The 55,909-nt window shown below is 69.1% G+C and carries 56 protein-coding genes, 1 tRNA gene and 1 riboswitch (2 of these 58 running past the window's edge); of the genes, 29 read left to right on the plus strand and 28 right to left on the minus strand.

Annotated elements, in window-relative coordinates; translation table 11 throughout:
* The 4 genes in view from csaB to ACYVF6_RS06895 are tightly spaced (at most 11 nt apart) and all read right to left on the minus strand, a layout consistent with a single transcriptional unit that may run on beyond the window.
* A protein-coding gene (gene csaB / locus ACYVF6_RS06880; RefSeq protein ID WP_460517288.1) for a polysaccharide pyruvyl transferase family protein crosses the window boundary here: on the minus strand, positions 1–6 show its start. It extends 1,068 nt beyond the left edge of the window; the window shows 6 of its 1,074 coding nt (coding positions 1–6); it begins with the start codon at positions 4–6; its stop codon lies off the left edge, out of view.
* On the minus strand, positions 3–1,448 hold the full coding sequence (locus ACYVF6_RS06885) for a DUF5693 family protein (RefSeq protein ID WP_460517291.1): 1,446 nt from the start codon (positions 1,446–1,448) through the stop codon (positions 3–5). The genes csaB and ACYVF6_RS06885 overlap by 4 nt, the downstream gene beginning before the upstream one ends.
* On the minus strand, positions 1,445–2,779 hold the full coding sequence (locus ACYVF6_RS06890) for a lipopolysaccharide biosynthesis protein (protein ID WP_460517294.1): 1,335 nt from the start codon (positions 2,777–2,779) through the stop codon (positions 1,445–1,447). The genes ACYVF6_RS06885 and ACYVF6_RS06890 overlap by 4 nt, the downstream gene beginning before the upstream one ends.
* Positions 2,780–2,790: 11 nt before the next feature.
* Complete coding sequence (locus tag ACYVF6_RS06895) at positions 2,791–3,657, minus strand: Fpg/Nei family DNA glycosylase (protein WP_460517297.1); 867 nt, start codon at positions 3,655–3,657, stop codon at positions 2,791–2,793.
* Between the two features lie 172 nt (positions 3,658–3,829).
* On the opposite strand from ACYVF6_RS06895, the gene ACYVF6_RS06900 reads away from it, so the two are divergent.
* Positions 3,830–4,435 carry a hypothetical protein gene (locus tag ACYVF6_RS06900; protein ID WP_460517300.1) on the plus strand — a complete coding sequence of 202 codons (606 nt, stop codon included), beginning with the start codon at positions 3,830–3,832 and terminating at the stop codon, positions 4,433–4,435.
* Here the strand turns inward: ACYVF6_RS06900 and aat are convergent.
* Positions 4,384–5,070: a leucyl/phenylalanyl-tRNA--protein transferase gene (aat, locus tag ACYVF6_RS06905; protein ID WP_460517302.1), complete on the minus strand. Its 687-nt coding sequence runs from the start codon at positions 5,068–5,070 to the stop codon at positions 4,384–4,386. The two genes, ACYVF6_RS06900 and aat, sit on opposite strands and share 52 nt — an antisense overlap.
* Before the next feature lie 151 nt (positions 5,071–5,221).
* Between aat and ACYVF6_RS06910 the strand changes: the two genes are divergently transcribed.
* The 4 genes from ACYVF6_RS06910 to ACYVF6_RS06925 all read left to right on the plus strand — a co-directional run bounded on the left by ACYVF6_RS06910 (position 5,222) and on the right by ACYVF6_RS06925 (position 9,178).
* Positions 5,222–5,944, plus strand: a complete 723-nt coding sequence (locus tag ACYVF6_RS06910) for an EcsC family protein (protein ID WP_460517305.1) — start codon at positions 5,222–5,224, stop codon at positions 5,942–5,944.
* A 176-nt stretch (positions 5,945–6,120) separates the two neighbouring features.
* Entirely contained in the window at positions 6,121–7,386 is a 1,266-nt protein-coding gene (locus ACYVF6_RS06915) for an ABC transporter substrate-binding protein (RefSeq protein ID WP_460517308.1), read from the plus strand.
* Positions 7,386–8,351, plus strand: a complete 966-nt coding sequence (locus tag ACYVF6_RS06920) for a carbohydrate ABC transporter permease (RefSeq protein ID WP_460517311.1) — start codon at positions 7,386–7,388, stop codon at positions 8,349–8,351. Before ACYVF6_RS06915 ends, ACYVF6_RS06920 begins: the two co-directional genes overlap by 1 nt.
* Positions 8,348–9,178, plus strand: coding sequence for a carbohydrate ABC transporter permease (locus ACYVF6_RS06925; RefSeq protein ID WP_460517314.1), 831 nt, complete (start codon positions 8,348–8,350; stop codon positions 9,176–9,178). The genes ACYVF6_RS06920 and ACYVF6_RS06925 overlap by 4 nt, the downstream gene beginning before the upstream one ends.
* A gap of 112 nt (positions 9,179–9,290) precedes the next feature.
* On the opposite strand, the gene ACYVF6_RS06930 is transcribed toward ACYVF6_RS06925, so the two are convergent.
* From ACYVF6_RS06930 to ACYVF6_RS06945, 4 genes are read right to left on the minus strand one after another with little or no spacing between them, the layout of a single operon-like run.
* A complete protein-coding gene (locus ACYVF6_RS06930) occupies positions 9,291–9,851 on the minus strand; it encodes a hypothetical protein (protein WP_460517317.1) in 561 nt (186 codons plus the stop codon).
* An 11-nt stretch (positions 9,852–9,862) separates the two neighbouring features.
* Positions 9,863–10,537, minus strand: a complete 675-nt coding sequence (locus ACYVF6_RS06935) for a nucleotidyltransferase domain-containing protein (protein ID WP_460517320.1) — start codon at positions 10,535–10,537, stop codon at positions 9,863–9,865.
* Position 10,538: 1 nt separating this feature from the next.
* A complete protein-coding gene (locus tag ACYVF6_RS06940; RefSeq protein ID WP_460517323.1) occupies positions 10,539–13,607 on the minus strand; it encodes a DUF3427 domain-containing protein in 3,069 nt (1,022 codons plus the stop codon).
* A gap of 41 nt (positions 13,608–13,648) precedes the next feature.
* A complete protein-coding gene (locus ACYVF6_RS06945) occupies positions 13,649–16,063 on the minus strand; it encodes a beta-glucosidase H (protein ID WP_460517325.1) in 2,415 nt (804 codons plus the stop codon).
* 44 nt (positions 16,064–16,107) lie between these two features.
* On the opposite strand from ACYVF6_RS06945, the gene ACYVF6_RS06950 reads away from it, so the two are divergent.
* The 6 genes from ACYVF6_RS06950 to ACYVF6_RS06975 all read left to right on the plus strand — a co-directional run bounded on the left by ACYVF6_RS06950 (position 16,108) and on the right by ACYVF6_RS06975 (position 19,928).
* Positions 16,108–16,686, plus strand: coding sequence for a TetR/AcrR family transcriptional regulator (locus tag ACYVF6_RS06950; protein WP_460517327.1), 579 nt, complete (start codon positions 16,108–16,110; stop codon positions 16,684–16,686).
* Positions 16,687–16,741: 55 nt separating this feature from the next.
* A complete protein-coding gene (locus ACYVF6_RS06955) occupies positions 16,742–17,476 on the plus strand; it encodes a maleylpyruvate isomerase family mycothiol-dependent enzyme (RefSeq protein ID WP_460517330.1) in 735 nt (244 codons plus the stop codon).
* 91 nt (positions 17,477–17,567) lie between these two features.
* Entirely contained in the window at positions 17,568–17,948 is a 381-nt protein-coding gene (locus tag ACYVF6_RS06960) for a hypothetical protein (protein ID WP_460517333.1), read from the plus strand.
* 48 nt (positions 17,949–17,996) lie between these two features.
* Positions 17,997–19,103 (plus strand): hypothetical protein, encoded by a 1,107-nt coding sequence (locus ACYVF6_RS06965; protein WP_460517336.1) that lies wholly within the window; start codon positions 17,997–17,999, stop codon positions 19,101–19,103.
* 103 nt (positions 19,104–19,206) lie between these two features.
* Complete coding sequence (locus tag ACYVF6_RS06970) at positions 19,207–19,644, plus strand: toxin glutamine deamidase domain-containing protein (RefSeq protein ID WP_460517339.1); 438 nt, start codon at positions 19,207–19,209, stop codon at positions 19,642–19,644.
* Positions 19,641–19,928, plus strand: coding sequence for a hypothetical protein (locus tag ACYVF6_RS06975; protein ID WP_460517342.1), 288 nt, complete (start codon positions 19,641–19,643; stop codon positions 19,926–19,928). The genes ACYVF6_RS06970 and ACYVF6_RS06975 overlap by 4 nt, the downstream gene beginning before the upstream one ends.
* A 165-nt stretch (positions 19,929–20,093) precedes the next feature.
* Here the strand turns inward: ACYVF6_RS06975 and ACYVF6_RS06980 are convergent, their stop codons facing one another.
* From ACYVF6_RS06980 to ACYVF6_RS07025, 10 genes are all read right to left on the minus strand, one after another.
* Positions 20,094–21,119 (minus strand): ABC-2 transporter permease, encoded by a 1,026-nt coding sequence (locus tag ACYVF6_RS06980; protein ID WP_460517345.1) that lies wholly within the window; start codon positions 21,117–21,119, stop codon positions 20,094–20,096.
* On the minus strand, positions 21,116–22,006 hold the full coding sequence (locus ACYVF6_RS06985) for an ABC transporter ATP-binding protein (protein WP_460517348.1): 891 nt from the start codon (positions 22,004–22,006) through the stop codon (positions 21,116–21,118). The genes ACYVF6_RS06980 and ACYVF6_RS06985 overlap by 4 nt, the downstream gene beginning before the upstream one ends.
* Positions 22,003–22,395, minus strand: a complete 393-nt coding sequence (locus tag ACYVF6_RS06990; RefSeq protein ID WP_460517351.1) for a GntR family transcriptional regulator — start codon at positions 22,393–22,395, stop codon at positions 22,003–22,005. Before ACYVF6_RS06990 ends, ACYVF6_RS06985 begins: the two co-directional genes overlap by 4 nt.
* 301 nt (positions 22,396–22,696) lie before the next feature.
* Entirely contained in the window at positions 22,697–23,278 is a 582-nt protein-coding gene (locus ACYVF6_RS06995; protein WP_460517354.1) for a dienelactone hydrolase family protein, read from the minus strand.
* Between the two features lie 79 nt (positions 23,279–23,357).
* Positions 23,358–24,167 carry a phosphotransferase family protein gene (locus ACYVF6_RS07000; RefSeq protein ID WP_460517357.1) on the minus strand — a complete coding sequence of 270 codons (810 nt, stop codon included), beginning with the start codon at positions 24,165–24,167 and terminating at the stop codon, positions 23,358–23,360.
* Positions 24,168–24,177: 10 nt separating this feature from the next.
* Positions 24,178–24,843: a transcriptional regulator gene (locus ACYVF6_RS07005; RefSeq protein ID WP_460517360.1), complete on the minus strand. Its 666-nt coding sequence runs from the start codon at positions 24,841–24,843 to the stop codon at positions 24,178–24,180.
* Positions 24,844–25,977: a sensor histidine kinase gene (locus tag ACYVF6_RS07010; RefSeq protein ID WP_460519405.1), complete on the minus strand. Its 1,134-nt coding sequence runs from the start codon at positions 25,975–25,977 to the stop codon at positions 24,844–24,846.
* Between the two features lie 68 nt (positions 25,978–26,045).
* Positions 26,046–27,053 (minus strand): ketopantoate reductase family protein, encoded by a 1,008-nt coding sequence (locus ACYVF6_RS07015; protein ID WP_460517362.1) that lies wholly within the window; start codon positions 27,051–27,053, stop codon positions 26,046–26,048.
* A gap of 11 nt (positions 27,054–27,064) precedes the next feature.
* On the minus strand, positions 27,065–28,402 hold the full coding sequence (locus ACYVF6_RS07020; protein ID WP_460517365.1) for a hypothetical protein: 1,338 nt from the start codon (positions 28,400–28,402) through the stop codon (positions 27,065–27,067).
* Positions 28,403–28,440: 38 nt separating this feature from the next.
* Entirely contained in the window at positions 28,441–28,932 is a 492-nt protein-coding gene (locus tag ACYVF6_RS07025; protein WP_460517367.1) for a pyridoxamine 5'-phosphate oxidase family protein, read from the minus strand.
* Between the two features lie 73 nt (positions 28,933–29,005).
* A riboswitch (SAM riboswitch) is annotated at positions 29,006–29,120 on the plus strand.
* 14 nt (positions 29,121–29,134) lie between these two features.
* Between ACYVF6_RS07025 and ACYVF6_RS07030 the strand changes: the two genes are divergently transcribed.
* From ACYVF6_RS07030 to ACYVF6_RS07055, 6 genes are all read left to right on the plus strand, one after another.
* Positions 29,135–30,568: an aminotransferase class V-fold PLP-dependent enzyme gene (locus ACYVF6_RS07030; protein WP_460517370.1), complete on the plus strand. Its 1,434-nt coding sequence runs from the start codon at positions 29,135–29,137 to the stop codon at positions 30,566–30,568.
* 160 nt (positions 30,569–30,728) lie between these two features.
* Positions 30,729–31,187: a cysteine dioxygenase gene (locus ACYVF6_RS07035; RefSeq protein ID WP_460517373.1), complete on the plus strand. Its 459-nt coding sequence runs from the start codon at positions 30,729–30,731 to the stop codon at positions 31,185–31,187.
* Entirely contained in the window at positions 31,184–31,582 is a 399-nt protein-coding gene (locus ACYVF6_RS07040; protein WP_460517376.1) for a rhodanese-like domain-containing protein, read from the plus strand. Before ACYVF6_RS07035 ends, ACYVF6_RS07040 begins: the two co-directional genes overlap by 4 nt.
* A 215-nt stretch (positions 31,583–31,797) precedes the next feature.
* On the plus strand, positions 31,798–32,904 hold the full coding sequence (locus ACYVF6_RS07045) for a FecCD family ABC transporter permease (RefSeq protein ID WP_460517379.1): 1,107 nt from the start codon (positions 31,798–31,800) through the stop codon (positions 32,902–32,904).
* 2 nt (positions 32,905–32,906) lie between these two features.
* Complete coding sequence (locus ACYVF6_RS07050) at positions 32,907–33,980, plus strand: FecCD family ABC transporter permease (RefSeq protein ID WP_460517382.1); 1,074 nt, start codon at positions 32,907–32,909, stop codon at positions 33,978–33,980.
* The gene (locus tag ACYVF6_RS07055) at positions 33,977–34,801 is read left to right on the plus strand and encodes an ABC transporter ATP-binding protein (protein ID WP_460517384.1); all 825 of its coding nucleotides are present in this window, start codon (positions 33,977–33,979) and stop codon (positions 34,799–34,801) included. Before ACYVF6_RS07050 ends, ACYVF6_RS07055 begins: the two co-directional genes overlap by 4 nt.
* A 3-nt stretch (positions 34,802–34,804) precedes the next feature.
* On the opposite strand, the gene ACYVF6_RS07060 is transcribed toward ACYVF6_RS07055, so the two are convergent.
* Together ACYVF6_RS07060 and ACYVF6_RS07065 are read right to left on the minus strand one after the other, a co-directional pair.
* Positions 34,805–35,272 carry a GNAT family N-acetyltransferase gene (locus tag ACYVF6_RS07060; protein WP_460517386.1) on the minus strand — a complete coding sequence of 156 codons (468 nt, stop codon included), beginning with the start codon at positions 35,270–35,272 and terminating at the stop codon, positions 34,805–34,807.
* Entirely contained in the window at positions 35,259–35,459 is a 201-nt protein-coding gene (locus tag ACYVF6_RS07065) for a hypothetical protein (protein ID WP_460517388.1), read from the minus strand. The genes ACYVF6_RS07060 and ACYVF6_RS07065 overlap by 14 nt, the downstream gene beginning before the upstream one ends.
* Positions 35,460–35,519: 60 nt before the next feature.
* Here ACYVF6_RS07065 and ACYVF6_RS07070 point away from each other — a divergent pair, with 60 nt between their 5' ends.
* A complete protein-coding gene (locus ACYVF6_RS07070; RefSeq protein WP_460517391.1) occupies positions 35,520–36,140 on the plus strand; it encodes an HAD family hydrolase in 621 nt (206 codons plus the stop codon).
* A 47-nt stretch (positions 36,141–36,187) separates the two neighbouring features.
* Here the strand turns inward: ACYVF6_RS07070 and ACYVF6_RS07075 are convergent, their stop codons facing one another.
* From ACYVF6_RS07075 to ACYVF6_RS07085, 3 genes are all read right to left on the minus strand, one after another.
* The gene (locus ACYVF6_RS07075) at positions 36,188–37,156 is read right to left on the minus strand and encodes a glycoside hydrolase family 6 protein (RefSeq protein ID WP_460517393.1); all 969 of its coding nucleotides are present in this window, start codon (positions 37,154–37,156) and stop codon (positions 36,188–36,190) included.
* Positions 37,157–37,496: 340 nt separating this feature from the next.
* The gene (locus ACYVF6_RS07080) at positions 37,497–38,669 is read right to left on the minus strand and encodes a glycoside hydrolase family 6 protein (protein ID WP_460517395.1); all 1,173 of its coding nucleotides are present in this window, start codon (positions 38,667–38,669) and stop codon (positions 37,497–37,499) included.
* A 93-nt stretch (positions 38,670–38,762) separates the two neighbouring features.
* Positions 38,763–39,251, minus strand: coding sequence for a glutathione peroxidase (locus tag ACYVF6_RS07085; RefSeq protein ID WP_460517397.1), 489 nt, complete (start codon positions 39,249–39,251; stop codon positions 38,763–38,765).
* 55 nt (positions 39,252–39,306) lie between these two features.
* Here ACYVF6_RS07085 and ACYVF6_RS07090 point away from each other — a divergent pair, with 55 nt between their 5' ends.
* Positions 39,307–40,239, plus strand: coding sequence for a sigma-70 family RNA polymerase sigma factor family protein (locus ACYVF6_RS07090; RefSeq protein ID WP_460517400.1), 933 nt, complete (start codon positions 39,307–39,309; stop codon positions 40,237–40,239).
* Here ACYVF6_RS07090 and ACYVF6_RS07095 read toward each other — a convergent pair.
* Positions 40,236–42,257 (minus strand): glycoside hydrolase family 13 protein, encoded by a 2,022-nt coding sequence (locus ACYVF6_RS07095; RefSeq protein ID WP_460517403.1) that lies wholly within the window; start codon positions 42,255–42,257, stop codon positions 40,236–40,238. The two genes, ACYVF6_RS07090 and ACYVF6_RS07095, sit on opposite strands and share 4 nt — an antisense overlap.
* Positions 42,258–42,456: 199 nt before the next feature.
* Between ACYVF6_RS07095 and pdxR the strand changes: the two genes are divergently transcribed.
* Both pdxR and ACYVF6_RS07105 read left to right on the plus strand, forming a co-directional pair.
* Positions 42,457–43,875 carry an aminotransferase-like domain-containing protein gene (gene pdxR / locus ACYVF6_RS07100; protein ID WP_460517405.1) on the plus strand — a complete coding sequence of 473 codons (1,419 nt, stop codon included), beginning with the start codon at positions 42,457–42,459 and terminating at the stop codon, positions 43,873–43,875.
* Positions 43,876–43,964: 89 nt separating this feature from the next.
* Positions 43,965–45,173 (plus strand): amidase, encoded by a 1,209-nt coding sequence (locus ACYVF6_RS07105; RefSeq protein ID WP_460517407.1) that lies wholly within the window; start codon positions 43,965–43,967, stop codon positions 45,171–45,173.
* Here ACYVF6_RS07105 and ACYVF6_RS07110 read toward each other — a convergent pair.
* Both ACYVF6_RS07110 and ACYVF6_RS07115 read right to left on the minus strand, forming a co-directional pair.
* Entirely contained in the window at positions 45,170–45,652 is a 483-nt protein-coding gene (locus ACYVF6_RS07110) for a MarR family winged helix-turn-helix transcriptional regulator (protein ID WP_460517410.1), read from the minus strand. The two genes, ACYVF6_RS07105 and ACYVF6_RS07110, sit on opposite strands and share 4 nt — an antisense overlap.
* 125 nt (positions 45,653–45,777) lie before the next feature.
* A tRNA-Leu gene (locus ACYVF6_RS07115) sits at positions 45,778–45,860 on the minus strand.
* A gap of 185 nt (positions 45,861–46,045) precedes the next feature.
* Between ACYVF6_RS07115 and ACYVF6_RS07120 the strand changes: the two genes are divergently transcribed.
* The 7 genes from ACYVF6_RS07120 (at position 46,046) to ACYVF6_RS07150 (ending at position 54,799) form a co-directional block, all read left to right on the plus strand.
* A complete protein-coding gene (locus tag ACYVF6_RS07120) occupies positions 46,046–46,819 on the plus strand; it encodes an FhaA domain-containing protein (RefSeq protein ID WP_460517413.1) in 774 nt (257 codons plus the stop codon).
* Positions 46,819–47,289: an FHA domain-containing protein gene (locus tag ACYVF6_RS07125; protein ID WP_460517416.1), complete on the plus strand. Its 471-nt coding sequence runs from the start codon at positions 46,819–46,821 to the stop codon at positions 47,287–47,289. The genes ACYVF6_RS07120 and ACYVF6_RS07125 overlap by 1 nt, the downstream gene beginning before the upstream one ends.
* A 5-nt stretch (positions 47,290–47,294) precedes the next feature.
* Positions 47,295–49,124: a PP2C family protein-serine/threonine phosphatase gene (locus ACYVF6_RS07130; RefSeq protein WP_460517419.1), complete on the plus strand. Its 1,830-nt coding sequence runs from the start codon at positions 47,295–47,297 to the stop codon at positions 49,122–49,124.
* Positions 49,121–50,524, plus strand: coding sequence for an FtsW/RodA/SpoVE family cell cycle protein (locus tag ACYVF6_RS07135; protein WP_460517421.1), 1,404 nt, complete (start codon positions 49,121–49,123; stop codon positions 50,522–50,524). Before ACYVF6_RS07130 ends, ACYVF6_RS07135 begins: the two co-directional genes overlap by 4 nt.
* A gap of 7 nt (positions 50,525–50,531) precedes the next feature.
* Positions 50,532–52,016: a peptidoglycan D,D-transpeptidase FtsI family protein gene (locus tag ACYVF6_RS07140; RefSeq protein WP_460517424.1), complete on the plus strand. Its 1,485-nt coding sequence runs from the start codon at positions 50,532–50,534 to the stop codon at positions 52,014–52,016.
* A 66-nt stretch (positions 52,017–52,082) separates the two neighbouring features.
* The gene (gene pknB / locus ACYVF6_RS07145; protein WP_460517426.1) at positions 52,083–54,125 is read left to right on the plus strand and encodes a Stk1 family PASTA domain-containing Ser/Thr kinase; all 2,043 of its coding nucleotides are present in this window, start codon (positions 52,083–52,085) and stop codon (positions 54,123–54,125) included.
* Entirely contained in the window at positions 54,125–54,799 is a 675-nt protein-coding gene (locus ACYVF6_RS07150) for a type 1 glutamine amidotransferase family protein (protein ID WP_460517428.1), read from the plus strand. Before pknB ends, ACYVF6_RS07150 begins: the two co-directional genes overlap by 1 nt.
* Here the strand turns inward: ACYVF6_RS07150 and ACYVF6_RS07155 are convergent.
* Positions 54,781–55,587 (minus strand): DUF881 domain-containing protein, encoded by an 807-nt coding sequence (locus ACYVF6_RS07155; protein WP_460517430.1) that lies wholly within the window; start codon positions 55,585–55,587, stop codon positions 54,781–54,783. The two genes, ACYVF6_RS07150 and ACYVF6_RS07155, sit on opposite strands and share 19 nt — an antisense overlap.
* Before the next feature lie 183 nt (positions 55,588–55,770).
* Between ACYVF6_RS07155 and crgA the strand changes: the two genes are divergently transcribed.
* Positions 55,771–55,909, plus strand: the 5' portion of a protein-coding gene (crgA, locus tag ACYVF6_RS07160) for a cell division protein CrgA (protein WP_460517433.1). The gene runs 116 nt beyond the window's last position; the window shows 139 of its 255 coding nt (coding positions 1–139); it begins with the start codon at positions 55,771–55,773; its stop codon lies off the right edge, out of view.

Consider the following 55,909-nt stretch of genomic DNA (forward strand, 5'->3'; position numbering starts at 1 on the left):
CTTCATGCCGCGGCCTCCTTCCGCCGCGCGACCGCCCGCCACACAGCGAGCGCGACCAGACCGAGCACCACGCCGACCACGAGCGCGTAGCCGGTACGCAACAGCGAGACCCCCAGCGGCGTGTGGAAGTGCGCGAACGTGTCGACCGTGCCGGCGGTTCCGACCGCCGCGAGCACCGCGAACACCCACCGCCACCGCGACCGCAGTCCCGCCGCCAGCACCAGCGCCGGATAGCCGAGGAAGGCCTCCTTGAACCGCGGCCGGGAGTACAGCGTCTCGTCCAGGGCGTCGCGCAGCCGCAGCTCCACGCCGGGTGCGACACCGGAGTTGCCGGAACGAAGGACGTAGTAGGCCCCCGCCAGCAGCACCAGCCCGCCGATCAGCACGTACCACGGACGCCAGCGGACCTTCGCGAGTTGCCGCCGGTTGACCCACAGCCCGGCCAGCGCGATCAGCGCCGGCGGCGTGAGCAGCAGGAGCTTCACGCCGACGTAGCGTTCCGCGCCGACCAGGAACTCGCTCCGGCTGCCCAGCGCCGCGACGACCAGCCCGGTCGTCAGCGTGCACAGCACACCCAGCCCGAACCCCAGCACGCCCGGAGACCGTGAAACACGAATCAGCACGAGGAGGACCGCCGCGGTCGCGCCTGCCACGCCGATCCCGAGCGCCAGCAGCTGCACGAGCGCCGGGCTCAGCCATCCCAGCGGACCAGGCGGATCGACCGCCGGCATGGGCGCCGCCGCACCGATCCGCTGACCCTCGCCGATGCTCCGCGCCAGCGCGGTCGCGCGATCCAGCGCCACCGGTACGTCGGGCCGCGGCGGCTGGATCAGCACGAACCGCACACCGCGTTCCTTCTCCGCCCGCCGCGCCCGTACGTTCAAGGAGTCCAGGTCGGAGCTCGGTCCGAGCGGCAGGAAGTGGGCCCGCACGATCCGCCCCGGCATGGCCTCGGCGTAGCTGTCGGCGCGCTCCGGATAGGACAGATCCGGCAGCCCCAGCAGCAGCCTCCGCTCGACCAGGAAGCGCTCGAAACCTTCCGGCAGCGGATCGCCGAGCGTCACCACCATCCGCGCGGTGGTCGCCGAGACCGCCTGCGTCACCTGGCCTTCCAGCCAGCCGGTCGTACGCGGCGGCACGAGGTTCGGCAGTGCGAGCACCACCCGGAGACCGGCTGCCCGCGCGGCGCGCAGCCGCTGCGGGTCGTAGCCCTGGGGAACGTTGTCGTCGTCGTAGCGCATGCCGATCACGACCGTGGAGACTCCCGCCGCCTCGAGCTCGGTGGCGGGCGACTTCCACGTCTGCAGCACCGAGTCGGGGACCGCGAGCTCGACCGGCCGGTCCGTACGTTCGGCGGCGACCCGCGGCAGCAACGCGGGCAGCGTCAGCAACAGGAGCAGCACGCAGGCCAGCCCCGCCGCGGGTGCGGCATACCGCCTCAGCCTCATCCCGGCACCCGCTTGCGGACGAGGCGGATCGCGTCGGACACGTCGGATGGTCTCGGCAGCAACGCGAGCAGGCCGCCGCCGGTGACGCGGCGGTAGCAGGCGAGCAGCACGCCGGCCATCACGCCGTACGACAGCACCGAGCCGATCGCCGCACCCGCCAGCCCGAAGCCCGGGATCAGCGCGAGGTTGGCGACCAGGTTGACCGCGGCGCCGATGCCGGTGCCGATCGACGTCATCCCCGCCCGGCCGCGGCCCTTCAGATCGGCGGCGAGCACCCGGGCCAGCGCGAGCGGCAGCATCGCGACCAGCAGGAGCAGGAGCGCGACCGTGCCGCTGTGGTACTCCGCGCCGAAGAACAACGTCAGCACCCACGGCGAGACCGCCGCCAGCGCAGCGGCGGCCGCGAGCGTGGCCAGCAACGTGAGCCGGCTGGTCCGTTCGGTCACCGCGGTCGCCCTGCCACCACCGTTTTTGGCTCCCTGACCGGCCACGTGCGGGAACAACATGGACGCCGACGCCGTCGACGCCTGGCCGACGACCTCCGAGACCCGGGTCGCGATGAAATAGACGCCGGCCTGGTCCAGCCGTAGCAGCGCGGGCACGAGCAGCAGGTCGAGCCTCAGGTTGAGGAACGTCAGGACGTTGCCGAGCTGTCCGGCCAGGCCCATCTTGAGCGCCTCGCGGCTGAACGGCCGGTCGTACGACGGCGCCAGCCGGCCGGCCCGCCGCCGCACGACGACCAGCGCGAACACAGCCGGTACGGCGACGCCGAGCCCGGTGGCCAGCACGTAGCCCTCGGCCGTACGGCTGACCAGCGCGAGCAGGACCACCGTGAGGCCGAGCGTCGCGACCGAACGGAGGATGTCGGCGAGCACGTAGGGGCGGCGCTGCTCCAGCCCGAGCAGCCCGGCGCCCGCCAGCTCGTACCCGATCGTCGCCGCCGCGAGCACCGCGGCGCCGGCGAACAGACCGGCCGACGGTCGGCCGTCGAGCGAGAACGCGGTCACGAACGGCGCGACCGCCGCGGTCACCGCGACGCCCGCGACCAGGGCGAGCAGTCCGAGCCCGGCGAACCGCCGGATCAGCAGCGCGCGCTCGTCCGGCCGCCGGCCGAGGAAGTAGATGACGGAGATGTTGAGCCCGCCGTTGGCGATGATCGCGACCGCCCAGCCCACCGTCAGGCCGACGCCGGCGACACCCACCGCGGCCGGGTCGAGCAGCCTGGCGGCGATCACGCCGGCCAGGAAGACCGCGACGACGGACGCCAGCCGCGCACCGGTGAGCGCGATCATGGCGGAGCCGAGGCTGGTGGTTCCGCGGGCGCCTGTCACGCCGCGCGAGCCTACTTCAGCAGACGCGACAGCCGCCGGTCGGCGAGCGGTTTGCCGCCGGTCTGGCAGGTCGGGCAGTACTGCAGGCTCTTGTCGGCGAACGAGACCTCCCGGATCGTGTCGCCGCACACCGGGCAGGCCTCGCCGGTGCGGCCGTGGACCGCCATGCCGGACTTCTTCTCCGACTTGAGGTCCTTGGCGGCCAGCCCGCGAGAACGTTCGACCGCATCGCGCTCAACTCGGCCGATCGCGTCGTAGAGCGTCTTGAGCTCGTCGTCGGACAGCCCGCTGGCCGGCTTGAACGGCGACATCTTCGCGGCGTGCAGGATCTCGTCGGAGTAGGCGTTGCCGATGCCCGCGATCTTGGCCTGGTCGGTCAGCACGCCCTTGATCTGCGCGCGGCCCGCGGCCTTGACGATCTCGGTGAGCGTGTCCAGCGTGAAGTCGTCGGCGAGCGGGTCGGGCCCGAGCCGGGCGACGCCGGGCACCTCCGAGACGTCGGCGACGACGTAGGCCGCCAGCCGTTTCTGGGTGCCGGCCTCGGTGAGGTCGAAGCCGAGCCCGTCGCCGAGGTGGACGCGCATCGCGAGCGGCCCACGCCCGGGGCGCGGCGGCTTGGCCGACATGCCGGTGTTCCACCGCAGCCAGCCGGCCCGCGCCAGATGGATCACGAGGTGGAGGTCGTCGCCGCAGGCCAGGTCCAGGAACTTGCCGAAGCGGTCGATCGCCGTGATCTCACGGCCGACCAGCTCGGTGACCGGCGGCGAGAACGTCTTGAGCGCGTTGATCGTCACCACGTCGACGCGCGTGATCTTGTGGCCGACCGCATTTTCGCGCAGGAAACCGGCCAGCGCCTCGACCTCGGGCAGCTCAGGCATGATCCCATCCTGCCTTGTCCGGCCAATCTCCACCCAAATCCCGCAGGATCAGTGCGGCCGATGTGCGAGATCCACCTGATCACCGAGAACGGAGTGGGTACATAGCGTGGTCACAGCGTATTGAGAGCGTGAAATCCTTTATTCGACGCCCGATCGGGGGCATCATCGAGGCATGTCGGACGTGACGACGCTGCCCACGCATGGCGAGGTGTTCCTCGATGCGCGTGGCGGCGACCGTTCGCTGCGGATCTCATGGCATCACGAGTCGCCCGACGGTGTGGTCGTATTGTCCCTTTGGCGCAGCGGGCTTTGTGTCGGTTCCTTCCGATTGCGCTCTCGTGAAGTTCCGCTGCTGATCGACGCACTGGCGCGCGGGCTGGGCGGCTCCTGGCCGCTCGACGGCGGTTCACCGATGCCGGCCGATGCTGACGTGCCGGGCGGCTCTCCCGAGCAGTCCGCCCCGCCTCGGCAGCGACCGCGGCCGGTCCCGCTGCCCTCGCCCGACGCGGAGCCCGAACCTGGGCCCGAGCCTGGCACTGAGTACGTCTGGCCGCCGGCCGCGCCGGCCGCCCAGAGCGAGGCCGGGACGCGGCAGCCGCGTCCTCTGCCCAGGTCACAACCCGGCGCGCCTCCTGCACCACCGCCCGGGCCGGAGCAGCGCCCGCAGCACCTCCAGCCGGCCGCGGACCCGCCGCCGATCTACAACGACGTCCGGCCCAGCCGGCGCTACCTCGGCGGTCCGCCGAACTCCTCCGGCGCCGAGAGCTGGAGCGCCTGATCCAGCATCCGGAGATACTCCTCCCGCGTTACCTGAACCGCACCGAGCGACTCCAGATGCGGCGTACGCCACTGCAGGTCCAGTAGCCGCGTCTTGCCCTGGTCGTCCCTGGTGAGGATCTCGACCAGCGCGACCAGCGCGACCTTCGACGCGTCCCTGGCGCGGTGGAACATCGACTCACCGGCGAACAGCCCGTTGACCGCGACGCCGTAGAGCCCGCCCGCCAGTTGCCCGTCGGGCGTCCAGGACTCGACGGAGTGCGCCCAGCCGAGCTGGTGCAGCTTCTCGTACGCCTCGATGACCTCGGCACTGATCCACGCGCCGTCCCGCGTCGGATCGGCACATGATCGGATCACCTCACCGAACGACGTGTCGATGCGGATCTCGTACTTCTTGCACGCCTGTCGCAACGACCGCGACACCTTCAGGTTGTCCAGCGGCAACACCCCTCGTTGTTGAGGCGACCACCAGACCATCGCACCGCCGAGGCGGATCGGCATCGGGAACATCCCGCGCCGGTAGGCCTGCAGCAGTGTCCCGGGCTCGAGGTCGGCACCGTACCCGACCAGATCACGGTCGCCCGCCTGACTTGGTGGCGGGAACTCCCAGCGCGACGGAGGCGGTTCGATCGGCACGGGTCCTATCCTGCCAACAACCGGACACGTTGCCGCTTCGGTGCGGACAGGACGTACAGTTCGATCAACGGCTGCAGAAGTCTCCGGGCCCTCCGGAGCTCCGAAGCCGGGCTTCGGGCAGGCCTGAGCTACTTGGCGAGGGGACTTCCACATGGCTGTGGGAAAGATCGTCGCGCGCGGACTCGCGCCAGTCACACGTCAGGTTCGGCCACAGGCCGCTGTCGACCTGTTCCGCTCCGTTCTCGCCGCCGCGATCGACGGCAAGGGGCGGTTCCAGGGTGCGACCGCCGTCGGCGAACGCGCCCTCGGGCGAGTCAACCGCGACATCAAGCGCGCGGTCCACGACGTCATCGAGCAGCACGTCCGGCTGGCCGGCGCGCAGGGCTTCGTCACGAGCCTCGGCGGATTCGCGATCCTGCCGATCACGCTGCCCGCCAACATCACCGGGCTCGCCGTCCTGCAGGCCCGGATGGTCGCGGCGATCGCGTACGTCCACGGCTACGACCTGACCGATCCACGCGTGCGTACCGCCATCACCGCCTGCCTGCTCGGCGAGGAGACGGTGCAGGAGCTGATCCGGCGCGGCAACCTGCCGTCCACCCCGCTCGCCCTTGCCACCGCACCGGTCGCCGACCCCGAGCTCGACAACCGGGTCGCCACCGAGCTCGGCGCGGCGCTGACCGCGCGCATCGGCGGGAAGCGGCTCGGCATATCCGTCACCCGCAGGGTGCCGTTGCTGGGTGGGGGCGTCGGTGCGGTCGTCGACGCCGTTTCCACTCACCGGATCGGCCGATACGCCGAAGCCGAGCTGCCGGATCGCAAACGCCTGCATGACAACGTTGAAAACCCTGACCGAAATATCGAACAGAGTTAACGGGGCAAACCGAACCGGTCACAGATCCCGTAGAAACGCACGTCAACACGGCGTTTCGATTGCCGTTCGACTGCCGAAATCGGCAAACATCTTCCTCACCAGGCCTTTCGGAAGTAGCGTGCGCGCGCAAGATCCGCGTACATCGCTGGGTCTGACTTCGAACGTGAGGCGGACGTATGAGCACGACCCGACGACATTTCCTCGCCGCAGCGGGCGCCAGCCTTTTCGGCGGGGTCGTTCTCGCCGGCTGCGGCCAAGGCGGCTATCTGACCAAGGAAGGCACGCTTAGTCTCTGGTATTGGGACCGGTCCATAAGCGACGACATTCTGGCCCAGGCGCCCAAGGTAACCGGGCACAAGCTGAAGCCGCAGAAGGTGCCCAACGACTACAAGGCCAAGCTGCTCACCAGCCTGGCGGGCAACGCGTACATCCCGGACATGGCCGGGTTGAACGAGGACGTCGCAACGTACTTCCCTGATGCGGACCAGTTCTACGACCTCAACGAACTCGGCGCCAAAGACGTCGAAGGCGACTACCTGGACTGGAAATGGCAGCGCGGCCTCACGCCGGACGGGAGGCTGATCGGCTTCCCCATGGACACCGGGCCGACCGCCTTGTACTACCGACAGGACCTGTTCGAGAAGGCCGGACTCCCAACCGAGCCGGACGACGTGGCGGCGGAGCTCGACACCTGGGAGAAGTACCTCCAAGCCGGCGAGAAGTACAAGAAGGCGACCGGCAAGGCCATGATGGACAACATCAACCGGGTCTTCTCACAGGCCGTCGCCCAGCAGGCGACTCGGTACATGGACGAGAAGGGCAAGTTCATCGGCGACGGTCCCCAGATCAAGGATGCTTGGGACCTGGCAGTCCAGGCCAACGAGCTCAAGCTCGCGGCCAACGTCGAGGACTGGACACCGGACTGGAACGCCGCGTTCTCGACCGGCGCGGCGGCGAGCTTCGTCGGTGCGGTCTGGATGGCACCGCCGCTCAAAGAAGGGGCAGGCAACACCGAGGGCAAATGGCGGGTCTGCCGGGCACCCGGCGGTGCGGGCAACAGCGGTGGCTCGTTCCTCGCCATCCTCAAGGCCTCCCGCGATCCGGAGGCCGCCTGGGAGACCATCAAGTGGGTGCAGAGCCCGGACAACCAGGTCCGCGCCTACAACGAGATCCAGCTCTTCCCCGCGGCGAAGGCCGGACTCACGAGCCCGAAGGTGCTCGTGAAGGAGAAGTTCTTCGGCAACCAGATCATCAACGAGGTCTTCGGCAAGTCCGCGGGCGAGGTGAAGCCGGTCTACCTCAGCCCGTACGACAACCTGATCAGCGGACCGATCACCGAGCAGATGACGAACATCTGGGCGGCCGGGAAGAAGCCCGACCGAGCCTGGGATGACGCCCTCAACGAGGTCAACCGCCAACTCGAGCACAGGGGGCTGATCTGATGGCTACCACCACCAAGACCCAGGTCGAAGAAACCCAGCCGTCCGCACCGGAAACGCCGGCCCAGCGCAAACGGCGCGAACTACTGCCCGTCTACGCGGCGATCTCGCCGTTCTACATCCTGTTCGCCATATTCGGCGTCTTCCCGATCATCTTCTCGCTCTACTTGTCGTTCCAGGACTGGGACGGCATCGGCGACATGAAGTTCGTCGGGCTCGGCCAGTATCAGTACCTTCTGAGCGACCCGCAGTTCTACAAGTCGGTCATCAACACGTTCCAGATCTGGGTCATCTCCACGGTCCCGATGCTGGCGCTCGCGCTGGTCATCGCGTTCATGCTGAACCAGCAGATCCGGTTCAAGAGCGCCTACCGGATCGCGTACTTCCTGCCGAACGTGACCTCGATCGTCGCGATCGCGATCATCTTCGGCTCGATCTTCAGCGACCAGTTCGGGCTCATCAACGCCGGAATCCAGGCGGTCGGCGGCGGCCAGATCCACTGGCTCACCGCTCCGTGGGGCGTCAAGATAGCGGTTGCCTCGATGATCGTCTGGCGCTGGTGCGGCTACAACGCGATGATCTATCTGGCCGGCCTGCAGGCGATTCCCAACGACCTCTACGAGCAGGCCAGGGTCGACGGTGCGAGCTGGGTGCAGATCTTCTTCCGCATCACGGTTCCGATGTTGCGGCCGATCATCCTGTTCACCGTCATCACGTCGACCATCGGCGGCATGCAGGTCTTCACGGAGTCGCAGGTGCTGCTCGGCAACGACGGTGGCCCGGGTAACGAAGGCCAGACCATGGTCCTCTATCTGTACGAGCAGGCCTTCATCAACAACGACTTCGGCTACGGCTCGGCAATCGGCTGGGGCCTGTTCGTCATCATGATTCTGTTCTCCATCATCAACTGGCGGCTGGTGCAGGGCGCCGGAACTCGCAGCCTGCGGAGAGGGGCGATCCGCGCATGAACGGCGCCGAAACCATCAAGCGCGTAGTCGCGCACGTCCTGCTGGTCATTGGTGTGATCGTCTCGATCTTCCCGTTCTACTGGATGTTCGTGATGTCCACGACCAGCAACGAGGACATCTTCTCCTATCCGCCTCGACTGTTCCCGGGCCCGAACCTGTGGTCGAACATCGAGAAGGTGATCAACGGCATCCCGTTCTGGAGCTCGGTGCTCAACACGGTCATCGTTTCGGTGCTCACCACGGTGCTCGTGCTGTTCTTCTCCTCGCTCGCGGCGTTCGCGTTCGCGAAGTTCGAGTTTCCGGCCAAGCGGGTGCTTTTCGTCTTCCTGCTGGCGACGTTCATGGTGCCGGGCCAGCTGTCCCTCGTGCCATCGTTCGTCATCATGTCGGAGCTCGGCTGGGTCGGAACGCTGCAGGCGCTGATCATTCCTGGAATGGTGAGCGCGTTCGGCATCTTCCTGCTCAGGCAGTACGCCGAGAACGCCGTGCCCAACGAACTGCTCGACGCGGCCAAGATCGACGGCTGTGGTTTCCTCCGGCAGTACTGGAGCGTCGCCGTGCCGTTGCTGCGGCCCGGACTGGCGTTCCTCGGCATCTTCACGTTCATCAACGCCTGGAACGACTACGTCTGGCCGCTGGTGATCATGATCAATCCGGACCAGGTGACGCTGCAGGTCGCGTTGTCGCAGCTTCGCGGGCTGTACCAGACCGATTACTCCATGGTCATGGCCGGCACGCTGCTCGCGGTGATCCCGCTGATCGTCGTGTTCTTCATCGGCGCCAGGAACTTCCTGGGCAACCTGGCGGCGGGTGCGATCAAGCAGTAGCCGCCGTCCGGCCGTAGGCCGAAAGCAAAGGGCCCCTCGCTCGATACTACGAACTGCCTGAGCGAGGGGCCCTTTGTCATGCGTATAACTAGACGGCGGGTGGGTGGTTCGGTTACACGGGCCTTCGCCAGGTCTCCGAGTGGCTGATGTAGGCGGTCGAGGAGGGCCGGTCGGCCGGACCGCTGACCTTCACGTGGCCGGCCAGCCTTCGTCCTCCGACGGTGATCTCGGCGTTCGCGCAGGGGGCGAGCGCCATCGTCAGGGCGTGCGGCGGCACGTCGGCACCGAGCGGGAACGCGTCGATGCTGACGGGACGCCGGGCGAGGACGTCGCCCAGCCGGACCTCCAGGTCCCCGGCCCGCGCGTGGACGCCTGCGGCCAGGTCGAGCTCGACGTGCACTGGCGCTTCTTCGATCGTGGGCGCCGCCCAGCGCAGGCCCTCGACGTCCGGGAAGTGGCGGACGAAGTACTCCGCGAGCCAGCCGCCGAGCTCCGGGTCCGGGCCGAGCACCCGCACCGTCCCCTCGTACACCGCGACGATCGCCTGGCCGTGCCCCTTCGGCGACCAGTCGACACCCCAGATCGACACGAACGCCGTCGGCCTGCCGTCGTCGCCGACGAGCTGGACGCCGGGGTTGTATCCGAGCAGCACGATCTCGGTCGCGTGGGTCACGGTGAGGGAGCCTAGTGCTGCTTCAGCCGGGCCACGATCCAGCCGATCAACTCGCGGGCGGTGTCGATGCGCTCGTCGGTGTCGCCGAGGAACAACCGCTCGTACTTCTCCGCCACTTCGGCCGGGCCGGCCCTCAGGTCGTCGAGATGTGGCCGCACCGAACTGTTCGGCGGCAACGGCCGGTCGTTGGCGGCCCACAACCCTTCGATGATTCCCCAGGAGCTGGTCCCGGCCACGAACGCGGCCTTCAGCCGGTCGCCGCCCTTCTGCGCGACGTCGATCTTGTCCAGGGAGCACCCGAGCAGGAACGCGATCCTCGCCTTCTCCTCGGGCGGCGTTCGGTAGGTGCGGAAGCGTTGTCCGGCCAGTCCTCTGAGCTCGTCGAGTACGCCGCGGGGGTCGTACAGGACGCGGCCGTCCAGGTAGGCGTAGACGTGCATCGGATTCGCCTCGAGTGCCGCCCGGGCGGCCGCGGCGTCGGCGAAGCTCCGCTCGACCAGCACGCCGCGCCAGACCACGCTCGCCGCATCCCGCTCGACCCCATCAGCGACGACATAGCGCAGGTCGATGTCCGTACCCGGCAACGCGTCCCCACGAGCCACCGACCCCGTCAGCAACACCCCGACGATCTCCTCGTCGCCGCGCGCTTCCTCGACCAGTTCGTCCACCAGCTCGCCGTACAACATGTCAGCCCACCGTCGCCTTGGCGTAGTGGTAGACGTCGGCCGGCAACGCGTGCCGGAGCCGCCAGTGGAAGCGGATCGGACGGGACCCCTGGTGCGAGACGTATGTCATCGGGCCAGCGTAGAGATAAGGCGGCGCGCCCCAGCCCTCGTCGCGGTTGGACTGCCGGACGAACAGATGGACGGTGGAGCCGAGCTCCTCGTGGTGGATGTAGCGCTGCGGGTCTCGATGATGCGGCCGGCGCACGCTCTGCGACTCCCACTGGAAGAGCTCGGGCGTGATCGCGCGGTCGTGGTACATCGTCGTCGGCGAGTAGTGCTCCTCGGCCTTGTCGATCGTGACGAAGAACAGGTCGGCTCGGGCATCGGCCACCCACTTCACGCCCTCCCGTACGTGCGCGGGCCGGTCGACACCGAACGCGGCGAGCGCCTCGTTCTTGGAGTACCGCGCATGCAGGCACAGGAGGCCGACCGCCGGCGTCACGCGCCGGATCTTGGCACGCAGCAGGTCAGCGACCACCTGGAGCTCCTCGCAGCGTCGTGGGTGCTCGTCGATCAGCTTCCGCAGCCGCTCCTCGGCTTCGCTCTTCCGGTCGCTGCCGCCCCACAACGCCACGTCCAGCATGTTCAGCACGCCGGCTCGGGGCGTCTCAGGCAGCCGCGCCAGGTCCTCCAGCCGGCTCGGGTCGTCGATGTGCAGCATGCGGCCGATCGCGCTCCCCAGCTTCCGGTCGGTCTCGTCCGCCGGATCGTCGTCCAGTCCCGCGGTCCGGCGAAGCCCCGTCCAGCCGGCGCGGCCACGTCGGTAGAGGTCCTCGAGCTCGAGGCCGGTCTCCGCGAGGAACTCCGGCAGCGACGGATCGCCGTACGAACGCAGCTCGGCCGCCAAGTCTCGCCAGCGCAGCTCGAGAGCCTGCCGGACGTTGCGCAGCACCATCCGGCCGAGCTCGCGGTCGAGCTGGATGTGGCACCCCGGCGGAAGCGTCGGGAAGCCGTCCTCGATCTCCTTGGCCAGCCTGGTCCGGCTGACTCCGCTGAGGGCGCGGTACCTGCGGTCGAAGCGGAACTGCTTGTGCTGCATCCCCACGAAGTCCAGCACCGTGAGGCACGGCTTGTCCGACGTCCGCCGCAGGCCGCGACCGAGTTGCTGCAGGAAGACGGTGGCGCTGTCGGTCGGCCGCAGGAACAGCGCGGTGTCGATCTCGGGGATGTCGACGCCCTCGTTGAAGAGATCCACCGCGAAGACGGCGTTGATCCTTCGCTCGCGCAGGTCTCTCAGCGTCTGGTCGCGTTCCTCTGCGGAGCTTCGTGAGGTGAGCGCCCGGGACGGGATTCCCGCGCGGTCGAAGCGTTCCGCCATGAACAACGCGTGCTCGATACTGACGCAGAACCCCAGCGCCCGCATCCGTCCCGGATCGTCGATCTTGTCGCGCACCGCCTGCAGAACGACGGCCACGCGCGTGTCGTTGCCCGTATAGAGGTTGGTGAGCTCGCCGACCTCGTAACCCTGCCCCCGCTTGAACCCGATGCCGGACAGGTCGGTTCCGTCGTGGATGCCGAAGTACTGGAACGGGCTCAGCAGATTGCGTTCCAACGCCTCCCACAGCCGCAGCTCGACCGCCGTCCTGCCGTCGAACCAGCTCCGGATGTCCAAGCCGTCGGAACGTTCGGGCGTCGCGGTGAGGCCCACGAGCACGTGCGGTCGAAGGTGGTCGAGCAGTCGGCGGTACGTCGGCGCTTCCGCGTGGTGAAACTCGTCGACGATCACCATGTCGTACCGCCGCGGATCCAGGTTCGCCAGGTCGAGCCGATGGAGCGACTGAACCGACGCGAACACGTGCTTCCAGTCCTCCGGCCGCCGGCCACCGACGTACAGCTCGCCAAAGGCGTGGTCGCGGAGAATCTGCCGGAACGTCAGCAGGCTCTGGGTGAGGAGCTCGTTCTGATGGGCGACGAAGAGCAGGGAGTCGACCCTGCCCTCCTCACGCAGCCGCCGGTAGTCGAGCCCGGCGACGACGGTCTTTCCGGTGCCCGTCGCCATCACGACGAGGTTGTGCCAGTAGCCGTGCACCGTTCGTTCGGCGTCCAACTCGTCGAGAATCTCCGACTGATACGTCCGGGGCCGAACCTCGATCGGAGCCAGGTCGATGACCGTTGCGCCCGTCCGCTCGCCACGGGCTTCGGCCAGCGCGCTGCCGAGCCGGTCGGCCTGCTCACGGTCGTGGGGGTCGTAGTCCTCGTACTCCGAGTCGTTCCAGTAGTCGTCGAAGGTCGCGGCGAACGTCTCGATCAGATGGGGCTGTTCGGCTTCGGCGAGTCGGACGTTCCACTCCAGCCCGTGGCTGAGCGCCGTCCTGGACAGGTTCGACGAACCCACGTAGGCCGTCGACAGGCCGTTCTCACGGCGGAACAACCAGGCCTTGGCATGCAGCCGGGTCATGTGCACGTCGTAGGACACCTTGATCCTGGCGCCCAGCTCGGCGAGCTTGTTGAGCGCGCTCTGGTCGGTCGCTCCGATGTAGGTCGTCGTGACGACCCTCAGCTCGCCACCTCGTTGCCGGAACTCCTCGATCGCGGGCGCCAGGATCCGCACACCGTTCCACTTCACGAACGCGCACAGCAGGTCGACCTTGCCGGTCGAGGCCAGCTCTCGCTTGATCTCGTGGCCGATCTCGGGCTGGCCGCGCCCGTTGACCAGCAACGCGCTCGCGGACAGCGGAATCTCCGGGCGCAGCGGAAAGCTCGGCTTGCCATCCGGCGTACGGCAGCGCGACACCGCCATCAGCTCGCTGGCGGCCGCCACCAGATCGTCCCGGTCGACGGCGTCTGCCGCCGTTGCCGCGATGGCGTCGGCGATGCGGTTCGCCATCTCGATCTGAACGGCCACATCGTCCGAGCTCGCGGAACGAAGCGCGCGCCGGGCCAGGGCAGCCAGATGCCGGGCCAGGACGTCGGGGGCGGTCGCGGACTCCAGGTTCTCCAGCTGAAGCAGCTCCGGCTCGATGTCGGCCAGCCGGCCTTCCAGGCCGTGGGTCACAAGGTGCTGATAAATCCCCGGCGCGAGCTCACCCATGGCCGGCACGATACCCAGCGCCGGCCGGGCGCATCTCGCCGTCAGGCGGTGAAGGTGCCCACCAGGCGGGTGTCGGCGATGCTGCGGCCGACCTCGAGGCGGTAGTCGCCGGGGACGGTGACCCAGCCGCCGTTGTCCCAGATCTGGGTGGCGCGTTCGCCGACCTCGATCGTGGCGGTGACGGACTGGCCCGGGGCGGCTTCCACCGCCGCGAAGCCGGCGAGCCAGCGCATCGGACGGGAGTCCTCGATCCGGGCCGCGAGGTAGACCTGGACGACTTCGCGGCCGGGGCGCTGCCCGGTGTTGCGCACCGACACCGAGACCGTACGCCCCTCGACGGACACGCCGTCGTACGACCAGTCGGTGTAGCCCAGGCCGTGCCCGAACCAGTACGCCGGCTGGGTGCCGGTTTCCTGCAGCGCCCGCTGCCAGGCGCGGTAGCCGATGAAGAGGTCCTCGTCGTAGCGCACCACGCCGTCGACCGGCGTCACCGAAAGCACCGGTACGTCGGCCTCGCGGGCGGGCCAGGTGGTGGGGAGCCGGCCGCCCGGTTCCAGAGCGCCCGTCAGGACGTCGGCCAGGGCGGCGCCGGCCTCCTGGCCGGGGAACCAGGTCAGCAGGACCGCGCCCACGGACTCGCGCCACGGCATCTCGACCGGAGACCCGGCGTTGACGACGACCACGGTGCGCGGGTTCGCCGCCGCCACGCGGGCGACCAGCTCGTCCTGCCGGCCGGGCAGAGCGAGGGTCGTACGGTCGAAGCCTTCCGACTCGACCTCCTCGGTCGTCCCTACGACGACGATCGCGACCTCCGAGGCAGCGGCAGCCGCCACGGCTTCCTCGATCAGTTCGTCAGCAGAAGCAGTCGGCTCGGCGTGCCCGAGCGTGAACGACACGAACGCGAACGGCAGGTTGGGGATCTTGGGAACGCTGTACGTCAGCGAGACCGGCACCGCGCGTCCGGCTTCCAGCGAAACCTCGACGACTTCTTCCGGTGGGTTCAGGAACGCCGCCGGGTCGTTGCCCTCGACCTCGTTCGTCCCGCGGAACACCTCGATGCCGTCGATCCGCAGCCGGAACTCGCCGACTCCGGTGACGCCGAACCGGTGTGTGCCCGTCCTCTGCGGAACGAACTCGCCGAGCAGCTCGACCCGCGTCAGCGGCTCCAGCTCGACCTCGCCGGGTAGCTCGCCGATCCACTGCGCCTTCCCGTCGGCCATCGGCGTGACGCCGAGCAGCCCGCCGTTCCCGTTCCAGAAGCGCGCCTCCAGCGTGAAGCCGGCCCGGGCAGGCGCCAGCCGGACGCGGGGGTCGGCGCCCAGCGCGTACGTCACCGGCAGCACCGAGCGAAGCCCTTCGAGCGGCGAGACGATGTGCGGAGGGAACACCGTCGCCGAGCCACCGCCCAGCACGCGGGCATCGGAGGCGGCCACGCCGATTACCGCAGCCGACTGTGGTGCTGAGGGGGCCTGCGCCAACGGCAGCAGACCACCCTCGTTGCGTACCAGCACGAACGACTGTGCGGCGATCTTTCGCGCGAGCGCCGAACCGTCCACGGGCGGCGGCAGCTGGGTGACGGCCGGCGGCACGCCGTCCAGTGCGCCGACCCGCGCGGCCAGCCGCAGCACGCGCCGCACCGCCTCGTCGACGACCGCCTCGGGTACGTCACCGTTCGACACGGCCTTCGCCAGCGCCTCGCCGTAGACGGTCATCGGCCCGGGCATCGCGATGTCGAGCCCACCGAGCGCCGCACCGACCGTGTCGCGGGCGGCCGTCCAGTCGGAGACGTTGATGCCGTCGAAGCCCCACTCGCCCTTCAGCACGCCGTTGACCAGCGCCGCGTGCTGGGTCATCGTGGTGCCGTTGACCTGGTTGTACGAGGTCATCACGCCCCACGCGCCGCCCTCGCGCACGATGGTCTCGAACGGCGCGAGGTAGAGCTCGCGGAGAGCGCGTTCCGACACCTGCACGTCGACGGTGAAGCGGTCGGTCTCGAAGTCGTTGGCGACGAAGTGCTTGACGGTCGTGCCGACGCCACCGTCCTGCACGCCGCGCACGTAGCCCGCACCGATCTTGCCGGTCAGCAGCGGGTCCTCGGAGTAGCACTCGAAGTGCCGGCCACCAAGCGGCGAGCGGTGGAGGTTGACCGTGGGCGCGAGCAGGACGTGCACGCCCTTACGGCGAGCCTCCTGCGCGAGCAGCCGGCCGGCCTCGCGGGCCAGCTCGGGCGACCAGGTGGCGGCCAGGGCCGTCGGGCTGGGCAGCGCGATGGACGGGTCCTCGGGGGTCCAGCGGGTGCCGCGCACGCCGATCGGGCCGTCGGACATCACGAGACTCCGCAGGCCGATCTCGGGTACGGCCGGAAGCGTCCACATGTCCTGGCCGGCGAGCAACCTCGCCTTGGTGGACAGATCGAGCCTGCCGAGCGCGGCCTCGATCACATCTTCTGCGGACATCAGACCTCCTGGACGACCTACCGAGTACTCGGTAGGTTACCTGCGTGCCCAGCCGCCGTGAAGAGATCGTCGATGCGGCGCTCGCCACGATCGCCGAGCGCGGCTACAAGGGCGCCTCGCTGGCCGAGATCGCGCAGCGGGTCGGGCTCACGCAGCAGGGCCTCCTCCACTACTTCCGCAGCAAGGAGCTCCTGCTCGAGGCGGTCCTGGCGCGTCGTGACGAGCTCGACCACGACCATTTCTTCGGTACGCCGCACACCGCGGCCGGCGGGCTGGAGGCGCTCGGCCGGCTGGTCGAGCACAACACGGAGCGCCACGGGCTCGTGCAGGCCTTCACCGTGCTGTCCGGCGAGAGCGTGACCGACGGCCATCCCGCGCGTGAGTTCTTCCAGCGGAGATACGCCGAGCTACGCCGTTCGATGGCGGCGGGGTTCGCCGCGGAGTACGCCGACCGGCTGCCGGTCGGCGTCACGCCCGAGCAGGCCGCGGTGATGCTGATCGCCGTGCTCGACGGCATGCAGGTGCAGTGGCTGCTCGACCCGGACGAGATCGACATGCCGGCGTTGTTCCGGACGTTCCTCGGCCTGCTCGGCCACGACCCGGAGGCCGCTCCGGAGCGGTGACGCCCGCCGGAATTCCAGGTGAGCGATGTCGGTGCCCCCACCTATGGTTACCGCCATGAGTCTCTCCACCGACGCGTGCCTGGCCGCGATCACACACCATTCCAGCGGCTTCGCCGATGCCGTACGCACCAACCTCGACGCCAAGGTCGAGCACTGCCCCGACTGGGACGTCGCCGACCTGGTCTGGCACCTGACCGACGTCCACTGGTTCTGGCGCACGATCGCCGGAGACCGGCTCGCCGAGCCGCCTGCCGAATCCCGCCGCCCGGCGCGGCCCGAGCGTGACCAGCTGGTGACCACGTTCGAGACCGGCGCCGCGCAGCTCGTCGAGGTGCTGGGCGCCGCCGACCAGGCCGCGCCGGTCTGGACCTGGTTCCCCGGCCGCCAAGACGTCGGGTTCATCACCCGCCACCAGGTGCAGGAGGCCGCGGTCCACCACTTCGACGCCGCCAACGCCGCGGGGCAGCCGTGGAGCATCGTGCCCGAGATCGCGGCCGACTGCGTCGAGGAGTTCCTCACCTGCTCGCTGGCCGACGCCGAAGACGTGCAGCGGCTCGGGCGCACACTGTCCGGCCCGATCGTGTTCACCGCCACCGACCTCGACACCTCCTGGACCGTCTCGCAGGCCGACCCCAACGCCGCCCTGCTGTGGACTCCCGGCGCCGACGGTCCGGCCACGGTCTCCGGCACGGCGGCCGACCTGCTGCTGTGGATCTACGGCCGCACCCAGCTGCCGGCTACCGAGCCGGAGCGGGTCGCCGAGTTCCGCGGGCTCAGCTCGACCGACTGACCGCCGCCTCGGGTCGTACGCCGGCCGGCGTACGACGGAACACCTCCCCGAGCGGACGCGGCCAGGCCGCGCGGCCACGACGCTGGTTGGCATGACGAAGCAGCAGAGGTTCTCCAAGCCCACAGTCGCCGCGCTGGCCGGACTGCTGGCCGGTGCCGCCGGGATCTCGGTGCTGTGGGCATCGGGTGTCGAGTTCCCGATCTATCCGCCGCCGGGCATCCTCATCCTGCTGGCCGGCTGCCTGTTCGTCGGCCTGGCGACGTGGCGGTGGGCGCCTGCCGTCGGAGCGGCGCTCGGGTTGTTCGTCCTCGTCGGCTTCCTGATCAGTCCGACCGGGATCGGCAACCTGCTCGGCAACGACGGTGCCGCGGTCGCCACCGGACAGGGCATTCAGGTAGCCGGCGTGCTCGTCGCGCTGGTCGCCGGCCTGCTCGCGACACGGCGCAACTACCAGGTCCCGGGCCGGCCGTAGGCCACCCCCGAGGTTGCCCGGCGCGCCATCCGCTGGTCTGATGTGGTCATGCGCAAGGCCCGGACCAGCACATTGCTCCCTCCGCACGGGGTGCGCGCGCTGGTTCCCGTGCTCGCCGCCTCCGGTGGAGCCGGCCGCTCGACCGTGGCCGGCCTGCTGGCGCAGTCGTTCGCGCTGGCCACCCGTACCGTCCTGATCGACCCCGCACCTCGCGCGGTCTCGCCGTGGGCCGACTGGCTGGGCGTGGGTATGGCCAGGCCCGAGGCACCCGGCATCACCGCGCTGGTCGGCGGACGCGGACTCGACACCGCCGCCGTCCAGGAGGCCTCGACGCGCCGCGCCGTACCACTCGGCAGGGTCAGCAAGAAGGAGTTGCCTGCCACCGGGATCGACGCCAGGGAAGGCATCGGCTACGACGTGCTCGCCGACACCAGGCCGTGGACCCGGCCGCCGGTCGCGTTGCCGGAGGATCCGCGGTGGTACGCACAGCTCGTCGAGCTCGGTGGCTGGTTCTCGGGCGTCGTCGACATCGGCGTTCCGATCGTCGCCTCGCATCTCGCGGCCCGGGCGGCCGTCCGCCAGTCGCTGCTGGACGCCTGGATGCGCCGCGCCGACACCGTGCCCGTCCTCGTCACCGCCGCCAACGGCTTCGGCGCCGCCGTGGTCGTCCGCCTGATCACCGCGCTCGAGCAGGACGGTGTGCCCACCAACCGCCTCGTCGTCGCCGTCGCGAACACCGCCGGAACCGATCCACCCCGCTGGATGAACACCGAGCTCGCCCAGCTGCCCGGCCGGATCGCCGCACTGGTGGAGATCCCGCACGACAAGGCGATCCGCGCCGACGGCCTGGCCCGGCTCGACGACGTACACGAACCCACGCTCGAAGCCGCCCGCAAGATCGGCCGCGTGGTCGCCAACCTCGTACGCCACCACGCCGGCGAAGACTCCGACGAGCCGTACGTCTTCCAGCTCGGCAGCGGCCCGGCTCCGGTCGCCGATCCGGGCGCCGCGACGGCCGAGCGCTACTACGGCGGTACCGCGGGGCAGGAGCCGCCGGGCGGCCCACCACCCCAGGCACCGCCTCCGCGGAACCCGCCACAGCAACCGCCGGCCACCGGCTGGGTTCCCACCCGCCACAACCCTGGATCCGGCTGATCCGGCTCGGCCGGCTGCCGACCCACGACCGGTCTAGACTGAAGCGCTTTCACCGAGGGATGGGATCACTTCATGGCCGTACCGCCCGAGCGGACGTGAACGCGTGGATCCGTACGACTTCAACTGCACCCACTGCGTCCAGGTCTACGAGCTGCGCCGGCGCGACCTGAACGTGGAGGCGACCGGACTGCCGGCCGCGTTGCTGCCCAGCTCGGCCGGCCTCGGCGGCCGTCAGCTGGCCGACGTCGAGCGGGCCTGGGGTGTGAGCTTCCGCGAAGCCGGCCAGCAGCAGATCGTCGATCTCTTCGAGGGGTTCGGCCCGGGCGCGCGTGGCTTCATCGCCGTGCTGTGGCGGTTCGGCGGCGGCCACGTGTTCAACATCGAGAACGCCGCCGGCACGGTGCGCTTCGTCGACCCGCAGACGGCGGACCCGGACGTGTCGCACTACTTCGAGCTGGCCGAGTGGTCGGCGTACGCGCGTACGGACGACACGTCGCCCGGATCCGCCGTACTGGAGTTCGCCGTACGGGAGTCCGGATGATCACCTACGAGCAGGCCAGAGACCTGGTGCGCAAGTCGTTCGAGCCGGAGTGGACCGACGGCACGTTCTACCTCGACGACCGGACCGTGCTGGAGAACGACGAGCTGTACGTGTTCCGGATCGGCCCGCGCGAGCTACTGGTCGACGGCGACCTCTCGTTCGCCCGCTACGGCGGCGCGGTCCCCGCCGTCGTCAAGGCCGGCGGCAATATCGTGCTGATCCCGGAGATCCGGATGGTCGACCTGGCCGGCTCGCTCCGGATCCGTTCCAACTCCCAAGCTTGACGGCTAGACGATCTGTTCCAAGGGGTTGCCGGTCAAGCGCGCAGCGGATGGCGCCGCGCTGGCAAGGCGGAGGAGGAGCCAGGAGGGGCCTCCGGCGATCGACGACAACGCAGCCAGCGTGGATGCCAGGCGTCGCGCGTCAGGCGACCCCTTGGAATAGATCGTCTAGGACACGCGCCGGCGGGTGTACCAGAAGGTGAACGCCGAGAGCAGCAAGGCGATCGCCAGGTAGATCCCGGTCTCGATCCACTGGAACGACCAGAACCGGTTGGCCGGGTGATAGGTCAACTCGGCGCGGTAGCCGAGCCGGTTGATCTCGGCGAAGCACGCCTTCATCTCGTCCTTCTGGACGGCTTGCGGCGCGCATGGTCCGGACGTCAGCGACAGGTTGATGCTGTCGACGACGTTGCCGGATCCGTCGACGGTCTGCCCGTCCAGCAGCCAGTCGCCCGCGCCCGGCGCCTTGGTCTCCAGCTGAATGCTTCCAGTGCTGGGATTGCGCATGATTCCGTCCAGGACCGAGCGTGAGATCTCGATGGTCGAATGGACCGGAGGCAGCAGGTGCGGCCTTACCAGGAGAGGCATCGCGATCTGTACGACGACGAAGACCGCCAGCGTCACGGCCATCGCGGGCAGCGCCCGGCGCACCAGCATGCCGACCGTCATACCGAGCGCGAACGCGAATGCCGCATAACCGATCGGAACGATGCCACGCGCGTCGAACACCAGCGACCCCAGCCGCGGGAGGACCTCGGTGCTCACCTGGTCGATCGTGCGGGACCACCACGTCACCGCCAGGCTGCACACTCCGGCCGCGACGATCGTCGCCAGGCCCGTCAGGGTCAGCTTGACAGCAAGCCAGCGGGTGCGCGTGATGCTCTGGTTCCACACCAGCCGATGCGTGCCGGCTTCGAGCTCGCGGCTGATCAGCGGCGCTCCCCAGAACAAGCCGATCAGCGCCGGCAGCACCAGGCTGACGGCGGTCACCGCGAGGAAGACGCTCTGGTGGTCGTTCATGAACTTGTTGGTGAACTGCGAGCAGTCTCCGCTCGCCGTACACGCGGCGAGGCCCGTCGCGTAGCTGTCTGCCAGGCCCGGGCCCGTGAGACCCAACAGGAGCGACAGTGCGGCCAGCCCGCCGAACATCGCGATGATCGCGGTACGGAACTGGCGCCAGGTCAGCCAGATCATCGCTGGACCTCCAGGATCGGCTTGTTGTGGGTACGGGTGGTGGTCGTCATGTACGCCAGGACGAGGTCCTCGAGGCTGAGCTGGCTGACCGTCCACGCGGGATCGTGGATCGTCGACTCCGTACGCACGATGTACGTGCTCTGCACATCGGTGTGGCTCGCGGCGATGACGTGCTGGTCGGCGGGCATCCGTTCGGGTTCTCGGCGCGGGCCGGTCAGCCGGTGGTGTGTCGCGAGCAGGTCGTCGACCTCACCGGCCACCTGGACGCGGGAGTCGACGAGCACGATCAGGTAGTCGCAGGTGCGTTCCAGGTCGGAGACCAGGTGCGAGGACAGCACGACGCTGAGCTCGTGTTCGACCGCGGCCTCCAGCAGTCCCTGCAGGAACTCACGCCGAGCGAGCGGATCGAGGGCCGCCACCGGCTCGTCCAGGATCAGCAGCTCGGGCCGTTTGGCGATGCCGATCGTGAGCGCGAGCTGGGCTCGCTGGCCACCGGACAGCCGGCCGGCGCGTTGCGAGAAGTCCAGGCCCAGTTGGCTGATCCGGTCGCGGGCCAGTGCGTCGTCCCAGCGTGGGTTGAGCCGAGCACCGAGCTTCAGGTGCTCGGCGATGGTCAGGCCGGGGTAGGTGGGAGTGTCCTGCGCGACGAACCCGACCCTGGCCAACTGTGCCGGGTCGGCTCCGGGCCGGCCGCCGAGCACGCTGATGCTGCCGGACGTCGGCATCAGCTGACCGCTGGCAAGGCTCAGCAGCGTGGTCTTGCCCGCGCCGTTCGGGCCGACCAGGCCGACGATGTGCCCGGACGGTACGTCGAGGGTGCAGTCGGTGAGCGCCCAGTGCTTGCCGTACCGCTTGCCCAGTCCTCGGGCCGAAAGTGCCGCGGTCATGCTATGTCCTCTCCAGCGGCGGACCGAAACGTCGTCATGAACAGGGCCTCGATGCTTTCGTCGTCGAGTCCTGCCGTACGAGCCTTGAGCAGCCAGCGCCGCAGCTCCTGGCGCAGCGGCTCGTGTGCGGCGAACGACGCGTTGACGAGCGTCGCCTTCACGAACGTCCCCCTGCCGGGACGGGCGGTCACCAGGCCCTCGTGCTCGAGCTCGCGGTAGGCCTTCAGCACGGTGTTGGGGTTGATCGCCAGCTGACCCACCACCTCCTTGACCGTGGGGAGCTGGTCACCTTCGCGCAGCAGCCCGAGTCGCAGGGCCTGCCGTACCTGGCGGACCAGCTGGAGGTAGGGCGAGACCCCGGACCGCTCGTCGAGATGGAACTCGATCACGGCTTACTCCATTCATCTAGTTGACTAGCACTATAGATGAATGGTGAGAGGAGTTGTCAACAGCGAGAATGGGTTGTCCACAGCCCGCAGAGCGCTTCTCACAGACTCGGTTCGGTTGTGCACAGCCAGGTCCACAGCCGTCCACCAGCTGTCCCCAGGGTTTTCCACAGGCTGTGTGGATGGGTCGGTGGACAAGACGGTCGGCTGAGCGCAGCAACGGCTGCAGCCGGCAGCCGTTCACGGGTGACAACGAGGGACCCGTGAGCGTCTACCGGCCGCAGCCGAGCAGGTTTGGCGGGGATCAGCCCAGCTTGGCGAGGAAGTCGAGCATGCGGCCGATCGCCTGCCTGGCCGCCACCTCGTCGTAGGACGGCAGCGACGAGTCGAGGAACAGGTGCTTGTCGCCGGGGTAGAGGAACAGCTCGCCGTTGTCGCCGGCCTGCTGCACCAGCTCGCGGGCCGCGTCGAGGTCGCCCTCGCCGGCGAAGCTGGGGTCGTTGTCCATGCCGTGCACCTGGACGGGAACGCCCGCCGGCCACGACTCGCCGAACTCCGACACCGTGATCGCGGCCTCGAGCAGCAGGGCACCTTTGGCGCCGGCGCGGGTCTGGGCGAGCATCTGGCCGGGTACGCAGCCGAGCGAGATGCCCGCGTAGACGAGCTCCGCCGGCAGCCCTTCCACGGCGGCCGCGCCACGTTCGGCGACCGTGCCGAAGCCGATCTCCCGCACGTAGCCGATGCCGTCGTCGATGGTGGGGAACGTACGCCCCTCGAACAAGTCAGGGACGTGGACGGTGTGGCCCGCCGCGCGGAACTCGTCGGCGAGGGTCTCCACGCCCTTGCTGAGCCCCAGAACGTGATGGAAGAGCACAAGCTCGGCCATGGTCAGTCTCCGTACTGATCGGGTAATGATCCAAACTTTTGGAACGTTCGGCGATGATAGACCAAACCGCTGGCGCGGATCAATAGCGCGGTGGGAACAGCCATTCGAACGCGGCATGACATTTGCCGACGTACGCCGCAACACCCGTGGTCAGGCCGTGCGCCAGATCCTCGAACACCGAGCAGCGCGCGTAGAACTCCGCCCGGGCGCGCACCCGGTCCGATCCGTACGCCGCGAAAGCTGCGGCAAGAGCGCTCGGTCCGAGGTCGCGGTGGACCAGGCCGAAGTCGCGGGCGGGATCGGTCAGGCCGGCGTCGGTCCAGTCGATGACGCCGGTCACCGCCAGCGAGGCAGGATCGACCAGGACATGCTCGATGCCCAGGTCGTTGTGCGAGAACACCAGCTCGGCGGCCGGCTCGGGCGCCGGTGACTGCAGGAACACCTCGATCCGCGGCCGGAACTCCGCCGGTACGTGGTGGGCGACGGCCGCGTAGTGCTCGCGAGCCTCGGCCAGCCACTCCGAGGGCGGCCAGTCGTCGACCTCGACGAGCTCACGTACAGACGCCTCCGGAACGCCGTGCAGCGCGGCCAGGAACCCACCGAGCGTGGTGCCCAGCCGGGACGCCGCCGCCTGCCGGTCGGCCGGCGGAACCAACAGCAACGGCATGCCCGGCAGCTTCGGATACGCCAGCCAGCCCTGCTCCGCGTCGACGGACTCGATCGCCGGAACGGTGAGCGGCGACCACGCCGCCACCGCCGCCAGCAGATGCGCCTCGCGGCGTACCTGCGCGGCTCGTTCGACCGGATCGGCGAGCTTGGAGTACCGCACGACCAAGCCGTCGGCCGTCTCGTACGCCGTGTTGTCCAGCCCGGAGCCGAGTGGCCGCATCTCGCCGGAGTCAGCCGAGCCAGCCGGGCCGGACCAGGCCGGCCTCGTACGCGAACACCACCAACTGCGCCCGGTCGCGCGCGTTCAGCTTGATCATCGCCCGTGAGACGTGGGTCTTCGCGGTCGCCGGGCTGACGACCAGCTTCTCTGCGATCTCGTCGTTGGTCAGCCCCTGCCCGACCAGCGCGACCACCTCGCGCTCGCGTTCGGTCAGGTGCGCGAGGTCGGGCAGGTGCCCCGGATCCTTCGCCCGGCTGGCGAACTCCGCGATCAGCCGCCGGGTCACTCCAGGAGACAGCAACGCGTCGCCACCCGCGACCGCCCGGACGCCGCGCAGCAGCTCGACCGGCTCGGTGTCCTTCACCAGGAAGCCGCTCGCACCGATCCGCAGCGCCTCGAAGACGTACTCGTCGAGCTCGAACGTCGTCAGGATCACCACCCGAACGCCGGCGAGCTTCGGGTTGGCGACGATCTGCTTGGTGGCTTCCAACCCGTCCAGGTCGGGCATGCGGATGTCCATCAGGACGACGTCCGGCTCCAGCCGGGTGACCAGCGTCACCGCTTCGGTGCCGTCGTTGGCCTCTCCGACCACCTCGATGTCGGGCTCGGCGGCCAGCAGTGCGCTGAACCCGGCCCGGACCAGCGCCTGGTCATCGGCGAGTACGACCCGGATCATCTAATCCTCCAAGGGAATCTCGGCCCGCACCCGGAAGCCGCCGCCCGGTGCCTGCCCAACCGTCAGCTCGCCGGAAAGCGCGCTGACCCGCTCTCGCATGCCCTTCAATCCGCTACCACCGTTGGCGATCGCGTCCAGGTCGGCACCCTGGCCCGCATCGGAGACCTCTACCGTAAACAAGTCCGGTGTGAACCTGAGCCGCACCGTCGCACCGGACGCGCCGGAGTGCTTCAGCACGTTCGTCAGTGCTTCCTGGATGATCCGGTAGGCCGCGACGTCCACGCCCGGCGGCAGCGGCACTCGTTCGCCCTCGGACCGCACCCGGACGTCGAGTCCCGCGAGCTTCGTACGTTCGACCAGCTCGTCCAGCCGCGCGAGTCCGGGTGTGGGGTGCCGTGGCTCGCCATGGTCGACCTGCCGCAGCACGCCGAGCACCGAACGCAGCTCGACCAGCGCTTCCTTGCTGGCGCCCTTGATCGCGGTCAGCGCCGTCCGCGCCTGCTCCGGCTGCTTGTCCATCAGATGCAGCGCGACGCCGGCCTGCACGTTGATCAGCGAGATGTTGTGGGCCACGACGTCGTGCAGCTCGCGGGCGATCCGCAGGCGTTCCTCGGAGACCTTTCCGAGATCCTCGGCCTCCTTGCGGCGACGGTTCTCACGTACCCAGTCGTCGCGAACCCGCAGCACCTCCGCCGCGATCAGGATCACCAGCGCCCAGCCGCCCACGATCAGCACGTCGGTCGACGCCGGCGCGTCCCTGGTTCCGAGCAGCCACCCGAACAGCCAGTGCCCGCCGACCAGGAAGATCATGGCCGACCAGGCGGCCAGCCGGTACCGCTGCCGGATCGTCTCGAACGCCGCCACGATCGGGGGGATGATGATGAAGCCGTACGGATAGGTCAGCAACAGGTAGACCAGCGCGACGCCGGCCGTCCAGAACATGACCGGCACCGGCCAGCGCCGGCGCAACACGAGCCCGGCCGGCGCGAGGATCAGCAGCGCGATCCCGAGCGCGTCGATGGGCGCCCGGTCCGGCTGCCGGCCGGATGCGCCGACAGCCGCCAGCACGCCGACCACGGCCAGCACGAGGGCCAGCTTCCACGCCGGCTCCCAGCTCAGGAACTTCTGCCACATCGCTCTCACGTCTGGCAGATTAGGCGAGCGACGGCGGCCACCGCATCGGCTGTGGGTGTACTCCTCGGCTACGTCGCGGAGAGTACGGCCTGCTCGAGCCCTTTCAGCAGCTCTTCCGGCGGCACCGATCCAGGCTCCCGACCCTCCCTCGCCAGCTGGTTGGCGAGTTGCCGGGCGTACTCGTTGGCCGGTGCCGGCACGCCGTGCAGCCGGCCGAGCAGCACGATCTCGCCGTTGAGGTAGTCGGCCTCGATCGAGCCCGTGCCGCGCGCCAGGCTCTGCCACGACGAGCTGCCCGACCGCTTGCTGCCGTTGCTGCTCGGCGGGATCTGCAGAATGTCGCCCCGCCTGGCCCGGTCCTCCTCGACGGACGTGAACGCGATCCCGGCGGCGCTCAGCACCGCCTCGCCCTCGGCGCGAAGCTGCGTACGGGCGTCGCCGTAGTTGCCCCGGCCGGCCGCGGCGTCGAGCGCGTTGGAGAGGTTCATCAGCAGCTTGTTGTACTTCCACCGCATGATGTCCGGCCGCGGCTCGGACACGCAGCGCGCACTCTCGAACGCTGTTGCGATCTCCCGCGCGGTGTCGTCGACGCCCTCGGGGTAGCGGCCGATGTCGAGGATCGCGGCCACCGGAGCCGCACTGCCCTCCACCACACCCGGCTCGAGGTGGGTGGCGGGGAACATCACGCAGACGCCGTAGACGTTCTCGAACATGCGAAGCGCCATCCGCTCGTTGGCGACGGCGTTCTGCACGCAGACGATCGGAGTCGCCGGATCGGCGACGGCGGCCAGCTCGCGCAGTGCGGCCTCGGTATCCATGCTCTTCATCGCGAGCAGGACGACGTCATCCTGGCCGAGCCCGTCGATCTCGCGCGGGCTCGCGACCGCAGGGATCCGTAGCGTGCGCTCGCCGTCTGGCATCACCAGCCGCAAGCCGCCTGCCCGGATCGCGGCGAGGTGAGCGCCACGCGCGATCAAGACGACGTCGTGCCCGGCCTCGTGGAGCAGGCCGCCGAGAACGCCACCGATCGCGCCGGCGCCGTAGACGATGAAACGTTTGCCAGAAGTCTTAGCCACGGCGTTCGAGGCTAGCCGCCCACGGTGAGGATCCGCACCTTTCCGAGGGAGCCGGACGCGGGCAGGTCCTCGGCCAAGAGCGGACGGTCACCGATGAGCTCGCGAAGGTCGCGCTCGGCCGGCTGGTCGTGGCCGCGCTCGAACAGGACGAAGGTCAGCCCGGCGATCGACCGGCGCTGCTCGGCGCGCGCGAAGCTCGTCGTCCCGCAACCGGAGTACCAGCCGATCTCCGGTTGATAGCTCGTCACCACGACACAGGGCCGGCGCAGGTGTTCCGCGACTGCGACGAGCGAGCGCCGGTCGCCGGTTACGGCGGCGAGCGCATGGTCCCGGACGTGGAGGTAGGCGAACGGCAGCTGAGCCAGTGCCACCACTGTGACGGCGGCCAGCGCTACCCGAGAACGGCCGGCGATCGCGTCGGCGCCGAGCAGGATCAGGGCGATCACCGAGAAGTACACGAATCGCGGTTCGCCGTGTCCGACCAGGCCGAGCAGCACGATGCCCAACACCGCGGACAGGCCGAGGAACGCCTTCCAGCGTTCGTGCCGCCCGGCGATCGCCGCGATCAGCCCGATCGCCATCAGCACCGCGCCCAGCACGCCAGCCAGGCCGGAAGGGAAGTTCGTGACGTAGAAGACCAGCCCGTCGCCGAAATAGACCTGGTTGGCGGACGCGCCGGCGTCCGCGAGCAGGCCCCACGGCCTGCCGGTCAGCCAGGTCGCGTAGGCGAAGTGCGGTACCAGTCCGGCGACGAACACGCCGGTAGCCAGCACAAGCCGCCGCTTGTCAGCGAGCCAGACCTTGGGACCCCACACCACCAGCGCGGCGAGAGCGATCGCGAGCAAGCCGGCCGTCGCGCCATACCGCAGGTAGAACGTCGCGAGCGCGACGACTGCCAGCGCGATCAGCCGGCGGCGGATCACCAGATAGGCGCAGGCGAACAGGAGCCCGGCCGCGCCGATGTCGCTCAGGAACTCGGGCACGCGGCGGAGGAACGGTGCCGCCGTCAGCACAACCAGGACGACAGCGGACGCGCGCCAGTACGTTGTCAACCGTGCCGCGACGACGTAGGTGATCGCGAGCGTCAGCAGAACGAGCAGCAGGCCCACCGCTCGGAGGGCTCCGACGCTGTCATGGATCGTGAGCGCCACCGCACCGAGGGCGGGTACGCCCGGCGCACGGCGTGGATCCCACTGTGCGGCCGGCAGATCGGTCAGCCAGGACCGTGCCTTGGCGGCGTAGACCGACTCGTCGTGTCCGAGAAACGGCTCAGCCCCCTGCAGTCCGTACCAGAGCAGGAACGCCATGCCGAGCAGGGCAAGCAACGGAAGTACACGGCGGTAAGGCACGCCGGACAGCATGGCGGCTCCCGGTGAACAGGTGGTGGCTACGGCTCCACGTGCACGCGGCGGTCGATGCCGGTGCCGTAGTCCGGGTCGCGGCCGGGGACGTGGATCTCGTGGCTGGTCGCCGTCGCGCGATAGAGCCCGAACTCCGTGTCACTGCTCAGCTCCTCCGGCCGGTACGCCCGGGCACCCCCTGGCTTGAGGTTGGCGAACGCCTCCGCACATGCATCTGGAAGCTCGTCGTCCGGCACGATCTCCGCAGTCGCGCCGACGTAGACCGCGCGCCCTTCGCCCACCGGCGCCGTCGAGTTGAAGATCACGAGCGCGATCGCGGGACGCTCGGCGACGTTCACCGAGTGGTGCGCGGCCGGCGAGGAGATCCAGTAGAACCTGCGGTAGTCGCCGTGGGTGAAGTACACCGGAGAGACGCGTGGCTGGTTGTCCGGATCGATGGTGCCGAGCGTCATGTAGAAGTTGCCGTCGATGACCTGCCGGGCCCGCTCGTTCAGTTCCTCGGAAATCGAATCGTCCATATTCCGGAATGCCTTCTCAATCTGTGAGATACGGATTGTACGAGCCTGACGGTCGTGTCCTATCGTGGTTCGCGGTCATGAGCGCCAGCGTCAAGCCCCGGCTTGCTGGCCGGCAACCCTCCTCCGCGGTGGGGTGCTCCGGGTGAGGACCAGGCCGACGTCCACACCGGCGCCGGCAAGCGCGGAGAAGGGGATCTTCACCATGACGGCCTTGGATGTACGTGCCGAGGAGTGTACGGCCGAACGGTTCCTCCAGCTGGTGGAAAACCACGACACGACGGCTGAGCCGACCGGCCCGGACCAGCCGCTGCTGCCGATCGTCGGAGCCGACACGCTCGTTCCGCTCGTGACCGGCGAGCGCCGGACCTACGCCAACCTCGACTACGCGGCCAGCGCGCCTTGCCTGCAACAGGTTTCCGACCACGTGCAGGAGGTGCTGCCGTACTACGCGAGCGTGCACCGCGGCGCCGGCTACAACTCGCAGGTCAGCACTGCCCTGTACGAAGGCGCCCGCGAGGTCGTCGCGGACTTCCTGGACGCGCGTGAGGACGACGTGGTCGTGTTCACCCGCAACACCACCGACTCGCTGAACCTGCTCGCGGGCTGCGTACCCGGCGACGTCCTGTACCTCGACATCGAGCACCACGCGAACCTGCTGCCCTGGCAGCGCCACGGCTCGCAGCGCTGTGTGCTGGCCAGCACGACCCAGCAGGGCACGCTGGTGGCCTTGCGGGCCGAACTGGTCGCCCGCCCACCCGCGCTGGTGGCGATCACCGGCGCCTCGAACGTTACCGGCGAGGTGCTGCCGATCCGCGAGATCGCCAGGCTGGCGCACTCGTTCGGCGCCCGCGTGGTGCTGGACGCCGCCCAACTCGCGCCGCACCGCCGGATCTCGATCCGCGACCTCGACGTCGACTACGTGGCGTTCTCCGGGCACAAGCTGTACGCCCCGCTGGGCAGCGGTGTGCTCGTCGGCCGGCGCGACTGGCTGGACGAGGCGCCCGCGTACCTCGCCGGTGGTGGGGCTGTGCGCGAGGTTCGGCCTCCGAACGACTCTGTGCGGACCACGTGGGCGGCGGCACCGCAGCGGCACGAGGGCGGCACACCGAACGTGCTGGGCGCCGCGGCGCTGGCGCGGGCCTGTCAGGCGCTGGCCGCGCTGCCCGAGCGAGCGCTCGAGGAGCACGAGGCGGCGCTGCGGTCACGGCTGGTCGACGGGCTGAGCTCGATCGAGGGTGTCCAACTGCACCAGATCTGGCGCGACAGCCCGGACGCGATCGGTGTGGTGGCGTTCGGCGTCGACGGGTACGCGCCCGGCCAGGTCGCGGCATACCTCTCGGCCGAGCACGGCGTCGGCGTCCGCGACGGCAAGTTCTGCGCGCACCCGCTGCTGTCCAGGCTCGGGCTGCGCGAAGGTGCCGTGCGGGCGAGCTTCGGCGTCGGGTCGACGGTCTCGGATGTGGACCGCATCGTCACAGGCGTGCGGGAGCTGGTGAGCCACGGTCCGGCGTGGACGTACGCGATCGTCGACGGCCGCTGGTCGCCGTCGCCGGATCCGCGGCCGCGGCCGGAGTGGCTGGCTCCTGGCGCCGCGTCTCCCGCGGCGGGCAGCTCCCCTTGCGAGGCGGCGGGCTGATGCCTGTCCTCCAGGAGTTCTGGATCGGTCGCCGCGGCGACCAGTTCGACGAGCGGTGTATCCCCACCGCCGGCTGATCGGCTGAGCGTTTTCTCCAGGTCGTGAGCCGGCGGTGCCAGGCGTTAATTCCTATCAAACCGCTCGAATTTATGGAGTAATCGTGAAGACAGTCGACCTCGTCCAGCGGCTCGCAGCCGACCTCGACCTCTGGCAACCGCTCATCCAGTACGGGCACGGCGAGGAGCGGTGGTACCACCAACTCGACGTCGACCCGAGGCACGACGTCTGGCTGATCAGCTGGCTGCCCGGCCAGGGCACCGGCCTGCACGACCACGGCGAGGCGCAGGGCGCGTTCGCCGTCGTCCAGGGCGCTCTGACCGAGACGACCGTCCACCGCCGGCGCTCGTCCGAGCACGTCGATCTCGTCCGGCGGCGATTCACGGCTGGTAAGCGGCGCGCGTTCGGGTACGACCACATCCACGACGTCGCCAACCTCGGGCTGGAACCCGCGGTCAGCATCCACGCGTACGCTCCCGAGCTCACGGCGATGACGAAGTACGAACTTGATGGGCAGGTGTTGCGAGTGCTGTCGTCGGAACGAGCTGGAGTGAACTGGTGAACAGCTCGAACAAGTCCCGCACGATCGACGAGTTGCTGGACCTCGCACGCGGCCGGCTGCGGCGGCTGAGCCCACGGCAGGCGTGGGAGGCCTGGCACAACGACGGTGGTGTCCTCGTCGACACCCGGCCTGCCGCGCAACGGGCAGAAGAGGGTGAGGTGCCGGGCGCGTTGCTGGTCGAGCGCAACCATCTCGAGTGGCGCTTCGACCCGAAGTCGGACGCGCGCCTGCCCGAGGCCGTCGACCACGACGTGCAGGTGATCGTGCTGTGCTCGGAGGGCTACGCCTCCAGCCTGGCGGCGGCATCGCTCCAGGACCTCGGCCTGCACCAGGCGACCGATGTGGTCGGCGGGTTCCGGGCCTGGCACGCCGACGGCCTGCCGTCGACGAAGTAGCTCGGGCGGCCGACCTGCTGCTCGTCGACCTTTTGAGCAGGTCGGCGTCCGCCACCAACTCCGGAGGGTTCTGGGTTGACTGCGTGGCGCACTCGGCTGGGACAGGACATCGACCTGGCCGGATTGGGCAAGTGAGGTTAGCCTTAACTTGGTCGTACGCCAGCAACGGAGCCGGTGTGCGACCCCTTTGTGGCACCAGCCGAAGGACCCTCCAGATGACCTCACCCGCCGGGGTGCGCACGCCGTCGCCCGACGCGGTGGACGGTGTACCCCAGGACCTCGGCACCGGCAGGCGTCGGCCGCCGGGTCCGGCGTACCGCGTGTTCGGTCCCCGGCGCGGGCTCGGCCTCGTCCTGTGTCTCGTCGTCCTCGGCTTCCTGGTCCTGCTCAGCCTCGCCGTCGGTTCCAAGCAGATCCCGCTGCACACGGTGCTCGACGCGCTGTTCCACTACAACCCGGACGCGCACGACCACATCGTCGTCCACGAGTTGCGGATCCCGCGCACGTTGCTCGGCATCGGTGTCGGGATCGCGCTCGGGGTCGCGGGCGCGCTGATGCAGGCGCTCACCCGTAACCCGCTGGCCGATCCGGGCCTGCTCGGCGTCAACGCCGGCGCCGCCGCAGCGGTCGTCGTCGCGATCGCGTACCTCGGGATCAGCAGCCTCACGGGCTACGTCTGGTTCGCGTTCGCCGGTGCCGCGCTGGCCTCCGGAGCGGTCTACCTCCTGGGCTCCCGCGGCCGCAGCGGCGCCGCACCGGTGAGGCTCGCGCTGGCCGGCATGGCGATCGGCGCCGCGCTGACCGCGTTCGTCTCCGGCATCACACTGACCAACACCGACGTCTTCGACCAGTACCGCTTCTGGGCGGTTGGTTCCCTGGCTGGGCGCGACGCCGATGTTCTGCTCCAGGTACTGCCCTTCCTGTGCATCGGCGTCGTGCTCGCACTTTTTCTCGCCCCCGCACTGAACGCGATCGCGCTCGGCGACGACACCGGGCGCGCGCTCGGTGTGCGGATCGGCGAAGCACGGGCGGTGGGCGCACTTGTCATCACGTTGCTGTGCGGCGCCGCGACGGCGGCCGTCGGCCCGGTCGGCTTCGTCGGGCTCACCGTGCCGCATGTCGCGCGCGCGATCACCGGACCTGACCAGCGGTGGGTGCTGCCGTACTCCCTCGTGCTCTCGCCCATCCTCCTGGTCGGCTCCGACATCGTGGGACGCGTCGTGGCCCGGCCCGGCGAACTGGAGGTCGGCATCGTGACCGCTCTGGTCGGTGCGCCGTTCTTCATCGCGTTCGTCCGGCGGAAGCGGATCGCCGCGCTATGACCATGACATCTTCCGGGACGACTCCCAGGCCCACGGCCAAGCTGACCGAACGCGTCCTGCGCACGCCAGGCGAGCGCATCTCGCTGCGCTACAACACCCGCGCGCTGATCGTCTGCTTCGTGATCCTGCTGGCCGCGCTCGCGGTCGGCGTGGTGAGCGTGAGCACCGGCGACTTCCCGATCCCGATCCCCGAAGTGCTGAAAACCCTGGTGGGGCAGGGCGATCAGGCGTCCGGCTTCATCATCCTGACACTCCGGCTGCCGCGGGTGCTGACCGCGTTGCTGGTCGGCCTGGCGCTCGGCGCGTCCGGCGCGATCTTCCAGAGCCTTACGCGCAACCCGCTCGGCAGCCCCGACGTCGTGGGCTTCACGACGGGAGCCGCGACCGGCGCTGTCGTCGCGCTGCTGGTGTTCCAGCTCAGCTCCAGTGCGGTCGCTCTCGCGGCGATCGGCGGCGGGCTGCTGACGGCACTGGCCGTCTACCTGATGGCGTACCGGAAAGGCGTGCAGGGCTACCGGCTGATCCTGGTCGGCATCGGCGTGAGCGCGGTGCTGGTCTCGATCAACTCCTACCTCCTCACCCGTGCCGAGGTCAACGACGCGCAGAGCGCCGCGGTCTGGCTCACCGGCAGCCTGAACGGCCGCGGCTGGGAACACGTCAGGCCGGTCGCGCTGGCACTGCTCGTCCTGGTGCCGATCACGCTGGCGCTGACCCGGCGGATGTCGATGCTCGAGATGGGTGACGACGCGGCCGGCGCGCTCGGCGTCTCGACCGAACGTTCGCGGCTGGCGCTCGTCGTCGCGGCGGTCGCGCTGTCGGCGGTGGCGACGGCCAGCGCTGGACCGATCGGGTTCGTGGCGCTGGCGGCACCGCAACTGGCCAAGCGGCTGACTCGGCGCCCCGGCATCGGGATCGTGTCGTCGGCGCTGATGGGCGCCTTCGTGCTCGCGCTGGCCGACTTCTGTGCCCAGCGGGTTTTCCCGGCGACCCAGCTGCCGGTCGGTGTGATGACCGGAGCTGTCGGCGGCTTGTATCTGGTCTGGCTACTGGCCAGGGAGTGGAGGGCTGGACGGTGACCACGACCAACGGAACGGGCTCGGCGCGGCTGCGTGCCGAGCAGACGACGCTGGCTTACGACGGTCGCGTCGTCTGCGAGGGACTGGACGTCGAGATCGCCGACGGTTCGTTCACGGTGGTGATCGGGCCGAACGCGTGCGGCAAGTCGACCTTGCTGCGCGGCCTGGCCCGGATGCTCAAGCCGTCGTCGGGTTCGGTCTACCTCGACGGCCAGGTGATCTCGTCGTACGGCTCGAAGGAGGTCGCGCGCCGGCTCGGGCTACTGCCACAGTCGTCGATCGCGCCAGACGGCATCACGGTGGCGGACCTGGTGGCGCGCGGGCGGTACCCCCACCAGAAGCTGCTGCGGCAGTGGTCGCGTACCGACGAAGCCGTCGTCGCCGAGTCAATGGCGGCAACGGGAGTCACCGAACTGTCCGACCGCTTCGTAGACGAGTTGTCCGGCGGCCAGCGCCAGCGCGTGTGGCTGGCGATGGCACTTGCCCAGCAGACGTCGCTGTTGCTGCTGGACGAGCCGACGACGTTCCTCGACGTGGCGCACCAGATCGAGGTCCTCGACCTGTGCGCCGACCTGCACGAGCACCAGGGCCGCACGCTGGTGGCCGTGCTGCACGACCTCAACCACGCCGCCCGCTACGCAACCGACCTCATCGTCATGCGCGACGGCGCTGTGGTGGCCAAGGGCGCCCCGGCCGACGTGATGACGGCCGACCTGGTCGAGCACGTCTTCGGCCTGCGCTGCCGCGTGATCGACGACCCGGAGACGGGTACGCCACTCGTCGTTCCCGCCGCCCGCGTCCGCGCCACACTCGTGAGCTAGCTCCTAACGAGCCAGCTCGATCGTCCCGCCGGTGACGTGTCCGCCGAAGGCTGTCAGCAGGGCGATCGAGACTCGGTTGCCGGCGTCGTCCTCGGCCGTGATCGTGGCCCCGCCGCGCTCGTGCCAGGTGTTGATCGCCTGCGCCAGCAGCGCCCGCGCGATACCGCGCCGCCGGTACGCGGGCAGAATCGCGATCAGGCCGAGCCGGGGCAGTGGCCGCGGGCCGTTCCAGATCCGCACCAGGCCGACGTCCCGACCGCCGGCGCGGGCCACCAGATAGCCCCGCGGATCGAAGTACGGCGAGTCGTGGTTCTCCTCGCGGAACCAGCCTTCCGATCTGGGCACGTCGTCGCGCAGGCGGCAGTCGAGGTCCATCAGGGCCTCGGCCGAAACGTCCGCCGCGCTGACGATCGACGCGTCGGCCGGGAGGCGTACGTCATGGAAGCGAACGGGCAGCTCATACAGCCGCAACCGCCCCGTCCGGTGACCGCCAGGGATGCAGCGCGCCGACGACCTGATCGCCTTCCCACGCGAGCCAGTGTTCGCGCGGTTCGGCGTGCTGCTCCTCGACCGCCTGCTTGATCTCGTCCGCGCTCTCACCCGTCCACGCGGCGAGCTCGGCAAAACACCCGCCGAGGGCGGTCACCCGTATCTGCACGCGAGCATTCTCAGCTGGCGCCGGCGCGGAACGCCATCGAATTTGTGCAAGATAGGCGCCATGGCGAAACGTGCGACGATCCGGGCGGTCGTGTTCGACATCGGTGGAGTGCTCGAGCGGGTCGAGGGCCCGGACGTGTGGCTGGGCAAGTGGCGACGCCGGCTGGGCCTGACCGAGGCCGAGTTCGAAGCCGCCGCGGCGAGCACCGATCGCTCCGATCCGATGGCTGGAGAGGTGACGGAGGCGGAGTACCGCCAGCAGTGGGTGGACGCGCTGCAGCTGTCCGAGGCCGACGCCGACGAGTTCATCCGGGACATGTGGGACTGGTACTGCGGCGAGTTGGACGCCGAGCTGATGTCCTACGCAGCCGGCCTTCGCCCCGCGTACACAACGGCGATCCTCAGCAACTCCGGTCCTGGAGCGCGCGAGCAGGAGGAGGCGCGCTACCGCTTCTCCGCGGTCTTCGACCCGATCGTCTATTCGCACGAGGTCGGCATGCGAAAGCCCGACCCGCGGATCTACGCGCTGACCTGCGAGCTGTTGGGCGTCGAGCCACAGGAGGTCGTCTTCCTGGACGACACGCAGATGTCGGTCGACGGCGCGAGGGCCGCCGGCATGCATGCCGTCCTGCACACGAGCACGCCGGCCTCGATCCGCGCGATCGACGAACTGGTCAGCTGACCAGCTCGTCGATCGGTGTGGTTGCGGTCGTCGACCCGGCCGGCGGGTCAGGCGCCGAGCAGTTGCATGGCGATCTTCGGCACGAACTCTCCCGCGTACGTGCCCTTGCCGATCCCACAGTCGCCGTCGGACTCGCCGGGGATCTTCACCCACAGCTGGAGATCGAGGCCAGACGCACCGCCCTCGCGCGGCGTGACGCCGACGTGCTGGCCGCTTGGGTTGCACCAGTCGCTGCCGTCTGACGGATTGCCGTTGCGGCTGGTGTCGATGACGAAGTGCTTGCTCATCCCCAGCGCCGAGTTGACCGCGTTGGCGTACGACACGTTGCGCGCTGTCGACTGGTAGTTGGACACGTTCAGCGCGAACCCTCGCGCCTTGCTGACATGCGCCGCCTTCAGGCGGGATGCCATGGTGCCCGCCGGTGTCCAGTCGTCGTGCCCGGCGTCGAGGTAGACCCAGGTGTTCGGCGCATTCACGGCGAACTTGTCGACGGCATAGCCCATCAGCGCGAGCCGTTCGCTCTGCTGCTCACCGTTCAGGCAGTCCATGCCGGGCAGTGCATCCGGCTCGAGGATCACCACGGCCGGACGCGAGCCGATCGCCTGCGCCATTCCGCTCGCCCAGGACTGGTACGCCGACGCGCTCGTCGCGCCACCGGCGCTGTAGCTGTCGCAGTCGCGCAACGGGATGTTGTACGCGACGAGCACGGGAAGCTGGTCGCGCTGTGTCGCCGCTGAGACGTATGCCTTGGCGTCGGACACATCGGACCCGTCGCCGTTGAACCAGCGGCCCATCGGGACGTTCGCGATGCCGTCACGGATCGCGGTCGCCCGGGAGTCGCCGGAATGGTTGCGGACCCACTCCATCGGCTGCGAGCCCGGGTCGACGTAGAGGCCGGAGGTCATCGACAGCGGGTTGCCCGGCTGCGGCGCCGGCGGCGCGGGCTCCTCGGTCGGTGTCGGCGTCGGAGTCGGGGTGGGCTTCGGCGTCGAGCTCGGCTGCGGCGTCGGCGTCATCGTGTGTCTCGGACTCCTCGGCTTCTTCCGCGACGGCTTCCAGTCACGGTACGGCCTCGCCGCGACTACGGAGTCGGACTCGGATCCGGCGCTCGCGGCAGGAACGGGGCCGTGAGCGTCAGCCGCCTGTCCCGGCGGCTCCGGGCGTACGGCCTGGTGAATCCCGACCCCTACGCCTGCGATCGCCAGCCCGAAGGCCACGACCGCTACCCCCACCAACCTCTTCCGCTTCGTCCGTCGAGCGTTCAAAACTTTTCTCCCTGGCCCTAAAGTAACGATTTGATAACGAGCCAGGGGTCAACCTAGACCAAGATCACAAGTACTTCCACCCAGGTGGTGATCAGGCGCCCAGAAGTTCCAGGGCGATGTCGGGGACGAAGTCGCCCGCACCGGTGCCCTCGCCGATCCCGCAATCACCGTCGGACTCGCCGGGGATCTTCACCCACAACTGCAGGTCGAGGCCGGCCGCACCGCCTTCCCGCGGCGCCGCACCCACCCGTTGCCCATCGGGGTTGCACCAGTCGCTGCCGTCGGACGGCTTGCCGTTGCGGCTGGTGTCGATGACGAAGTGCTTGCTCATCCCCAGCGCCGAGTTGACCGCGTTGGCGTACGACACGTTGCGCGCCGTCGACTGGTAGTTGGACACGTTCAGCGCGAACCCTCGCGCCCTGCTCACGTGGGCGGATTCCAGCCGGGACGCCATCGCCCCGGCGGGCGTCCAGTCGGCGTGGCCGGCGTCGAGGTAGACCCAGGTGTTGGGCGACAGCGCCGCGAACTGGTCGACGGCGTACGCCAGCAGCCCCAGCCGCTCCCGCTGCCGCGCGCCCGGCATGCAGTCCATGCCGGGCAGCGCGTCCGGCTCGAGGATCACCACGGCCGGGCGCTTGCCGATCGCTCCGGCGAGTCCGCGTGCCCAGGAGCGGTAGTCACTCCCCGACGCGGCGCCGCCGCTGCTGTAGCTGCCGCAGTCACGCAACGGGATGTTGTAGGCCACCAGCACTGCCAGCCGCCCGTTCGAGGTGGCCGCGGAGACGTACGAGCGCGCGTCCGAGACGTCGGAGGGCTCGCCGTTGTACCAGCGGGCCAGCGGCCGGTTCGCGATACCGGCCTGGATCGCGGATCGCCGCGAGTCGCCGGAGTTCTCCAGCACCCAGTCGCGTGGCTGGGAGTCCGGGTCGACGTAGAGGCCGGCAGTCATCGACAACGGGTTGCCCGCGCGCGGCGCCGGCTGGGTCCGCTTCGGCTTCGGCTTGCTTCGGGGCGGCTTCGGCGTCGCGGTCGGCGACGGAGTCCGGCTCGGCACAGTGGAGGTCGGGGATGAGCTGACGGTCGGATCGTCAGCACTGCCGGACGTTCGAGTGGAATCCCCGGTCGGGCGAGGCGATGTCGAGCCCAGTGCCGCCGGCTTGCCGCTCACATTCCGAACCACGCCGTACGTCACACCCGCGACGACCAGAACAAACGCCGAAACGGCGGCGACGACCAGAACCAACCGCTTACGCCGCGGATGCATGTCCCTCCCCTGGTTCGTAACCACGAACCAGGGTTCAAGATAGACCACGATCAGCCGGGTTGCGCTTGAGCTTTCGTCGTCAGGCGTCGCGCCTCATCGGGGAAGTTGCGCTTCGATCGCCGCGACCAGCTCAGTGGACTCGGGCTCGGTCCGTGGCCGGAATCGGCCGACGATCTGACCATCAGGTGAGACGAGGAACTTCTCGAAGTTCCACTGAACGTCACCGGCCTCACCCTCAGCGTCGACAACCGACGTCAGCTCCTGGTAGAGCGGGTGCCGGTCGTCGCCGTTGACCTCGATCTTGTCGAACATCGGGAACGTGACGCCGTACGTCGTCGAGCAGAACTCCTTGATCTCCTCGTTGCTGCCCGGCTCCTGGCCGCCGAACTGGTTGCACGGGAAGCCGAGGACGGTGAACCCACGGTCGGCGTACCGCTCCTGCAACGCCTCCAGCCCGTTGTACTGGGGCGTGAGGCCACACTTGGACGCGACGTTGACCAGCAGCAGGGCCCGGCCGGCGTAGTCGCCGAGCTTCGCGTCGTCTCCGGAAATGGTCGAAAGCGGAATGTCGTAGATGCTCACGTGGGGATCAACCTCACATCGCCCGCCAGGAATTCCGGATCGTAGGCTGATCACCATGAGCCAGCCGGCGTTGGACGCGACGTCGACCTTCGACGAGTACCGAAAACTGCTGATGGGTGTGGCCTACCGCATCCTCGGCCGCTGGGCCGACGCCGAGGACGTCGTCCAGGACGCTTGGCTGCGGTGGCGCGAGGTCGAGCACGAGGGCGTCGACAGCCCACGCGCGTACCTCGTCCAGGTCACCACCCGGCTGTCGATCGACCGCCTGCGACGCGCCCAGACCCGGCACGAGACGTACGTCGGCGAGTGGCTGCCGGAACCAGCGCTCACCGAGCCCGACGTGGCCGACAGCGTGGCGCTCTCGGAGTCGGTCTCGCTCGCGATGCTGGTCGTACTGGAGGCGCTGTCGCCGCTGGAGCGGGCGGTGTTCGTGCTGCGGGAGGCCTTCGACTTCTCCTACGCCGAGATCGCCTCGATGCTGGACCGCAGCGAGCCGGCCGTTCGTCAGCTGGCCAAGCGGGCGCGGGCGCACGTCGACGAACGCAAGACCCGCTTCGAAGCCGACCGGGAGGCCCAGCGCCGCGCGACCCAGGGCTTCCTGACCGCAGCGGCCAACGGCGAGATCGAGTCGCTGCTCAAGCTGCTGGCCCCCGACGTCGAGCTCCACAGCGACGGCGGCGGCGTCCAGAAGGCACCGCGCCGCACGATCTTCGGGCCCGACAAGGTCGCCCGCTTCTTCTCCGCGATCATCCACCAGGGCCCGCCGAACGCCGAGGTCTACGCCGCCGACGTCAACGGCTCGCCCGGCATCGTCGTCACCTCGAACGGCCAACCGTTCACGGTCATGGTCGTCAGCCTCGCCGACGACCACATCGCACGGATCGACCTGCTCGCCAACACCGACAAGATGGCCGGCGTACGCGACATCGCCACCCGCGGCACCCGCCTCGACTTCGAGCTGCCCGAGCCGGATCAGGGCATGTCCTAGTTCACCAGGATCGCGCCGTAGTGGCCCTGGACGGTGACGGTCACCTGACCGTTGGACACGGTGTACTTGGTGCCGGTCACGGCGTCGGTCATCGTGCTGCCGTCGGTCACGGACAGCTGGTAGGCCGGGACTGTGTAGCTGTGGGTCGCCGAGTCGTTGTTGAGGACCACGGCGATCCGGTTCGAGGCGTCCATCCGGCCGTAGGCGTACATCTTCGTCGCGTCGTCCACGCCCAGCGTGAGGAACGAGCCGGTACGCAACGCGGGATAGGCCTTGCGGATCGAGATCAGCTTCTTCACCAGCGCCACCGACGCGTTCGAGGTCGTCGCCTGTGACCAGTCGAACGTACGACGGTTGTCCGGGTCCGCCGCACCCTGCATGCCGTACTCGTCGCCGTAGTAGATGGTCGGCACGCCGACGTACGTCAACTGGAAGAAGTGGCCGAGGTACGTCTTCCAGATGTCGCCGCCCGCCCGGGTGCCGAAGCGCGGGATGTCGTGGTTGGACAGGTGGTTGCTCATCCCGAGCTGCGCCGCCCGCGGATAGTCCGCTCGCGTCCCACGCAGCCAGGCGTCGAACGCGGACGTGGTGAGCGACGCCGAGCCGTTGTTGTAGTCCTTGCCGGTGATCCATTCCGACACCGGCTGCGTGAAGCCGTTGAAGTTGGACGCACCGTCCCACTCGCCGCCTGTCAGCCACGGGTTGGCGTTGCCCCAGAACTCGCCGAAGACGTAGGTGTTGGCGTTGGCGCCCTTCACCGCGGTCCGGAACTCCTTCCAGATCTGGTGGTTCGTGGCGTTGCCGCCGTTGCCGCCGCCCGCGTCGGCGTACTGCGGCGCATCCAACCGCCAGCCGTCGATGCCGTTCTGCCGGATCCACTTCTGCGCGACCGACGTCGTGGAGCCGTAGATCGCGTTACGCACCGGCGATCCGCTCGCGCCGTAGTTGAACTTCGGCATGCTCGGCGTGGAGTTGAAGAAGCTGGCGTAGGAGTCCGGCCAGCTGAAGAACGTGTACCAGCTCGCGTAGGTGCTGGCCTGCGACTCGTACGCACCGGTGACCGACGGCCAGACGTTGCCGCGGTCGAACCACTTCGCCCAGCTGCCGCTGTGGTTGAACACACCGTCGAGCACGACCTTGCCGGCCGGACCGTTCGACGTGCTGTGCATGTCGGCGATCAACCCGGAAAGTGCCGCGTTGCCACCGAGGTGGGGGTCGACGTTGTCGTAGTCCTGCGTGTCGTACTTGTGGTTCGTCGGCGAGGTGAAGACCGGGTTCATCCACACGGTGTCGACGCCGAGCGTGTTCTTGAGGTACCCGACGTTCTGCCGGATGCCCTGCAGGTCTCCGCCGAAGAAGACGCTGGAGTTGACGGCCGGCGGATCGGCGAGCACGCTCTGCCCCCAGGCCTTCTTCTGCGTGGGCGCGCCGAAGTAGCTGTACTCGCCGGTCTGCACGTCGTTGCTCGGATCACCGTTGGCGAACCGGTCGGGGAAGACCTGGTACATCACCGCGTTCTTCACCCAGGCCGGGACCGCGTAGCCGGGCAGCACGTAGAAGTCGAGCTGGCTCGGCTCGTTGTCGGCGGTGCCGCCGGCGTTGAACCAGTCGGTGTCGGAGCCGTCGTTGACCTGGAAGCGGTAGTACTTCGCCGAGCAACTGGCGGGGATCATCGCCGTCCACAGGTCGAAGCGGCCGGTCGCGTCGTTGCGGCTCCACGCCATCGGCAGCCAGTGGGATGCCGAGTCGGCGCTGTCGTAGTACTTCACGTTCGCACTCGTGATGTCGGACTTGAACGTACGCAGCGTGACCGTGAGCGGCGTCGAGCAGGTCGGCTCGGCGGTGGACGCGTAGAGCGGGCCCTGGTCGTGGAACAGGCCACTCCATTCGACGTTGTTGTCGTTGCCGGCCGCCTCGGCGGTCCGAGGCCCCGACAGTCCTGGCAGCCCTGGCAGTCCGGTCAGTCCGAGCACGGCGGCCAGCGCGGGCACGGCCACCCAGTAACGAAGACGCCCCATGCCCGCGAGTGTAGGTAACGGGCGAATCGGGTCAAGGCCTGCGACGACAGGCCCACTGGCAACAAGCTGACAGGCCGGTCCGGCCCGGCAGCTGCTCCTCGCGATCTCCGGCCGAACAGCCTGTCCCTGATCCATCCCACGTCTGCACGCCAAGCAGGCACGACTGGGACCCCTCCCAATCGGACGTACGATCGGCGAGGTGGACCACACAGGGAAGAAGCTGGCCTGTGATGTGCTGATCGACGTCGACGGTGCCGGGCCTGGGCCGCTGCACGAGCGGCTGACCCGCAGCCTGCGCACGGCGATCCGCGACGGGCTGCTGCCGCCGGGCAGTGCGTTACCCGCGAGCCGGGCGTTCGCGGCCGACCTCGGCTGTTCCCGCTGGGTGGTCACGCAGGCCTACGAGCAGCTGATCGCCGAGGGCTACCTCGAGGCGCGCACCGGCTCGGCCACCCGCGTACGCCCGATCGAGCAGTCGCCGCGAGCGGTGGCCCGGCGCACTCCGCCGGTGTCGCCCCGGCAGGGCGCGCGCTTCGATCTCGCTCCCGGACTTCCCGACCTGCGGGCGTTTCCCCGGCAGCGCTGGGCCGAGGCCGTCCGCGCGCAGTTGTCCACCCTGTCGTACGCCGAGCTCGGCCATCCGGCTCCCGAAGGCGCGCTGTGGCTGCGCGACGTGCTCGCCGCGTACCTCCGGCGCGTCCGCGGCGCCGACGCGATCGCCGCCGACGTCACGATCTGCGCGAGCGTCACCGACGGCGTTGCCCGGCTGTGCCGCCGGCTGCTGGCCGACGGGCACACCAAGATCGCCGTTGAGAACCCCGGCTGGACCCGCCTCCGGCAGGCGATCGCCGGCCTCGGGATGGAACCCATCGGCATCGGCATCGACGACCACGGCCTGCGCGTCGACGAGCTCGCCGCCCGCGACGACGTGCGGGCGGTGCTGCTCACGCCGGCACACCAGTTCCCGACCGGCGTGGTGTTCGCCCCCAAGCGGCGCGCACAGCTGCTCGAGTGGGCTCGCTCGGTCGACGGCCTGGTGCTCGAGGACGACTACGACGCCGAGTTCCGGTACGACCGCAGGCCCGTCGGCACGCTGCAGGGCACGGAGCCCTCGCACGTCGTGCTGTTCGGCTCGCTGTCGAAGACCATGTCACCCGCGCTTGGGCTCGGCTGGATGGTCACGCCGCCCCAGTGGACCGAACGCGTGCGCGCGGTCGACGTCGCGGCGCCGCCGCCTCCGATGCTCGACCAGCTGACGTTCGCCGGATTCCTCGGCAGTGGCGGCTACGACCGCCACCTGCGTACGGCCCGGCAGCGCTACCGCCGCCGGCGGGACGCCCTGGTCGAGGAGCTGACCAGGCAACTGCCCGGCCACAAGCTCTCCGGCGCGGCAGCCGGGCTGCACCTCGTGCTCGAACTGGAGGCGGGCACGGATCCGGCCCCGATCCTCGAACACGCCGCCCGCGCCGACCTCCGCCTCGTCTCCCTCGACGCCTACCGGATGACACCCGACCCGGAAACCCCCGGCCTCGTGCTGGGCTACGGCAACCTCGCCGACAACGCCGTCGTCCCCGCCGTCAACGCCCTCCGCCGCGCGATCGAGGCGGTCCAGCAGTAGGACCGCGGCTTGAACGGCCACCTCGGCGTCGCTTCATTCCTCGGCGCCGGTCGTCAGGAGTCGTTGGCCCGCGCCTCTACGCTGGCTCGATGACTGGCAGCCAGTTCGCCCGTGTCGACGACCTGTGTGATCGGATCGATCAGGTAGATCCTGGGTTGCGCGCGTTCGTCGCGGAGCCGGATCGCCGTGGACGGCTGCGTACGGAGGCGGCGCAGGCGCCTGACGGTCCACTGAACGGCGTGCCGGTCGGTGTGAAGGATGTCTTCCACGCCGACGGACTGGAGACCCGCGCGGGCTCGGAGCTGCCGCCGGAGCTTCTGACCGGCCCTGAGGCCGTCGCTGTGAGGCGGCTGAAGCAGGCAGGCGCGCTGGTCGCCGGCAAGACGGTCACCGCGGAGTTCGCGTTCCAGGCGCCCGGGCCGACGGTCAACCCGCACGATCCGACGCGTACGCCCGGAGGTTCCAGCAGTGGCTCGGCCGCCGCCGTGGCTGTCGGACTGGTTCCGGTCGCGCTCGGGACGCAGACGATCGGTTCGGTGATCCGGCCGGCGGCCTACTGCGGCGTGTTCGGCTTCAAGCCGAGCTACGGCCGGATCCCGGTCGACGGGGTGATCGCCAACGCGCCGAGCCTCGACACGGTCGGCGTACTCGCAGCGGACCTCGAGATCGCCGAACGGGCCGCCGCCGCGCTCTGCGATGACTGGACGCCCGCGCCGCCGCCCGGCCGCGCGCCCAGGCTCGCCGTCCCGGACGGCCCCTACCTCCGCCTGGCGACCGAGGCCGCGCTCGTCGAGTTCGACAAGCGGCTCGGCCGGCTCGGCGAAATCGTGCGCCGGGTGCCCGCGCTGAGCGACATCGACGTGCTGATCGATCACAATACGACGCTGAACCTCTACGAGATCGCCCGCGTCCACGAGGTCTGGTTCGAGACGCACGCCGAGCGGTACCGCACGCAGACCGCCGACGGGATCCGCCGCGGCCGCGAGCTCTCGGCCGACGACCACAAGCAGGCGCAGCGCGCCAAGGCCGGCTTCGCCCGCTCGATCGCCGCCCAGATGGACGAGGAGGGCGTCGACGCCTGGATCGCTCCGTCAGCGACGGGTCCCGCGCCGGACTTGTCCACAACCGGGAGCACTCTGATGAACCTGCCATGGACGTTCGCGGGCCTGCCGGTCGTCGGCATCCCGGCCGGCGAGGTCGGCGGGCTCCCCGTGGGCGTCCAACTGGTCGGCCGCCCCGGCAGTGACGAGCGCCTGCTCGGCTGGGCCAGGCAGGTGGCCGAGGCGATCCAGGGCTAGGACTGGCCCTGAGTGCTGCTCGACAGGTTGTGCCGGATCTGGGTCAGCGCCCTGATCAGCGCGGCCCGTTCGGCCTCCGAGAGCGTGGCCAGCGCGCGTTCGGCCAGCTTGCGCATCTCGCGGTCGAGGATCTCCTTCAGCTCGTGCCCACGCTCGGTGAGGTGGAGCCGCACGAGCCGCCGGTCGTGCTGGTCAGGCTGCCGGCTCAGCAGGCCGCTGGCCTCCATCCGGGTCGCCGCTTTGGTGACCGTCGGCGTCGCCAGCCCGAGCTGCTTCGCGATCTGCCCGGGTGTCTGGCCGTCCTGCTCCCACAGGCACATCAGGATGAACTGCTGGCCCTCTCGTACGCCATGCGCACGGTAAGCGCCGTCGTTGGCCTCCCACATCGCGCGCTTGGTCGACCAGAACACCGACTGGAACTGTTCGCCCGACGACCCGGTCGGCTGGGAGGTCACGCCGGCCTCGCTCGGTTCATCCACATCAGTGAGTCTCCCACCAACCGCACGTGACCACCTGGTGAACGTGCCTGTTCGGCCAGCCGGCCTGAGTTGGGATCAACGGCCTGGAACGGACGAATGCCCTGGTCAGGCCGGGTCTTGTCGGGTGCGCGAGGGGGGAGTTGAACCCCCACGCCCTTGCGGGCACTGGAACCTGAATCCAGCGCGTCTGCCATTCCGCCACTCGCGCGCACACGCCTTCAGCTCTGTGGCCGAAGCGCGTAGAGAGGCTAGCACGAAGGTGGCTCGTCGTGGCAACCGAGTACGGCTCTCCGGCGTCCTCTGACAGAGCGGGTGCGTGGAGATCCCTGTCGTGGGGAACGACGGTTACGATCGGTCCCGCAGCCACATGTTCGGCCAAGGGTCGGACCAGCCATGTCGAAAGGAGGTGCCGTGGGAGTTTTTCGCCGCTTCGAGCGAGGTCTCGAGGGCCTGATCACCGGGAGCTTCGCCAAAGTGTTCCGATCTGCTGTACAGCCGGTGGAAATCAGATCGGCCCTCCAGCGCGAGCTGGACAACTCCGCGCAGATCCTTTCCAGGGATGCCAGCCTCGTTCCCAACGACTTCGTCGTCGAGCTGTCGCCGAGCGACCACGAGCGGCTGGCGCCCTACGCCGGCACGCTCAGCCGCGAGCTCGCCGATGCCGTGAACCAGCACGCCGGCAACCAGAACTACTCCTTCACCGGACCGGTCACCGTCTCGTTCTCGCGCCGGGATGACCTGACGACAGGACGGTTCAAGGTGCGAAGCAGCGCGGTCGCCGCCGTCACGCCCGCGCGCCGGGTCGGTGCCACGGCTCAGCGCCCGCCGGTCGGAGGACCGCAGGGCCCGCGTCCGCCGGTGCCGATGCCCTACCTCGAGGTCAACGCCATGCGCCACCCGCTGCAGCCCCCGGGCATCGTGCTCGGCCGGGGCAGCGAGGCCGACCTGCGCATCACTGATCCGGGTGTCTCGCGCCGGCACGCCGAGATCCGCGTGATGCCGGGGCCGCAGGGCTACATCGTCACGGTCCATGATCTTGGTTCCACCAACGGCATCGTGGTCAACGGCCAGCGCGTCGACCAGGCGACGCTGGGCGATGGCAGCCAGGTGCTGCTGGGCAACACCCTTCTGGTTCTGCGTCAACCCGGCGCGGAGGTGCCTCGGTAGTGTCCGAACTGACCCTCACGATCATCAAGCTCGGGTTTCTCGCGGTCCTGTGGCTGTTCGTCCTGTCCACGGTCTCGGTGATCCGTACCGACCTGTTCGGCGCGCGCACTCCGAACGCCGGCAAGGCGCGCAAGCCGCAGAAGAACAAGGCGCCGAAGGCACCGCGTAAGCCCAGGGGCACACCCGCGATGGTGATGGTCGTCCAGGGCGCCAACGCCGGCTTTCACCTGCCGCTCGGCGAGGCCCCTCTGACCATCGGACGTGGCAACGATGTCGAGATCTTCGTCGACGACGAGTACGTCTCGACCCGGCACGCCGTGCTGCGACCGCACGACAACCGGTGGTACGTCGAGGACCTCGGATCGACTAACGGTACCTTCGTCGGCGAGTCTCGGATTCACGGTCCGACGCCGGTCGGGTTCGGGACGCCTTTCCGGGTCGGCAAGACCGTCCTCGAACTTAGGAAGTAGCGCCGATGACGCTCGCTTTCCGCTATGCCGCTCGTACCGACGTGGGCCTGATCCGCGACGGTAACGAGGACAGCGGCTACGCAGGCCCCAACCTGCTCGCCGTCGCCGATGGAATGGGCGGCGCGGTCGCGGGTGAGCTGGCCAGCGCCATCACGATCGAGACCGTACGCCAGTACGACTCGGCCGATCTCGACGACCCGGTTGGCGTGCTCAGCGAGGCCGCCAGCACCGCCAACGGCCGGATCCTCGCCCGGATCAAGGCCGACCCGCGGCTCGACGGCATGGGCACCACGCTGACGGCCGGCGTGCTCTACGACGACCGCATCCTCGGCGTGATCCACATCGGCGACTCGCGTGCCTACCTCCTGCGCGACGGCGAGCTGAAGCAGCTGACCCACGACCACACGTTCGTCCAGTCCCTGGTCGACGAGGGCAAGCTGACGCCGCAGCAGGCCGAGCACCATCCGCATCGGTCGCTGATCATCCGCGTGCTCGACGGACACCACGAAGTACAGCTCGACGTCGACCGGATCGAACTGCAGGCGGGCGACTGGCTGCTGTTCTGCTCCGACGGCCTGGGCAACGCCGACATCCGTGACTCCATGATCGCCTCGGCGATGATCGAGGCCGAGACGCCCGAAGCGGCGGCGCTGGAGCTGATCCGCAAGGCCCTGCGAGCGGGCAGCCCCGACAACGTGACGTGCGTGGTCGCTGAAGTGGTCGACCTGGAGGAGCTCGGGATCAGCCCCGACCGCGCCTCGGTCTTCCTCGGCTCGCAGCCCACGGTGGTGGGTGCGGCGGCCGAGCCGGACCTCGACATCGACCAGGAGCTCGACCAGGACGAGGCCGACGGTGACGCCAAAGCGTCTGCCGCCAGCGCGGAAGCGGCCGATGCCGATGTCGGAGACCAGGGCGACACAGTGGACCCCTCAGGGGAACCCGCCGAGGAAGCCTTTGAGGAAGCAGCCGGCGAGAGCGTCGAAGCTCCGGCCGAGGCCTCCCCAGAAGCTCCTGCCAACGGCGTCACGGTGGCGGCTGCCGAAGCGCCTTCCGCCAAGATCGCGGACAAAGACGCAGCCAAACCTGGCGACGAAATTGCCGCCAAAGCTGTCGACGGTTCCGCAGACGAAAGTGTCGACAATGCCGGCGACGAAGCGGGCGTCGAGAGTGGCGACCCGTCCGCCGGGGCTTCGACCGACGGCGAAAGCGCAGCGGAGGGCGCAGCCGACGGAAATGTCGACGGAGATGTCGACAAAGTTGTCGACGGAAATGTCGACGGAAATGTGGACGATCCTCCGGACACAATTGTCGGCGAAAATGTAGACGGAAACGTAGACGAAACTGTCGACAGTTCTGCCGCCGACTCTGCCGATGCGGACAAGCAGGTCGACGCCGAGGCCGACAGTCCGAGCGGCCCGGCCAAGCGTTCCGGCAAGGGCGTCCGCCTGGTCCTCGCCGCGATGGTGCTGTCCATCGTCGGGGTCCTCGCCCTCGCCGGTGCCCGGTTCGCGTTCAACTGGACGCAGCAGAAGTACTACATCGGCTCCTACCCCTCCTCGGCCGGCTCCAGCAGCGACACCTCGGCCGACGCACACGATGAGCACGTCGCCATCTTCCGTGGCGTCAACCAGAGGGTCCCCGGCATCCAGCTGTCGTCGGTGCTCAAGGTCGAGCAGATCACGCTCGACGAGCTCCCCGCGAACCACCAGCGCCGGGTGGAGGAGACCATCTCGGTCAACGACCTCGACCAAGCCGTCAAGCTCGTGTCCGAGCTGCGGCAGATCGCCGATGGCAGTGGGTCGAGTACCAGTACGACTCCGGTAGGGGATCGGTGAGTACCCCGCAGGCCGAAGTACCCCTTCAGTTCCGCAAGCGCCGCGGCGTCGAGCTTGCGCTACTACTCGTCGCGCTCGGAGTCGCCGTAGGTTCCTACGCCATCGTCGGCATCACGATGAACAACGGTCAGGTGCCGTCGCGGATCGCCGCGTACGGTGCCGGTCTCGCCCTGCTGGTCGGCGCCGCGCACGTCCTGATCCGCGCGACCGCGCCGTACGCCGACCCGATCCTGTTACCCTGCGTCACGCTGCTCAACGGCCTCGGCCTCGCGATGATCTACCGGCTCGACCTGGCGAACGCCGAGAAGGCGGAGGCACTCGGCAAGGCGATCCCGAGCCCCAACGCTCCGAAGCAGCTGACCTGGACCGCGATCGGCGTCGTCCTGTTCGTGCTGGTGCTGCTCCTGGTTCGCGACCACCGGCGCCTGCAACGCGTCACGTACCTCTCGCTGCTCGCCGGCATCGTCCTGCTCCTGCTGCCGCTGGTGCCGGGCCTCGGCACGTTCTTCCAGGGTGCGCGGATCTGGATCCAGATCGGCCCGTTGTCGTTCCAGCCGGGAGAGATAGCGAAGTTCTGCCTGATCGTGTTCTTCGCGGGCTATCTCGTGGTGAAGAAGGACGCGCTCGCGCTGGCCGGCCGCCGGTTCCTCGGCCTCGACCTGCCGCGCGGCCGTGACCTGGGCCCGATCCTGCTGGCCTGGGCGATCAGCCTCGGCATCCTCGTCTTCCAGCGCGACCTCGGCACGTCGCTGCTGTTCTTCGGCGTGTTCGTCGTGCTGCTGTACGTCTCGACCGAGCGACCCGGCTGGATCGTCATCGGGCTCACGTTGTTCCTGGTCGGCGCGTACGGCGGCTACCAGTTCTTCAGCCACGTGCAGATCCGCGTGAACGCCTGGCTGCATCCGTTCGACGACCCGGACGCGTCGTTCCAGATCATCCAGTCGTTGTACGGCCTGGCCTACGGCGGCATGCTCGGCCGCGGCCTGGGCCAGGGCCACCCCGACCTGGTGCCGGTCGCGCACAGCGACTTCATCATCGCGGCGCTCGGTGAGGAGCTCGGCCTGGCCGGGCTGATGGCGATCATCCTGCTGTACGGCGTCATCGTCGAACGCGGCCTGCGCACCGCGCTGCTGTGCCGCGACCAGTACGGCAAGCTGCTGGCCGCAGGGTTCGCCGCCGTTTTCGCGCTGCAGGTGTTCGTCGTGGTCGGTGGCGTGACCAAACTGATTCCCCTGACGGGTCTGACGACTCCGTTCCTGTCTTACGGTGGATCTTCACTGATCGCGAACTGGGCACTGGTCGCGCTGCTCTTACGGATCAGCGACTACGCCCGGCGGCCGGCGGCACCCCTGCCGGCCCCGACCGACGAAGCAATGACGCAGGTGGTGGCACGCCGATGAGCGCCCGATGAACCGTCCGATTCGCCGGATCGCGCTGGCCTTCATGGTGTTGTTCTTCGCCCTGCTGGCCAACGTCAACTACGTCCAGGTCTGGAACGCGCCGAACCTCAACGCCAAGAGCGGCAACAAGCGGGTGGTGCTCGACGAGTACGCCCGCGAGCGCGGCCCGATCCTGGTCGGCGAGGGCGAGGACCAGAAGCAGGTCGCGTTCTCCGTGCCCAGCAAGAAGGGCGACGCGCTGAAGTACCAGCGCAAGTACGCCCAGACCGACCTCTACGGCCACATCACCGGCTACTACTCCTCGATCTTCGGGCGCAGCCAGATCGAGCGCTCCGAGAACGGCGTGCTGTCCGGCAACGACGACCGGCTGTTCGTCCGCCGGATGGTCGACCTGGTCACCAACAAGCAGCCCAAGGGCGGCGGCGTCCAGTTGACGATCAACCCCAAGGCGCAGGCCGCGGCCGCCAACGGGCTGGGCAGCAAGATCGGCGCCGTGGTCGCGTTGGATCCGAAGACCGGCAAGGTGCTGGCGATGGTCTCCAATCCCTCCTGGGACCCCAGCCCGCTGGCCTCGCACGACGTCGACGTTCAGAACGACGCCTGGCAGAAGCTGCTGAACGACAAGACGAAGGCGGCCGACAACCGGGCGCTGCAGTACCGCTACCCCCCGGGCTCGACGTTCAAGCTGGTCACGTCCGCCGCCGCGCTGGAGTCCGGCCAGTACAAGCCCGAGACGGTGATCCCGGCTCCCGCCGAGCTCGACCTGCCGCTCACCACGAGCACGCTGAACAACTGGCAGCGCGGACCGTGTGTGGGCAACAAGGTCGAGATCACGCTCGAGGAGGCGCTCCAGACCTCCTGCAACACCGCGTTCGGTGACCTCGGCATCAAGCTCGGCGCCGACAGGCTTCGCGAGCAGGCCGAGAAGTTCGGGTTCAACGACGACTTCGGGCAGATCTTCCGGGACGGCCTGCTCGGCGTACGCAGCCAGTTCCCGAAGGAGGCGGACGCACCGCAGACCGCCTTGTCAGCGATCGGCCAGTTCGACGTCCAGGCCACGCCGCTGCAGATGGCGATGGTGACTGCGGCGATCGCCAACGACGGTGAGGTGATGCGTCCGTACGTCGTCGACAAGCTGATCAGCCCGACGCTCGACATCCTGGCCACCACAGACCCGGAGGTCTACAGCCGCGCGATCTCGGCATCGAGTGCTGACCAGCTGACTCAGATGATGGAAGCCACGGTCAACGACGGCACCGCCAAGCCCGCGAAGATCGACGGTGTGCGGGTCGCCGGAAAGACTGGTACGGCCCAGTCCTGCGCGAAGTGCACGCCGTACGCCTGGTTCGTTTCGTTCGCTCCGGCGGATAACCCAACGGTGGCTGTGGCAGTTGTCATCGAGAAGGCCGATGTGAACCGCAACGAGATCTCGGGTGGCAAGCTCGGTGCGCCCATCGCCAAGAGTGTGATGGAAGCGGTGATCGAGCAGTGAGCGTGATCACTCCGCAGTACTGTTCCGGTGACAGATCCGATTTCGGGTCGGGATTAAGGGGATGGCATGACTGAGCCGCGTTTCCTCGGCGGCCGGTACGAGCTGGGCGAGGTGCTCGGCCACGGCGGCATGGCAGAGGTGCGGATCGGTATCGACCGGAGACTCGGTCGTACCGTCGCGGTCAAGGTGCTGCGTCCCGACCTCGCCACCGACCCGACGTTCCAGGCCCGATTCCGCCGGGAGGCCCAGTCAGCGGCCTCGCTCAACCACCCGTCAGTCGTCGCCGTCTACGACACCGGCGAGGAGATGCTCGACAGCACCTCCGTGCCGTACATCGTGATGGAGTACGTCGAGGGCCGCACTCTGCGTGACGTCCTGCGCGAGGGCCGGCGGATCCTGCCGGAGCGGGCGCTGGAGATCACCGCCGAGGTCCTGGAAGCGCTGGAGTACAGCCACCGGGCCGGCATCGTCCACCGCGACATCAAGCCCGGCAACGTCATGCTCACTCCCTCCGGCGACGTCAAGGTGATGGACTTCGGCATCGCCCGCGCGGTCGCCGACGCCTCGGCCACGATGACCCAGACGGCTGCCGTGATCGGCACCGCGCAGTACCTCTCTCCGGAGCAGGCGCGCGGCGAGTCGGTCGACGCGCGTTCCGACATCTACTCCACCGGCTGCCTGCTGTACGAGCTGCTCACCGGCCGGCCGCCGTTCGTCGGCGACTCCCCGGTGTCCGTCGCCTACCAGCACGTACGAGAAGAGCCGCGGCCTCCGTCCTTGCTCGACCCCGAAGTCTCGCCGGAAGCCGACGCGATCACGCTGAAGGCACTGTCGAAGAAACCGATCGACCGCTACCAGAGCGCCGAGGAGATGCGGCAGGACATCGTGCGTTGCCTGGCAGGCCAGCGCGTGATCGCGCCGGTCTACCAGGGCGACGCGACCCAGCGCTTCCTGCCGGCGGGTGGCCCTCCGATGGAGCCTCCAATGGAGGAGGCCTGGGGCTACGACGACCAGCAGCAGCCGGAGGAGAAGGACAAGGGCCGCAAGGTCGCCTACATCCTGCTCGCGATAGCGGTCGCGTTCGTGCTCGGTGTCGCCGCGTTCATCGGCTTCCAGACGCTTGGCGGGCCCGATCTCAAGACTGTGCCGACGGTCATGGGCATGACCGAGAGCGAGGCCAAGGCGCGGATCGAGCAGGAAGGCTTCGTGTTCGGCGAGCCGGAGCACAAGGCGAACGACACCGTGCCCCAGGGCCAGGTCTCGGCGCAGTCTCCGAGCGCCAACACCAAGCTCGAAGAGGGCAAGACGATCACCGTCACGATCTCTGACGGCAAGCCGTCGGTGAAGATCCCGACCGGGCTGGTCGGCTCCCAGGTGTCGGAGGCCGAGGTTACGCTGCGAGGCGCCGGCCTGAAGTCCGAGACCGAGGAGGACCGCGACTCCGACCGGCCGGCCGGCGAGGTGATCTCCACCGATCCGGAGGAGGGCACCGAAGTCGCCGAAGGCGCGACGGTGAAGCTGAAGATCTCCGCCGGCCTCGCCCAGGTGCCCGACGTCCGGCAGACCAAGGAAGCGAAGGCCGAGCAGACGCTGAAGGACGCCGGCTTCAAGGTCAAGAAGACCTTCAAGCCGACCAGCGACGAGGATCCGGGCATCGTGATGGAGCAGAGTCCGGCCGGCGAGTCGTACGCCAAGCAGGGCTCCACGGTGACGATCACCGTCGCGCAGGAGGAGACCCACCCCGACCTGACGGTGCAGGCGTCCGCGGGCAGTGAGGTGCCGTCGATCGGCGGCTCGACCCAGCTCTCGGTCAACGTCTCGAACGAGGGCGAGGGTGACTCCGGGCAGGCGAGCGTCACGATCAACCTGCCGCAGAACGCCTCCACCACGGGCCAGCTGCCGGACGGCTGTGACAGCAACGGCTCAAGGGTGACCTGCACCGTCGACAAGATCTCCGCGGGCGACTCGGAGTCGTTCGACATCACCGTCGTACTCCCACCAGGAACGCCGGGGACGAGCGTCCAGGGCACGGTCACCGTTCAGACCGACGGCGACGAGAGCCAGGGCAACAACTCCGCCGGCTACGCCATCAGCTACCAGGACTTCTAGTGGCAGCTCGGATCCTCGTTGTCGACAACTACGACTCGTTCGTCTTCAACCTGGTGCAGTACCTCTACCAGCTGGGCGCCGAGTGTGACGTCCGGCGCAACGACGAGGTCGAGCCGGCGGACGCGTTCGGCTATGCCGGCGTGCTGCTGTCGCCCGGCCCGGGTACGCCCGAGCGGGCGGGCTGCTGCATCGAGCTGATCCGGCAGGCCGCCGGGCAGGTGCCGATCTTCGGCGTCTGCCTCGGCCTGCAGGCGATCGCGGTCGCCTACGGCGGCGTCGTCGACCGCGCACCGGAGCTCCTGCACGGCAAGACCAGCCAGGTCTCCCACGAGGGCGCCGGCGTGCTCGCCGGGCTGCCGAACCCGTTCACGGCCACGCGTTACCACTCGCTCGCGGTCGAGCCCGGCAGTGTGCCCGCCGACCTCGAGGTGACCGCGTACACCGACTCCGACGTGATCATGGCAATGCGGCACCGCACCCTGGCCGTCGAGGGAGTGCAGTTCCACCCGGAGTCCGTGCTCACCCAGGGTGGGCACCGGATGCTGGCCAACTGGCTGGTCACCTGCGGCGAGCCCGACGCTGTCGAACGCTCCCACGGCCTCTCGCCGGTCGTCGGTACGTCCGGCGGCAAGGCCCCACAGCCGCCGGCGCGGCCTCAGTCGGTGGTGGCGTAGTCCAGTTCGGTCTTGCCCTTGAACGCGGGAACCTGAAGCGTGTTGTGCCGCTGGATGTCCCAGCCGAGCTGGAGATGGTCGACCGCGTCGAGGTAGGCCGCCACGGCCGATGAGTCGTAGATCTCTTTCAGCATGCGGTCGACGTCACCCACCGCACTGATGCGATACGGCGGAGGGTAGGGCACCTTCTCGAGCACCACGGAGTTGCCGACGCAGCGAATCGCCGACGTCGAGATCAGCCGCTGGCCCTGGATCGTGACCGCTTCGGCGCCGCCGGCCCACATCGCGTTGACCACGGCCTGGATGTCCTGCTGGTGTACGACGAGCGCGTCGAGGTCCTGCTGACCCTGCCGCATCTCCGGCGGCGCGTCATCGAGGCTGATCGTGAGGCCAGGACCTTCCAACGAGGTCAGGCCCGCGGTCGGTTCGAGCCGGCTGGCATCCTTCTCCAGGCCCTCGACCTTGGAGCCACCGATCTGCTGCGAGAGCTCGCCCACCTCGTTGGTCACATCGTCGAGCCTGGAGTTGAGCAGGTCGGCCCGCTGGCTCTGCGCCTTCACCAGGTCGCTGAGGTCGGACTGCCGCTCGGCGCGCAGGTCCGTACCGTGCGCGGCGGACGCGCTGGTGACGCCCAGGAACCCCGCGCAGGCGAACGTGATCGCGGCCGCCACCCGAGGCAGCGCCGTGCGGACGAATCCGCGGGTGCGCGGCGGCGGCCCGGAAGGCCCACCTGAGCGCGGCTCGCCTGGTTCGTCGAAGGAGTAATCCTGATCCGAGGAGGTACCCATACTCCGGCCCAATCCAATGCCCCATCTGCTCGCTGGAGACAGCTCGCGCTGACTACGCTATCCCGACACAGTCGGTGCCTGTAGTCTGCTCTGGCTGTTTTCTGTCCAGCCCCCGGCGGCTACGCCGCCACGGGCCCACCCCGCTCCTTCCCCGCGCCCGAGACCAAACCTTAGGATGGCGACGTGCCCGAGTCGCGCAACCGCAAGAAGGATTCCTTCACACCGCCGAGCCCCAAGCAGAAGCAGGCGAAGCTTCGCACCAAAGGCTGGGTCGCACCCGTCATGGTGACTTGCTTCGTGCTGGGCCTGGCTTGGATCGTCG

It is taken from the genome of Flindersiella endophytica (assembly GCF_054779015.1).

Coding starts and splice junctions, on each gene's coding strand:
- ACYVF6_RS06980 (WP_460517345.1), bottom strand. CDS start 21,119: ATGATCTGGCTGACCTGGCGCCAGTTCCGTACCGCGATCATCGCGATG.
- ACYVF6_RS06945 (WP_460517325.1), bottom strand. CDS start 16,063: ATGTCCGCAGAAGATGTGATCGAGGCCGCGCTCGGCAGGCTCGATCTG.
- ACYVF6_RS06920 (WP_460517311.1), top strand. CDS start 7,386: ATGGCTACCACCACCAAGACCCAGGTCGAAGAAACCCAGCCGTCCGCA.
- ACYVF6_RS06965 (WP_460517336.1), top strand. CDS start 17,997: ATGCGCAAGGCCCGGACCAGCACATTGCTCCCTCCGCACGGGGTGCGC.
- ACYVF6_RS06935 (WP_460517320.1), bottom strand. CDS start 10,537: ATGTTGTACGGCGAGCTGGTGGACGAACTGGTCGAGGAAGCGCGCGGC.
- ACYVF6_RS06900 (WP_460517300.1), top strand. CDS start 3,830: ATGTCGGACGTGACGACGCTGCCCACGCATGGCGAGGTGTTCCTCGAT.
- ACYVF6_RS06910 (WP_460517305.1), top strand. CDS start 5,222: ATGGCTGTGGGAAAGATCGTCGCGCGCGGACTCGCGCCAGTCACACGT.
- ACYVF6_RS07155 (WP_460517430.1), bottom strand. CDS start 55,587: ATGGGTACCTCCTCGGATCAGGATTACTCCTTCGACGAACCAGGCGAG.
- ACYVF6_RS06895 (WP_460517297.1), bottom strand. CDS start 3,657: ATGCCTGAGCTGCCCGAGGTCGAGGCGCTGGCCGGTTTCCTGCGCGAA.
- ACYVF6_RS07005 (WP_460517360.1), bottom strand. CDS start 24,843: ATGATCCGGGTCGTACTCGCCGATGACCAGGCGCTGGTCCGGGCCGGG.
- ACYVF6_RS06960 (WP_460517333.1), top strand. CDS start 17,568: ATGACGAAGCAGCAGAGGTTCTCCAAGCCCACAGTCGCCGCGCTGGCC.
- ACYVF6_RS07080 (WP_460517395.1), bottom strand. CDS start 38,669: ATGCATCCGCGGCGTAAGCGGTTGGTTCTGGTCGTCGCCGCCGTTTCG.
- ACYVF6_RS07090 (WP_460517400.1), top strand. CDS start 39,307: ATGAGCCAGCCGGCGTTGGACGCGACGTCGACCTTCGACGAGTACCGA.
- ACYVF6_RS07030 (WP_460517370.1), top strand. CDS start 29,135: ATGACGGCCTTGGATGTACGTGCCGAGGAGTGTACGGCCGAACGGTTC.
- pknB (WP_460517426.1), top strand. CDS start 52,083: ATGACTGAGCCGCGTTTCCTCGGCGGCCGGTACGAGCTGGGCGAGGTG.
- ACYVF6_RS06915 (WP_460517308.1), top strand. CDS start 6,121: ATGAGCACGACCCGACGACATTTCCTCGCCGCAGCGGGCGCCAGCCTT.
- ACYVF6_RS06995 (WP_460517354.1), bottom strand. CDS start 23,278: ATGGCCGAGCTTGTGCTCTTCCATCACGTTCTGGGGCTCAGCAAGGGC.
- ACYVF6_RS07000 (WP_460517357.1), bottom strand. CDS start 24,167: ATGCGGCCACTCGGCTCCGGGCTGGACAACACGGCGTACGAGACGGCC.
- ACYVF6_RS07075 (WP_460517393.1), bottom strand. CDS start 37,156: ATGACGCCGACGCCGCAGCCGAGCTCGACGCCGAAGCCCACCCCGACT.
- ACYVF6_RS06985 (WP_460517348.1), bottom strand. CDS start 22,006: ATGACCGCGGCACTTTCGGCCCGAGGACTGGGCAAGCGGTACGGCAAG.
- ACYVF6_RS07010 (WP_460519405.1), bottom strand. CDS start 25,977: ATGTGGCAGAAGTTCCTGAGCTGGGAGCCGGCGTGGAAGCTGGCCCTC.
- ACYVF6_RS07070 (WP_460517391.1), top strand. CDS start 35,520: ATGGCGAAACGTGCGACGATCCGGGCGGTCGTGTTCGACATCGGTGGA.
- ACYVF6_RS07140 (WP_460517424.1), top strand. CDS start 50,532: ATGAACCGTCCGATTCGCCGGATCGCGCTGGCCTTCATGGTGTTGTTC.
- ACYVF6_RS07105 (WP_460517407.1), top strand. CDS start 43,965: ATGACTGGCAGCCAGTTCGCCCGTGTCGACGACCTGTGTGATCGGATC.
- ACYVF6_RS06885 (WP_460517291.1), bottom strand. CDS start 1,448: ATGAGGCTGAGGCGGTATGCCGCACCCGCGGCGGGGCTGGCCTGCGTG.
- ACYVF6_RS07120 (WP_460517413.1), top strand. CDS start 46,046: ATGTCGAAAGGAGGTGCCGTGGGAGTTTTTCGCCGCTTCGAGCGAGGT.
- ACYVF6_RS07025 (WP_460517367.1), bottom strand. CDS start 28,932: ATGGACGATTCGATTTCCGAGGAACTGAACGAGCGGGCCCGGCAGGTC.
- ACYVF6_RS07045 (WP_460517379.1), top strand. CDS start 31,798: ATGACCTCACCCGCCGGGGTGCGCACGCCGTCGCCCGACGCGGTGGAC.
- ACYVF6_RS06925 (WP_460517314.1), top strand. CDS start 8,348: ATGAACGGCGCCGAAACCATCAAGCGCGTAGTCGCGCACGTCCTGCTG.
- ACYVF6_RS06955 (WP_460517330.1), top strand. CDS start 16,742: ATGAGTCTCTCCACCGACGCGTGCCTGGCCGCGATCACACACCATTCC.
- ACYVF6_RS06940 (WP_460517323.1), bottom strand. CDS start 13,607: ATGGGTGAGCTCGCGCCGGGGATTTATCAGCACCTTGTGACCCACGGC.
- ACYVF6_RS07095 (WP_460517403.1), bottom strand. CDS start 42,257: ATGGGGCGTCTTCGTTACTGGGTGGCCGTGCCCGCGCTGGCCGCCGTG.
- ACYVF6_RS07050 (WP_460517382.1), top strand. CDS start 32,907: ATGACATCTTCCGGGACGACTCCCAGGCCCACGGCCAAGCTGACCGAA.
- ACYVF6_RS06975 (WP_460517342.1), top strand. CDS start 19,641: ATGATCACCTACGAGCAGGCCAGAGACCTGGTGCGCAAGTCGTTCGAG.
- ACYVF6_RS07130 (WP_460517419.1), top strand. CDS start 47,295: ATGACGCTCGCTTTCCGCTATGCCGCTCGTACCGACGTGGGCCTGATC.